This is a genomic window from Vibrio neptunius, assembly GCF_000967495.1.
Lineage (GTDB): Bacteria > Pseudomonadota > Gammaproteobacteria > Enterobacterales > Vibrionaceae > Vibrio > Vibrio neptunius.
This window is the reverse complement of the sequence record NZ_JXXU01000004.1, coordinates 1-54,265: the sequence shown is the minus strand read 5'-3', so window position 1 is coordinate 54,265 and position 54,265 is coordinate 1. Positions and strand designations below refer to the sequence as shown.

At 44.0% G+C, this 54,265-nt stretch carries 55 protein-coding genes and 4 pseudogenes; 36 read left to right on the top strand and 23 right to left on the bottom strand.

Features of this window, described 5'->3' with window-relative positions:
• From TW84_RS24520 to TW84_RS02645, 3 genes and pseudogenes are all read left to right on the top strand, one after another.
• A pseudogene (locus TW84_RS24520) lies at positions 1-405 on the top strand (hypothetical protein); the annotation flags it as partial.
• Positions 406-1,367: 962 nt separating this feature from the next.
• The gene (locus TW84_RS02650; protein ID WP_045974129.1) at positions 1,368-1,619 is read left to right on the top strand and encodes a type II toxin-antitoxin system Phd/YefM family antitoxin; all 252 of its coding nucleotides are present in this window, start codon (positions 1,368-1,370) and stop codon (positions 1,617-1,619) included.
• Complete coding sequence (locus TW84_RS02645; protein WP_045974128.1) at positions 1,609-1,896, top strand: type II toxin-antitoxin system RelE family toxin; 288 nt, start codon at positions 1,609-1,611, stop codon at positions 1,894-1,896. Before TW84_RS02650 ends, TW84_RS02645 begins: the two co-directional genes overlap by 11 nt.
• 222 nt (positions 1,897-2,118) lie before the next feature.
• Here the strand turns inward: TW84_RS02645 and TW84_RS25015 are convergent.
• A pseudogene (locus TW84_RS25015) lies at positions 2,119-2,241 on the bottom strand (type II toxin-antitoxin system RelE/ParE family toxin); the annotation flags it as partial.
• A gap of 6 nt (positions 2,242-2,247) precedes the next feature.
• Complete coding sequence (locus TW84_RS02635) at positions 2,248-2,490, bottom strand: type II toxin-antitoxin system Phd/YefM family antitoxin (protein ID WP_045974127.1); 243 nt, start codon at positions 2,488-2,490, stop codon at positions 2,248-2,250.
• 246 nt (positions 2,491-2,736) lie between these two features.
• Between TW84_RS02635 and TW84_RS02630 the strand changes: the two genes are divergently transcribed.
• From TW84_RS02630 to TW84_RS02565, 14 genes are all read left to right on the top strand, one after another.
• Positions 2,737-3,009: a hypothetical protein gene (locus TW84_RS02630; RefSeq protein WP_045974126.1), complete on the top strand. Its 273-nt coding sequence runs from the start codon at positions 2,737-2,739 to the stop codon at positions 3,007-3,009.
• 113 nt (positions 3,010-3,122) lie between these two features.
• Positions 3,123-3,536, top strand: a complete 414-nt coding sequence (locus TW84_RS02625) for a GFA family protein (protein WP_045974125.1) — start codon at positions 3,123-3,125, stop codon at positions 3,534-3,536.
• A gap of 138 nt (positions 3,537-3,674) precedes the next feature.
• A complete protein-coding gene (locus TW84_RS02620) occupies positions 3,675-4,232 on the top strand; it encodes a nucleotidyltransferase family protein (protein WP_045974124.1) in 558 nt (185 codons plus the stop codon).
• Positions 4,233-4,536: 304 nt separating this feature from the next.
• The gene (locus TW84_RS02615) at positions 4,537-4,794 is read left to right on the top strand and encodes a type II toxin-antitoxin system Phd/YefM family antitoxin (protein ID WP_045974123.1); all 258 of its coding nucleotides are present in this window, start codon (positions 4,537-4,539) and stop codon (positions 4,792-4,794) included.
• On the top strand, positions 4,782-5,096 hold the full coding sequence (locus TW84_RS02610) for a type II toxin-antitoxin system RelE/ParE family toxin (RefSeq protein WP_045974122.1): 315 nt from the start codon (positions 4,782-4,784) through the stop codon (positions 5,094-5,096). Before TW84_RS02615 ends, TW84_RS02610 begins: the two co-directional genes overlap by 13 nt.
• Before the next feature lie 194 nt (positions 5,097-5,290).
• The gene (locus TW84_RS02605; protein WP_045974121.1) at positions 5,291-5,806 is read left to right on the top strand and encodes a hypothetical protein; all 516 of its coding nucleotides are present in this window, start codon (positions 5,291-5,293) and stop codon (positions 5,804-5,806) included.
• Positions 5,807-5,921: 115 nt separating this feature from the next.
• Positions 5,922-6,602: a hypothetical protein gene (locus TW84_RS02600; protein ID WP_045974120.1), complete on the top strand. Its 681-nt coding sequence runs from the start codon at positions 5,922-5,924 to the stop codon at positions 6,600-6,602.
• 236 nt (positions 6,603-6,838) lie between these two features.
• Entirely contained in the window at positions 6,839-7,363 is a 525-nt protein-coding gene (locus TW84_RS02595; protein ID WP_045974119.1) for a DinB family protein, read from the top strand.
• Positions 7,364-8,048: 685 nt separating this feature from the next.
• Positions 8,049-9,866 (top strand): WD40 repeat domain-containing protein, encoded by a 1,818-nt coding sequence (locus tag TW84_RS02590; RefSeq protein WP_045974118.1) that lies wholly within the window; start codon positions 8,049-8,051, stop codon positions 9,864-9,866.
• Positions 9,856-11,049 (top strand): MFS transporter, encoded by a 1,194-nt coding sequence (locus TW84_RS02585; protein WP_045974117.1) that lies wholly within the window; start codon positions 9,856-9,858, stop codon positions 11,047-11,049. The genes TW84_RS02590 and TW84_RS02585 overlap by 11 nt, the downstream gene beginning before the upstream one ends.
• A 2-nt stretch (positions 11,050-11,051) precedes the next feature.
• Positions 11,052-11,633, top strand: coding sequence for an NADPH-dependent FMN reductase (locus TW84_RS02580; RefSeq protein ID WP_045974116.1), 582 nt, complete (start codon positions 11,052-11,054; stop codon positions 11,631-11,633).
• Between the two features lies 1 nt (position 11,634).
• Positions 11,635-12,636: a formylglycine-generating enzyme family protein gene (locus TW84_RS02575; protein WP_157633996.1), complete on the top strand. Its 1,002-nt coding sequence runs from the start codon at positions 11,635-11,637 to the stop codon at positions 12,634-12,636.
• Between the two features lie 9 nt (positions 12,637-12,645).
• The gene (locus TW84_RS02570; protein WP_045974115.1) at positions 12,646-14,328 is read left to right on the top strand and encodes a WD40 repeat domain-containing protein; all 1,683 of its coding nucleotides are present in this window, start codon (positions 12,646-12,648) and stop codon (positions 14,326-14,328) included.
• A 9-nt stretch (positions 14,329-14,337) separates the two neighbouring features.
• Entirely contained in the window at positions 14,338-14,910 is a 573-nt protein-coding gene (locus TW84_RS02565) for a GTP cyclohydrolase II (protein ID WP_045974114.1), read from the top strand.
• A 180-nt stretch (positions 14,911-15,090) separates the two neighbouring features.
• Here the strand turns inward: TW84_RS02565 and gcvP are convergent, their stop codons facing one another.
• The 3 genes from gcvP to TW84_RS02550 all read right to left on the bottom strand — a co-directional run bounded on the left by gcvP (position 15,091) and on the right by TW84_RS02550 (position 19,789).
• Complete coding sequence (gene gcvP, locus TW84_RS02560; protein ID WP_045974113.1) at positions 15,091-17,955, bottom strand: aminomethyl-transferring glycine dehydrogenase; 2,865 nt, start codon at positions 17,953-17,955, stop codon at positions 15,091-15,093.
• A gap of 120 nt (positions 17,956-18,075) precedes the next feature.
• Positions 18,076-18,456: a glycine cleavage system protein GcvH gene (gcvH, locus tag TW84_RS02555; protein WP_006961445.1), complete on the bottom strand. Its 381-nt coding sequence runs from the start codon at positions 18,454-18,456 to the stop codon at positions 18,076-18,078.
• 37 nt (positions 18,457-18,493) lie between these two features.
• Entirely contained in the window at positions 18,494-19,789 is a 1,296-nt protein-coding gene (locus tag TW84_RS02550) for a serine hydroxymethyltransferase (protein WP_045974112.1), read from the bottom strand.
• 382 nt (positions 19,790-20,171) lie between these two features.
• On the opposite strand from TW84_RS02550, the gene TW84_RS02545 reads away from it, so the two are divergent.
• The 5 genes from TW84_RS02545 to TW84_RS02525 all read left to right on the top strand — a co-directional run bounded on the left by TW84_RS02545 (position 20,172) and on the right by TW84_RS02525 (position 25,266).
• On the top strand, positions 20,172-20,795 hold the full coding sequence (locus TW84_RS02545) for a helix-turn-helix domain-containing protein (protein ID WP_045974111.1): 624 nt from the start codon (positions 20,172-20,174) through the stop codon (positions 20,793-20,795).
• Between the two features lie 258 nt (positions 20,796-21,053).
• The gene (gene gcvT / locus TW84_RS02540) at positions 21,054-22,172 is read left to right on the top strand and encodes a glycine cleavage system aminomethyltransferase GcvT (RefSeq protein ID WP_045974110.1); all 1,119 of its coding nucleotides are present in this window, start codon (positions 21,054-21,056) and stop codon (positions 22,170-22,172) included.
• A 221-nt stretch (positions 22,173-22,393) separates the two neighbouring features.
• On the top strand, positions 22,394-23,368 hold the full coding sequence (locus TW84_RS02535) for a S1 family peptidase (protein WP_045974109.1): 975 nt from the start codon (positions 22,394-22,396) through the stop codon (positions 23,366-23,368).
• Positions 23,369-23,430: 62 nt separating this feature from the next.
• Positions 23,431-24,429 (top strand): S1 family peptidase, encoded by a 999-nt coding sequence (locus TW84_RS02530; protein WP_084720175.1) that lies wholly within the window; start codon positions 23,431-23,433, stop codon positions 24,427-24,429.
• Positions 24,430-24,597: 168 nt separating this feature from the next.
• On the top strand, positions 24,598-25,266 hold the full coding sequence (locus TW84_RS02525) for a LuxR C-terminal-related transcriptional regulator (RefSeq protein ID WP_045974108.1): 669 nt from the start codon (positions 24,598-24,600) through the stop codon (positions 25,264-25,266).
• A 59-nt stretch (positions 25,267-25,325) separates the two neighbouring features.
• Here the strand turns inward: TW84_RS02525 and nadE are convergent, their stop codons facing one another.
• Positions 25,326-26,153: an ammonia-dependent NAD(+) synthetase gene (nadE, locus tag TW84_RS02520; RefSeq protein WP_045974107.1), complete on the bottom strand. Its 828-nt coding sequence runs from the start codon at positions 26,151-26,153 to the stop codon at positions 25,326-25,328.
• Positions 26,154-26,262: 109 nt separating this feature from the next.
• On the opposite strand from nadE, the gene TW84_RS02515 reads away from it, so the two are divergent.
• Together TW84_RS02515 and TW84_RS02510 are read left to right on the top strand one after the other, a co-directional pair.
• Positions 26,263-26,775 (top strand): nicotinate-nicotinamide nucleotide adenylyltransferase, encoded by a 513-nt coding sequence (locus tag TW84_RS02515; protein WP_045974106.1) that lies wholly within the window; start codon positions 26,263-26,265, stop codon positions 26,773-26,775.
• Positions 26,776-26,805: 30 nt separating this feature from the next.
• Entirely contained in the window at positions 26,806-27,294 is a 489-nt protein-coding gene (locus TW84_RS02510) for a hypothetical protein (RefSeq protein WP_045974105.1), read from the top strand.
• A gap of 32 nt (positions 27,295-27,326) precedes the next feature.
• On the opposite strand, the gene TW84_RS02505 is transcribed toward TW84_RS02510, so the two are convergent.
• Both TW84_RS02505 and TW84_RS02500 read right to left on the bottom strand, forming a co-directional pair.
• Positions 27,327-29,186: a sensor domain-containing phosphodiesterase gene (locus TW84_RS02505; RefSeq protein WP_045974104.1), complete on the bottom strand. Its 1,860-nt coding sequence runs from the start codon at positions 29,184-29,186 to the stop codon at positions 27,327-27,329.
• A gap of 111 nt (positions 29,187-29,297) precedes the next feature.
• Positions 29,298-30,191: a LysR family transcriptional regulator gene (locus TW84_RS02500; RefSeq protein ID WP_045974103.1), complete on the bottom strand. Its 894-nt coding sequence runs from the start codon at positions 30,189-30,191 to the stop codon at positions 29,298-29,300.
• Between the two features lie 112 nt (positions 30,192-30,303).
• Between TW84_RS02500 and TW84_RS02495 the strand changes: the two genes are divergently transcribed.
• Both TW84_RS02495 and TW84_RS02490 read left to right on the top strand, forming a co-directional pair.
• The gene (locus tag TW84_RS02495) at positions 30,304-31,482 is read left to right on the top strand and encodes a multidrug effflux MFS transporter (RefSeq protein WP_045974102.1); all 1,179 of its coding nucleotides are present in this window, start codon (positions 30,304-30,306) and stop codon (positions 31,480-31,482) included.
• 63 nt (positions 31,483-31,545) lie between these two features.
• A complete protein-coding gene (locus TW84_RS02490; RefSeq protein ID WP_045974101.1) occupies positions 31,546-31,899 on the top strand; it encodes a hypothetical protein in 354 nt (117 codons plus the stop codon).
• Between the two features lie 55 nt (positions 31,900-31,954).
• Here TW84_RS02490 and TW84_RS02485 read toward each other — a convergent pair whose 3' ends face one another.
• From TW84_RS02485 to norR, 9 genes are all read right to left on the bottom strand, one after another.
• The gene (locus tag TW84_RS02485; RefSeq protein ID WP_045974100.1) at positions 31,955-32,578 is read right to left on the bottom strand and encodes a glutaredoxin domain-containing protein; all 624 of its coding nucleotides are present in this window, start codon (positions 32,576-32,578) and stop codon (positions 31,955-31,957) included.
• 52 nt (positions 32,579-32,630) lie between these two features.
• Entirely contained in the window at positions 32,631-33,521 is an 891-nt protein-coding gene (locus TW84_RS02480) for a DMT family transporter (protein ID WP_045974099.1), read from the bottom strand.
• Positions 33,522-33,664: 143 nt separating this feature from the next.
• Positions 33,665-34,588 (bottom strand): DMT family transporter, encoded by a 924-nt coding sequence (locus tag TW84_RS02475; RefSeq protein WP_045974098.1) that lies wholly within the window; start codon positions 34,586-34,588, stop codon positions 33,665-33,667.
• Between the two features lie 199 nt (positions 34,589-34,787).
• Positions 34,788-36,122: an MATE family efflux transporter gene (locus TW84_RS02470; RefSeq protein ID WP_045974097.1), complete on the bottom strand. Its 1,335-nt coding sequence runs from the start codon at positions 36,120-36,122 to the stop codon at positions 34,788-34,790.
• Between the two features lie 52 nt (positions 36,123-36,174).
• Positions 36,175-38,094, bottom strand: coding sequence for a monovalent cation:proton antiporter-2 (CPA2) family protein (locus tag TW84_RS02465; protein WP_045974096.1), 1,920 nt, complete (start codon positions 38,092-38,094; stop codon positions 36,175-36,177).
• Complete coding sequence (locus TW84_RS02460) at positions 38,091-38,711, bottom strand: NAD(P)H-dependent oxidoreductase (RefSeq protein WP_045974095.1); 621 nt, start codon at positions 38,709-38,711, stop codon at positions 38,091-38,093. Before TW84_RS02460 ends, TW84_RS02465 begins: the two co-directional genes overlap by 4 nt.
• Positions 38,712-38,805: 94 nt before the next feature.
• Entirely contained in the window at positions 38,806-39,426 is a 621-nt protein-coding gene (locus tag TW84_RS02455; protein WP_045974094.1) for an HAD family hydrolase, read from the bottom strand.
• A 20-nt stretch (positions 39,427-39,446) separates the two neighbouring features.
• Positions 39,447-39,806: a glutaredoxin family protein gene (locus tag TW84_RS02450; RefSeq protein WP_045974093.1), complete on the bottom strand. Its 360-nt coding sequence runs from the start codon at positions 39,804-39,806 to the stop codon at positions 39,447-39,449.
• Positions 39,807-39,908: 102 nt separating this feature from the next.
• Entirely contained in the window at positions 39,909-41,498 is a 1,590-nt protein-coding gene (gene norR / locus TW84_RS02445) for a nitric oxide reductase transcriptional regulator NorR (protein ID WP_045974092.1), read from the bottom strand.
• 244 nt (positions 41,499-41,742) lie between these two features.
• Here norR and hmpA point away from each other — a divergent pair, with 244 nt between their 5' ends.
• Positions 41,743-42,915 (top strand): NO-inducible flavohemoprotein, encoded by a 1,173-nt coding sequence (gene hmpA / locus TW84_RS02440; RefSeq protein WP_045974091.1) that lies wholly within the window; start codon positions 41,743-41,745, stop codon positions 42,913-42,915.
• A 38-nt stretch (positions 42,916-42,953) separates the two neighbouring features.
• Here the strand turns inward: hmpA and TW84_RS02435 are convergent, their stop codons facing one another.
• The 3 genes from TW84_RS02435 to TW84_RS02425 all read right to left on the bottom strand — a co-directional run bounded on the left by TW84_RS02435 (position 42,954) and on the right by TW84_RS02425 (position 44,306).
• Positions 42,954-43,490, bottom strand: a complete 537-nt coding sequence (locus tag TW84_RS02435) for a hypothetical protein (protein WP_045974090.1) — start codon at positions 43,488-43,490, stop codon at positions 42,954-42,956.
• Positions 43,483-44,022, bottom strand: a complete 540-nt coding sequence (locus tag TW84_RS02430) for a YaeQ family protein (RefSeq protein ID WP_045974089.1) — start codon at positions 44,020-44,022, stop codon at positions 43,483-43,485. Before TW84_RS02430 ends, TW84_RS02435 begins: the two co-directional genes overlap by 8 nt.
• 74 nt (positions 44,023-44,096) lie before the next feature.
• Complete coding sequence (locus TW84_RS02425; protein ID WP_006960450.1) at positions 44,097-44,306, bottom strand: cold-shock protein; 210 nt, start codon at positions 44,304-44,306, stop codon at positions 44,097-44,099.
• Between the two features lie 379 nt (positions 44,307-44,685).
• On the opposite strand from TW84_RS02425, the pseudogene arfA reads away from it, so the two are divergent.
• Positions 44,686-44,968, top strand: a pseudogene (arfA, locus tag TW84_RS02420) (alternative ribosome rescue factor ArfA).
• Here the strand turns inward: arfA and TW84_RS02415 are convergent.
• The gene (locus tag TW84_RS02415) at positions 44,944-46,107 is read right to left on the bottom strand and encodes a threonine/serine exporter family protein (protein WP_045974087.1); all 1,164 of its coding nucleotides are present in this window, start codon (positions 46,105-46,107) and stop codon (positions 44,944-44,946) included. The pseudogene arfA and the gene TW84_RS02415 overlap by 25 nt on opposite strands.
• 469 nt (positions 46,108-46,576) lie before the next feature.
• On the opposite strand from TW84_RS02415, the gene TW84_RS02410 reads away from it, so the two are divergent.
• The 8 genes from TW84_RS02410 to TW84_RS02375 all read left to right on the top strand — a co-directional run bounded on the left by TW84_RS02410 (position 46,577) and on the right by TW84_RS02375 (position 52,452).
• Positions 46,577-46,939, top strand: coding sequence for a hypothetical protein (locus tag TW84_RS02410; protein ID WP_045974086.1), 363 nt, complete (start codon positions 46,577-46,579; stop codon positions 46,937-46,939).
• Positions 46,940-47,151: 212 nt separating this feature from the next.
• On the top strand, positions 47,152-48,318 hold the full coding sequence (locus tag TW84_RS02405) for a D-alanyl-D-alanine carboxypeptidase family protein (protein WP_045974085.1): 1,167 nt from the start codon (positions 47,152-47,154) through the stop codon (positions 48,316-48,318).
• Positions 48,319-48,528: 210 nt separating this feature from the next.
• Positions 48,529-48,882, top strand: a complete 354-nt coding sequence (locus TW84_RS02400; protein WP_045974084.1) for a helix-turn-helix domain-containing protein — start codon at positions 48,529-48,531, stop codon at positions 48,880-48,882.
• A gap of 72 nt (positions 48,883-48,954) precedes the next feature.
• On the top strand, positions 48,955-49,170 hold the full coding sequence (locus TW84_RS02395) for a DUF3820 family protein (protein ID WP_045974132.1): 216 nt from the start codon (positions 48,955-48,957) through the stop codon (positions 49,168-49,170).
• A gap of 28 nt (positions 49,171-49,198) precedes the next feature.
• A complete protein-coding gene (locus TW84_RS02390) occupies positions 49,199-49,444 on the top strand; it encodes a hypothetical protein (RefSeq protein ID WP_045974083.1) in 246 nt (81 codons plus the stop codon).
• 673 nt (positions 49,445-50,117) lie between these two features.
• The gene (locus TW84_RS02385; RefSeq protein ID WP_157633995.1) at positions 50,118-50,873 is read left to right on the top strand and encodes a CDP-alcohol phosphatidyltransferase family protein; all 756 of its coding nucleotides are present in this window, start codon (positions 50,118-50,120) and stop codon (positions 50,871-50,873) included.
• Positions 50,866-51,798: a phosphatidate cytidylyltransferase gene (locus TW84_RS02380; RefSeq protein ID WP_045974082.1), complete on the top strand. Its 933-nt coding sequence runs from the start codon at positions 50,866-50,868 to the stop codon at positions 51,796-51,798. Before TW84_RS02385 ends, TW84_RS02380 begins: the two co-directional genes overlap by 8 nt.
• A gap of 9 nt (positions 51,799-51,807) precedes the next feature.
• Entirely contained in the window at positions 51,808-52,452 is a 645-nt protein-coding gene (locus TW84_RS02375; RefSeq protein ID WP_045974081.1) for a lysophospholipid acyltransferase family protein, read from the top strand.
• A gap of 299 nt (positions 52,453-52,751) precedes the next feature.
• Here the strand turns inward: TW84_RS02375 and TW84_RS02370 are convergent, their stop codons facing one another.
• Both TW84_RS02370 and TW84_RS24515 read right to left on the bottom strand, forming a co-directional pair.
• Complete coding sequence (locus TW84_RS02370; protein WP_045974080.1) at positions 52,752-53,735, bottom strand: PoNe immunity protein domain-containing protein; 984 nt, start codon at positions 53,733-53,735, stop codon at positions 52,752-52,754.
• Positions 53,732-54,265, bottom strand: a pseudogene (locus TW84_RS24515) (hypothetical protein); the annotation flags it as partial. The pseudogene TW84_RS24515 and the gene TW84_RS02370, both read right to left, overlap by 4 nt.

The following is a 54,265-nucleotide window of genomic DNA, read 5'->3' as shown; positions in this document are numbered from 1 at the left end:
ATGCGTGATTTATCGACGCTCCTCAATGGGCCCGACCCTAAACAAACGTCCAAATATAGCTGGCTCGAAGCAATTATTAGACAAGCGCAACTCAATCGCTTTACCGAGCACTGCTCCCCATCTTGTGACACTACCGATCTCTGTTTAATTAAGATGCAGAACCAAAATGCCTATAACTTGTGTTTTACCCAAGACGTTGACCAATGTATTTGTCGTTTGCAGTCTTTGTGTGAACAGCCGATTGAGCTGGTAGCGTACGGGAAGGCGAAACTGAGCCCAGATGCATTGCTTGAGGTACTGTCTGAACCGCAGATCCAGAAAAACCGTTGGTTTCCATTGAGCGATAGTCAGCGAGACGGCATCGTGAAAACGCTTAAGGCAGAGCAAACTCTCACCTCGCGTTGATTGGCCATCAACGAGCAGGCACAGAATCACTGAGCTTTGGAGTAGGGTGGTCGCTCTAAATTATTATTAGTAATAGAATTTTTACTCTTCTTACTAAGATAACCCACACGCTCGCTTTTATATATTGATAGGCTGTATGGTTCTGTGTATTTACATTAATTTTTAGTCACTTATGATAGTTTGCTAATAAGTTGGGCAGAGAGGAAAACCAGACTGCCTGTTGTTAAGGATGTTAGCCCTCTCGAAAAGGTACATGTAGTAATGAAAGGATGTTGCCCAAACTGCAATGCAAAATCTGAATCGATTCCTCTTAGCCAAAAGTGTTCTCAATGTGGAGAGTTCTCAAATGACTGGGTTGTTTATGATTGGGCAGGATACTGCAGATTTAAGAGAGCAATGATCAGATGGAATTGGGGCGTTTTGGTATTATGCTCTGCTAATTTATTGGCAATGGTACTAGGCTTTTCGGATCCAGTTCAGTGGCTACTCTGTTTGCTCATTATTCCAGCCACAGTGAGTTTAACTAGTTCTTATCAGGCAATCGCTAACTCTAAACACTATAAAGGACATCGCTTAAAGGATTTAAGCCCATGGTTTCCTTTGTTGTAAAGGGCGAACAAACGACGATAGCACTAATAGCTAATTTTAGCTGTATTCTCAACCCACACGACGCCATCTCTTAGCATCGAATTGAGTATTACCATGTTTCGCACACATGCAATCAAGCCCTTTGGTGTGTGTCCTGAATTCATCCGATCGTATTTATATAATGACAGAATGTATAGCTTGGTAAATTTACGTTAATTTTTAGTAACATATGATAGGTTGGTGGTAAGCTAGGTAGAGAGAAAAACGAGGCTTCCTGTTATTAAAAATGTTATATCTACAATCAGAAACTTCTGGTCTAGACTGAAAATAAGGTCTAAAATTAGCACTTATTTAAGTGCTGAATTGGTGTTGTTATGAGACAGGTTTTAGCTGATTATTCAGCAAGTATTTCTGAGTTAAAGAAAAATCCTACCGCTTTGCTAAATGAAGCTGATGGTTCTGCTATTGCTATTCTGAACCACAATAAGCCAGCAGCTTATCTTGTTCCTGCGGAAACTTATGAGTTTCTGATGGATATGCTCGATGATTACGAGCTGGCTAAACTTGTTGAAAGTCGTCGCGGTGAGTTATCTGAAGCGGTTGAAGTAAATATCGATGACTTATAAGCTTAAATTTCTACCTGCCGCGAAGAAAGAGTGGAGCAAGTTAGCTCCACCAATTCAAAGTCAGTTTAAAAAGAAGCTTAAAGAACGTCTCGAAAATCCGCATGTTCCCGCATCTAAACTTCGCGGCTATGACTCAGTTTACAAGATCAAGCTACGTACTGCGGGTTATCGTTTAGCCTACGAAGTGATCGACGATGAAATCGTGGTGTATGTGTTGGCTATTGGTAAAAGAGACAAAGATGCAGTGTACAAAAAGCTAGCAACGAGGTCCTCGTAACAGCAGCAAAACTCATATGGCCTTCTGCCTGTCAATAGGCAATAACATCCTAATAGCAGCGTGAGCAGCCAATGCTCTTCAAACAACAAAGTTATCTACTTCGCTTTGTCATTTCGGTCATTAAGTATTGCTTACCACAAACACATATTGAGGATCTCTTGTTGCGACTTCGCCGCTGCCTATGACTTGTCATAGTGTTAAGGTGTCTGTCCCAATTAGTTTCGTTAACAATGTATCTTTATAGTTGTTCCACTGCATTTCAGAAAAGTTGTTGATGGTATAGCTTTTAATTTTTCGTAAATGAGCCTGAGCCAATTTACTCAGCTTGTACTTATTCTTTTGCATAGTGGGTTACAAGGCGTTTAGGAAATCTTCACCATCAACTACATTGCCTTGTGCTAAGTCTTGTTTAGCTGACTCGAAACAATGTTTAAGGTAATCAGCTTTCATTGCCTCTAGTTCTTCATAGTCTTTGATAGACATTACCACCACGGCATCTTTACTGTTTTTGCTAATCTTTACTGGCTCACGTTGAGCGATTAGAAGCAGCTCACCAAAGTTACGTTTAGCATCATTTGCTGTTAGTGTTTGCATGCTCAATCTCCAAGTTTGGAATTACAGTAAGATTATAGCTAGTCGCACAAAATGGTTAATTTAATTAAATCGTGCGATTTGAGTGCTTGTTAACCATACGTAATAATCAAAGTGATGCATTGCACTCGGCATTTTTGGTATGAAGTCCGGCGTGCTTAGTGAGTTCAGAAGACTATTGGTGTGTGTCCTGAGTTTAGTCGAATTTAGCGTTGCTCATCCGCGGCGTTATGTGATTAAGGAGAAGCTATGAATTTCACCGCTGAGCAAAAATCTTTGGTCTATGATTCTGCGGTTTGTTTAAAAAGAGCGCTAGTCGAATGTAAGGATCCACTTGCCAATGAAATTTTGGCCGGGGAGCTAGGGGAAATTTTGGTTTCGGTGATTGATGGCGATGCCAAGTATCCAATGACTTGTATCCCTCACTTTGACCAAATGACTAGAGATTGGTTGCCACAAATCGAAGACGAATATTTCAATTTCTGCAGTTTTGCTCGATATGGCAAGCCAGCGTTTACGTAATTAAGCCCTTTGGTGTGTGTCCTGAATGTATCGATAGAGAAATTATGAAGGGATTCGTAAGAACCCGGCGTTAGCTGTTAAAAAGTGTCTACCTATAAGTTATTGGAGGATTTATGAAAGGTCATGCTAAATGTTTATGTGGCTCAGTCGCACTAGAAGTTGAATATGTTAGTAATGAGGTGGCGGCATGTCACTGTAGCATATGTCGCAATTGGGGCGGTGGTCCAATGCTAGCCATCGATTGTGCTGATTCAGTACAAATAACAGGTGAAGAAAGTATCACAAGATACGCATCCTCAGAGTGGGCAGACAGAGGGTTTTGCAATAAGTGTGGAACACATCTGTTTTATTACCTTAAGCCTGCAAATCAGTACCACCTGCCAGTTGGCTTACTTCAAGGCGAAGACCATTTTCAGTTTACTCATCAAATATTTGTTGATGAGAAGCCCGAATATTATGATTTCAAAAACGAAACTCAGAATATGACTGGTGCTGAAGTGTTTGCTCATTTTGAAGCTGAAGGGTAAACAGCTAATAAAGCGTTGAAGAAGGACTTGGTGCGCGTGGCATTTTCACTATGCGTTGATTTAAGTGATTAAGGTGGTATGCGGCGGCTTTTGTATTGCGTTGCTTACCCCTACAGGGCGTTAGTTAACTGGGGGAACATGTTAGAACGTCAACTAGAAAAGTTAATTAGAAATACTCCTGAGCTAATGGAAACTGCACAAGCATGCATTGAGGTTGGATTACCTGATTACTATATTGCTGGAGGTTCAGTCACACAATTGATTTGGAACTCACTATCAGGTGAAAGTCCACTCAAGAATGTTAAGGACTTCGATATTATTTACTTCGATATCGCTAGTACATCTAATGAAGAAAGCTACAGCAGCCGAATTAACAGTGTCGTGAACCATAAAATCCCAATTGATGTGGTAAACCAAGCACGTGTTCATGAATGGTACCCTCATAGGTGTGGCCAAACTATATCTGCATATACAAAAGCAGAGCATGGCATTGATTCTTGGTTATCTGCATTTGCGATCGGATTTAGGTTAAATTCAAACGGTACAATGCGTATTTACTCGCCTTATGGGCTAACTGATGCATTCAATAAACGGGTAAAGCCAAACCCCATTGCCATGACGCGCGAAAGCTACAACCAAATGGTTGATGGCTATCGTAAGCGTTGGCCTGACATTACCGTGAAGCCTTGGGAATAGCCAACTAATAAAAATGTTATAAGTTTAAAAGGACTAAAATGAAACATCATGTAATGCTAGATATTGATGGAACACTACTCCTAATCACGCTTATGACACAAATGAGCCTTCTGCCTGTCAATAGGCAATAATTCCTATTGGCTGCGTGATCAGCCAATGCTTTTCGAACAACAAAGTTATCGACTAGAAAGCAGGTAGAGAGAAAATGAGGCTGCCTGTTATCAAGAATGTTAGCCGTCATGGAGATTGCTATACTCAAAGTGATAGAATAGTATCACTTTAGTATTCCTTTAGAGCAGCTCTCATGAAAGTAGAACTCGTTACATCACTCAAGCGCCAAGCAACAAAAATCCTTGCCGATCTCCACGAAACTAAAGAACCAGTGTTAATTACCGAACATGGTAAGCCATCGGCATATCTGGTTGATGTTGATGATTACGAGTTTATGCAAAATCGTTTGGCGATTCTTGAGGGGATTGCACGAGGTGAACGTGCATTAGCTGACGGTAAAGTGGTGAGTCACGATGAAGCCAAGGACAAAATGTCAAAATGGCTGAAATAATCTGGACTGAGCCAGCGCTATCTGACCTCAATGATATCGCTGAATACATCGCACTTGAAAATATCGCAGCTGCAAAAGAATTGGTTCAAGCGATCTTTTCTAAAGTCGAGCGCTTAGAGGCTTCCCCTGAATCGGGTCGCATTCCGCTTGAACTAGAACATCTAAGTTATCGTGAAGTTGTAGTTAGTCCGTGCCGTATTTTCTATAAACAAGACGGCGACAAAGTAGTTATTCTGTTTGTTAGGCGTTCTGAGAGAGACTTGCGTAAGTTCCTATTGAGCAAGCTGGGAATGAGCGGCTAACACATATTGAGGATCTCTTATTGGGGTTGTTATGGTGTCTGTCCCAATTAGACTCATAACAAGATTTAAGAGTGATTCACAACGCTTGGTGCTTTCACTTCAAGTCAGTTTAGTGTTTAAGGCGTAATTCAGCGGTTTTGTTTGTGCGTTGTCTGCGGTTTAAGTTAGCGTTATAAGCTAAAAGGAGATTTAGTTTGCTTTTTGACTGGTTCAAATCAGATAAGCCTAATGTATATTTGGGCTCTTTGGCTGTAGTGTCTGAAGATAATTTATCAAAAATTGAACGCTTCTTTTCTTTCAGTGGTAGCTCGCTGCAAGACCATATGCGCTGTAAATTAGAAGATATCTTTTGCCTTACTAGCATAACGTCTATTCAAGAAACCAAGTCGTCCGACATTGGGTTGGACGTTGTCATTGTTACTCTACATGGTGGTGATGCCTTTGCTATAGGATGGGGGCCAGGTAGCATACCAATATTTTGGCGACCTAAAATAAAACTAGTATCCCGCTTATACCATTTGAAATCAGGTAAGACGATTAAGACCTTTAAAGTATCTCAGTCAATTACATGGCGAGAATTTATCTCAAGATTATTTAGCATTAGAGGGCTGTTTCGCTTTGGATCTTTATATAACAATCAGGATATGGAAGTGTTACTTTACCAAGCGTCCCTTAAGTTATTAGATGAAATGCGCAAGTCTGTGAAGTAATTGGCTGATATGAAAGCGTTCAAGAAGGAATCCCAACGCTTAGGATTTTCACTTTATCGTTGGTTTGGGAAGATTATGAGGGGTTCCGCTAGAGATATATAGGGAGCATTTGATTTTGCGTAAAATAAAATTGTTGTTACTTCTTTTACTTTTTCCCAGAGAGGCTTTTTTAAGTGAAACTGATGGTTGGAATATAAATACAACCGATGTCAGTATTGTTAATTTATATAACTTTTACAATGAAGTTTCGGATGCGATCGATAAAGAACTAATCGTTCGGAAGGAAGATGTTACAGTATCTTCGCTGCAAGACTATATTGGTAATCTCACTGGAAAAGAAGCTAGTGAGTTTGAGGCGGAAATACAGCTTGCTCGTGAAATAGATGGTAGTGCAGCCCAACAATTAAATCTCTCTTCGGCTAGCGACGTAGCTTATCTAGCTGACGAAATTGATAGTCCAATGAATGTTTTCGAGTACACATACCCTAATGAGTGTTTGCACGTAGACATTGTGACTATTGAGAAAAACAGTAGAGATATGGTTATTGAGATAGTCTTAATGTTTCCTTATGACCGAAAGGATGAATGTTTAGATAAGACTCTGGTGGCGAAGTTTATCTATATTGGTTCAGTATTTCAGCTACAAAATAAAGTCAACGCACAAGACCTCATCAAAAGTATATATAACACGTTAGAAACCGGTAAAGTATACAAACAGGTTGTTGCTGATGTAGAGATAATGGCAGGTTTTGTAGATGAAACGACATTAGGCTTGAAGCTTGCCGCAGTTCAGTAATTAAGCTAACGGTAGCCTCAAACCGATAGCCAACTGGTAGCGCTTCTGGTCTGCAGTATCAATGATACTTAAGTGGCAATTACCAGATAACTAAGCCGTTTTTTTGAATGTCGGGGTATTGATGCTCAAGAGTTTGGCTGTAGAATTTGAACGTCGCGCGTCCACTCATTGTTTATATTAAAATTCTGAGGAGATGCGTAACAGCATGGCATTATGTTGAATTAGGAACAACACAGATGAAACAGCAATTTATTCTAATGTCTGAGTACAATCAATGGATGAATGAGTCATTACTCTCGCATTTAAATGAGGGAGTCGACCTTGATATTTACGAGGAAAAAGGCGCGTTTTGGGGCTCAGCTTTCAAAACGATGAGTCATATTTTTACTTGCGACTTGATGTGGTTACATCGATTTACCAATGTTCAGAGTTCCTATGACTTGAATGAAAGTCTGAATGAGTTTCCTCATCCAACTTCTATTAGTACGCATTGCTTCGAGACTCTAGATGAATTGCGTGCAAGTCGTGGTAAATTAGATGCTGTAATTGCTGACTGGATAAGTTCCATTAGTGATACTGAATTTGATTCTAATGTGGTTTATCAAAACTCTTCAGGTAAGGAGTTTTCAGAACCCTTCGCATCGGTGTTACTGCACTTTTTTAATCACCAAACTCATCATCGAGGTCAAGTGACAACCCTAATTAGTCAAAGTGGTGACAATTCGTATTGTACTGATCTACTCGGTCTCATTCGAAAGTAAAAGCATAAAAAATTACTAAACAGGGACTCCTGACATATGGCGAGTTCATAACTGATTTTATGGCACAATGTTCAGGTTGGGTGTGATCACTTTATCGCCTGTTAGTAAGGCACGGGCAGAACCCCTAATCATTTCCCCAACCCATAGGTATGCGTTAGGCGCAGATATTATTCTATTGCCAAAGAGCCTTCGCCACTAATGATGGGTGTGTGTCCTGAATTCATCCCCTAATAATGTCAATATAAGGACTTGCAGGCCCCACTTCGTAGAAAGATAAGGCTCACAATAGAGCATAAAAAACAAAATCTTAACCCACCCACACCAAAAGCAACCGATATTTATATCACCACAAATATTTATCTTTCAAACCAATAAAATCTCAAATGTTAATAAATATTTAATTTTGTGAACAAACTTTAATTATCTTACCGCAAGGTTAGTTTATATGTAATCGGTTTGATATAAAAAGTTTGCACGCAACGAAGCGTGCTTGATTATTAAATTCATTTCAAGGAGATAAACATGAAAGTAATCATCCCAAATCAGAAAGGTGAGCAAAAAGGCGCTATCCGAGCTAACAAGATCCGTGCAAATAAGATTCGTGCAAACAAGTAAGTAAGCCTTTTAGCTAGGGTGGTTTCACCCTAGCTAATTTAAACAGTTTTTTAATATTTCAGGATGAAGTATGTACTCAGATAGCATCTACACCACGGCTTATGCCAGTCAAATTGGAATTGTTTTTGCTGCGTGCAAGAATGGACGCTTGCTAATGCTGGAAGACCAAGATTTAAAAATGGTCTGCTCTATTCAGGCGCACTTTGGTGCTGTCGAGGGTATCTCAATTTGTGAAAAGAGGAAGCTTGTTGCTCTTGTTGGTGGTGACCGCCACGTTTCTCTTTTCAAATACAACTCAAACCCCGCCAGTCTCGAAAAATTATCGTACATATGTACAAGAGACCTCGGCCTAGATGATTTCCCTGCAATCCACAGCGTATCTCAAGCGGTGGATATTTCCCCAACTAAAAATGAAATTGCGACAAGGGCTGGTAATAGCTCTCTCGTATTTATGGATTTTGAGGGGAATCAAACTCACTGCTTACGTCTGCATGAGTCCGACATAATTACCGTTAAATACAGTAAGTGTGGCTCATATCTAATGGTCGGCGGCAACCATGGTGAGATTACTGTTGTTAGCAATTACAAGGTGGTCGACAACGTTATTCCAGAAGGAATTGCTGAGTCTATGCACTGGTTCGAGGAAGTTTCTGAAAATTTCTTTGTAATTGCGTGTGATGCCAGAAAGATTGTATCGGCAGCAGTAGATCCAGAAACACTCAAGCTATCGACTGCTCAAGGGGATTCTTTTACCAGAGATGACTTGGAGCATGTTACCTATAAGCAAGGTGAAACATACGCCCTTGCCACCAGCTTTGACCGACACGTATACAAAGTCGACATAGATACTCTTCAGAATATCGGGGTATGCTACGAGGCCGAATATAAACTTCGTTGGATCGATTATCACCGCAGTGAGCCGGATGTAATATTGCTGCAAGTAAGAAACGGTAGCTTGCAAAAAATCAATATCGAAACAGGCGAAGTTCTGAGAAAGTTTCATGAAATGCCTCCTACAATCTGGTCTTGTGAAAAGCTTTCGGATGGTCGTTTTCTCGCAGTCGGCGAAGAGGGTGCCATTATTAACATCGAAAAGCCTCACGCTAACGGAGACCTTCATTTCGTCAAAACTTGCAACGTAGACCTTAAAGGTGGCTACTTTAAGAGATTGTGCATACGCAATGAGAGTGAATTTGCCGCAGGGTCTACAAAAGGGCACTTCGTACTCAATGGATCTAACGGGCAAGAAATAATTGATGTTGGTAGTCCGGTTCGAGACATATGTTACTCGGATGATTCGAATACGTATTTTTTATGCCTTGAGGATGGTCGTCTGGCTGCGTTCGCTTCAGGTAAGATTCGCACCTTGTGGCAGTCCGAAGAGCCTATATGGTCACTTGCGCTAAATCCCGCAGGCGACATTCTCGCTTTTGGCGAAAGGATGGGGCAAATCTATCTGATGGACGTAGAGTCTGGAAAGATCATAGAACAAACTTTCTCTAGGCTTCCGAAGCGAATGAAGTGGGTTGATAACAACACGCTTTATTGCACTTACAGTGATTCAGTGGACAAGATTTACTTTGAAAATGAGCAATGGAACCATTCTCACCGCTTCATAGATCCATCTAGCAACACTGTTGAAGACTTTGTTGTGTGGGGTGGCTATATGGTCATGATAACGTATGCCAATCGACTATGGCTGGCAGATACCCGTACAGGGGAGTTATTGGATTCAAGCTTCTATGGTTCGGAATACATGAAGTCCATTGTTATTACTAGCGAAAATTCATTCACCATTCTAGGAAGAAGCGGTTGTGCTATGTCGTATCGGATTGATTGCGACCAACTACTATCTACAAGTATAGAGTGGTATAAAGATGACATCTAAAATCCTGATATTTGTTTTCTTCAACTTTGTTGCATCGGTAGCAATTGGTGTTTCGCTGATAGTTATTCCGTGGAGCATCGTATCGATTGATGGTACTGGAGAGGTGCTTGTTAGCGCTTCTCTGATCACTACCGTTCTACTTGCCTTTGCCTCCCCGTTTGCAGGGAAGTTCATCGACTCATACTCTCGAAAAAACTTCATGTTTTCGTTATTGCTTTTCATGGGTGTTGCCCTCTATGCAGCGGGAACAGCGATAGATAGCGGCCTTCATAAAGCATTGATTCTAATGGCCTACTTCGGCTTTACTCAGCTATTCTTCATGCTCTACTACAATGTTCGTGGGGCTTTCATTCAAGAGCGTTTTTCTGAAGATGAGCGCAATAATGTTAATTCTCTGATGGAGTTTGAGACACAGCTAGCCACGCTGCTGTCATCTGTTATTACGATTACCTTCCTTACTGAAGGAGACTTTTCTCAAACAATCATTTTTTGTTCCATTGCGTTAGTTTTAGCGGCAGTCGCCGTATTGTTATGCTTCACCTCAAAAGTGAAAACAGGTGATAAAGCAGAGCCTATACAGAAAGAGAAACAGAGCGTTCAAACAATAATCTCGACTTACAAACCTCTAATTTTCTTCGGGGTGGCTGTGAATGCGCCGTTTTTAATTGTGATGGCGACAAACATCATAAATCCAGTCTACTTCAACGGTGTTCAGCTATCTGATATTTCAATCATCGCAACAATTAGCGTTGTCTACACAATTTCGGCAATGGTGGGGGCTTCAGCATTTCCCAAGTTATCCAAAATGTATCCAATCAATACGATTGTTGCTCTGGCGCTGGCTTTGTCTCTTGGGGCTGGGTTTTTGGCAACCGTTGTTGGTGGTGAGATCGCTGTAATTGTTGCCTCCTTCGTTTGGGGTGCGACTAATGCAATTTGTAAGGTTTCATACAACACGGTAGTAATGAAGCAAGTGGCTCAACATCAGATCGGGCAATATTTCTCAGTCATTCAAGCTGTCATTTACATCCTCAGGACACTTATCTCTCTAGTTCTGTTGAGTCTTATTAAGTTTGAAATCTCATTCAATTTGTACGTGATCACGTTGGTGATTTCTCTAGTCGCCTTAATGGTGATGGTGGAGTTTAAGAAGTCTAAGGCCATTTTTAGCAAGGAGGCATAATAATGAATACCGTAATCGTATCTGGAAGTCACAGAGAAGGTTCAAAAAGTTCTGCTATTGCGCAGTATATTAAGAAATCAATTGGCTCAAGCCATGAAGCAACGATTCTCGATTTGGCAGAGTTGAACATTCCAATGTGGAATGAAGGGTTCTGGGATGGTACAGATCAGTGGGATTTCTGGGATGATGTGGCAGCTACTCTACAGAATGCTGATGCATTGGTTTTGATAGCACCGGAGTGGGCGGGGATGGTGCCTCCAGCCCTTAAGAACTTCTTGCTTCTATGTAGCGGGACTGAGATTGGGCATAAGCCATGCTTGATAGTATCTGTTTCTGCTGGCAAAGGTGGCACAAACCCTGTGCACGAACTTCGAGCCACTGGCTATAAAAATAACCACATGTGTTTCATTCCAGACCATATCATTGTTCGTGGTATTGATGATGATAAAGCTCCAGAAGAGTGTTTGAGTCTAGAGCGACTAGAGCATCACACAAACATGCTATTTGCTTATGCAGAGTGCATGAAGCCATTGCGTGAAGATGAGCGTGTGATGAACCCTAAGTTCAAGTTCGGGGAGTCTTAATATGAGTAATGCAACTATCTCTTCCCCAAAAGCATGTCAGACTGAAATGACAGACCGAGAAGCAATGGGGCTGCCTGAATCATATGTGGATAACAAATTCGCCTCTAACTGCGAACAGTTCTCAAAATTACGAGCAGCCACCAATGAAGAGCTAATATCGATTTTTTGCCAATCATCTCAGCCTCTAGAAACTCGGTACGCAGCAGCAAGCTTATTAGGTTTATATGGAGACCCACGACTGATTGCGACTCAGCCAGCAATGGTCAAGATCCCATATGGGGTGTATCAAATTGGCGTTTCAAAAGAAGAAGCTAAAAAGGTAACTGAAGATTACGAGTCGGTTGGGGTTGAGATTGCTTGGATCATGAAGGAAGTTCCTCAGCATGATCAGCAGATTGATGCTTTTGAGATTGCTAAGTATCCGGTTACAAACCAAGAATATAGAGAGTTTTTGTTAGAAACAGGATTCCCTGAACTTCCGTCTTCATGGCCTCTTGGTATTTACCCAATCGAAAAAGCAAATCACCCTGTTCATACCGTGTCGCTTGAAGCGATTGATGCTTACATTTCTTGGTTAAATGACAAGACTGGCGCTGGATACCGACTGCCAACAGAGGCGGAATGGGAGGCGGCGGCATCTGGTGTTGATCATCTACAGTTCCCTTGGGGTGGTGCCTTTGAGGCTACACGGACAAATACGGTTGAGACTCAGATCTATCAAACTACACCAGTTGGTATTTTCCCGAACGGTTGTTCCCAGTTTGAAGTCCATGATATGGCGGGAAATGTCGAAGAATACGTGGCATGTAATTACAAGCCTTACGATGGCGGCGAACTTCAAGTAGATCACCTCAACGAGAACACAGATGAGTATCGAGTAGCTAGAGGTGGTAGTTTTGCTCGATTCGCAGACTTAGCAAGAACGCCTAGAAGGCATGGAAAATTCCCTAAGTTTGATCGCGATATTTTTGCAATGGGCTTTCGCTTAGCAAGAACTATATAAGGACATATTATGCTAAAACACAGTGCGCCGATTAGTGGTGTAGCAACTCTAGAGAATAAGCTTGTTGCTACATGCGGATACGACAACCAAGTGATTCTATGGGAGGTGTTAGGGAATAATCCGAGTGCCCTTGGAAAAGCCACCCACGACCACTTGGTAAATGCTTGCGACTTTTCCTCTGATGGAAAAATGTTGGTGACAGCAAGCAGTGACTACTCAATTCGAGTATGGGCTATTCCAGAGATGCGATTAATCACATTAATTACCACACACAAAGATGACGTTCTTGATGTGTCATTTAGTCACAACGATGAGTTTATAGCAGCTTGTTCTTATGACGGGAGCTTGTCGGTTCATACTCTTGCTGGCGAAAAGCAGTGTGAAATGCACGGCCATCAGGGTTTGGTAGAAAGCTTTGCATGGAGCGCCAACGACAAAAACGTAACTTCAGTTGGCACCGATGGGACAATCCGGACATGGTGTGCTCATAGTGGCTCTCAAGTCGGTATCAAAGATGACTCGAACACTGATGTCGATGCGATAGCATACTTGATGAATGGTGACCGCTTGTTTGGTGACAATGATGGCTTCATTACACTTATGTCGAACGAGCAGAAGTATTCATTTGCGGCTCATGAAAGTGCCGTAAAAAGCATTGTAGTAAATAAAGCCGGAACAAAGTTTGTTAGTACCTCATATGACGGAACATTGGCTTACTGGTATCTAGAGTCAGATTTTACAATATCTGCAATTTCACGCACCAAATTGCCACAAATCGCATGGCCTCGATCTGTTTCATTTTTAAATGAAACAACTTTGGTTGTGGGTACTTTTGGATCTTGTTTCTTGATATTTGACCTTGAGAAAGAGCAGTGGTCTGATTACGACATCACTCCGTCATCAAGCTTGAATGCTGTTCATGTGTCTGGAGAAGACATTTATTCTGTTGGTGACTCAGGTGTTATTTATAAAAATAATCAAGAGGTTGCCAATGTAAATTCCCTATGTAATACCGTGGTAGATTTTAATGGCGACCTATACGCCGGAGGTCAAGGGTGCCAACTGTTCAATGTTAGTCATCCGTCAGATTTGCACTTCACAGATTCACCGATCAACTGCGCTGTAGTCGTTCGAGACAAGCTTGTTGTAGGTACTTATTCGGGCAAGATGTACATCTTTGATAAAGAGCCATCCGGTAAGCTAAGCAAAATCAAAGAGGTTCAAGTCCATGAGAACGCAATTAAAGGAATTTCGTTTGATGGTGACTTTGTGTTCTCTGGTTGTGCCGATGGAGAGCTTTCTGTTCTAGATATTCATGACTTCGATATCAAGAAGAAAATCGAGGGTGCTCACGAGGGAATCCTCAACGACTGCGCTCCATTCAGAGACGGATTTGCCACAATCTCCAGAGATCTTCATCTGGGGTTATGGGGTGTTGATGGCTTAATCCTAAGGGTTCCATCTCGTCATTTAAACTCAATAAAATGTATAGCGTCCAACGGTGCCGGAACATATATCGCAACAGGAAGCTACACTGGCTTTGTAGATATATATGACCTTCAAAATGGTTGTTGGTTAAACAAACCAACTAGACTTACGAACTGGGGTATTTCATCTCTCGATTGGAGTGAGTCTGAGCAAGCTTTTTATGCCAGTTCATATGACGGCAATCTATACAAAGTTGAAATTTAAGGGGTAGTTATGGTCGAACTGAAAGCATCTACAAAGCTACCTACAAAATGGGGTGTCTTATCCCTATCTGTTTTCAAAACCAGTAACTATGAAGAGCTAATGGTTGCAACAAACAACGTTTCAGGCGAAAAAGTTAGCCTGAGAATGCATTCTGCTTGTGCCACATCGGAGCTATTTGGTTCATTGAAGTGTGATTGTTCTCAGCAACTAGATTCCGCCTTACAAATGATTGCGGAAGGGTCAGGAATTGTCGTGTATCTGCCGCAAGAAGGCCGAGGTATTGGTTTAACGAACAAAATTAAAGCTTACAAGCTTCAGGAGTCGGGGTTAGATACGGTTGAGGCCAATCATGAACTGGGCTTGGAGCAAGACAGTCGAGTTTATGATGACGTTGCTGAAGTATTAACTTTCTTGGGTGTCATAGAGGTCGACCTGATCACAAACAACCCGTTGAAAGTAAATGCACTGAAGAGCCTTGGGATCCATGTCGCTGACAGAATTCCAACTCTTCATAAGGCAAATGTTTTTAATGAGGGTTATCTAAAAACAAAGGCTCATAAAATGGGGCATTTCGACTTGTAGTGGTTTAATAATTCCGGACAGCAAAGTTGTGTTGAAAGCAGAGTTGCAAACTCAGTTTAGGAAGGGCTTGGGCGTTTGCTTTTTTAAACCAGTCATCCCTTAAAATTAAGGCGAACCAAATGGTTCGCCTTTTGTTTTCAAGTTAGTTTCCAACTTGGTTCTCTGTGATCAACAACCTAATTAGTCTTGGTAGTTCTCGATGCTAGGGCAAGAACAGATTAGGTTACGGTCACCGTATACGTTGTCTACGCGGTTTACTGTTGGCCAGTACTTCCAAGACTTAGTGGCAGGTGATGGGAAACAGCCAAGTTCACGCGAGTATGGGCGATCCCATTCTTCAGCCGACAGATCAACTTGAGTATGCGGTGCGTTAACCAGAGGGTTATTCTCTAGTGGCCATTCACCCTTCTTCACTTTCGCCATCTCTTCACGAATCGCGATCATTGCCTCACAGAAACGGTCGATCTCTTCCAGATCTTCAGACTCTGTTGGCTCAACCATAAGCGTGCCGGCAACAGGGAACGACATAGTAGGTGCGTGGAATCCGTAGTCCATCAAGCGCTTAGCGATATCTTCTTCACTGATGCCTGTGTCTTCTTTCAGCGGGCGAATATCAATAATGCATTCGTGTGCTACGCGGCCATTTGTACCACGGTAAAGAACAGGGTAGTGAGGGCGTAGGCGCTCCATCATGTAGTTCGCGTTTAGAATCGCAACCTTGGTCGCATCAGTCAGGCCAGCTTCACCCATCATGGCGATGTAAGCCCAAGAGATAGGCAGAATAGAAGCGCTACCGAGATCTGCTGCAGAGACAGCAAAGTCTTCGCCTTCCACGCCGTTTTCGATGTGGCCAGGAAGGAATGGTGCTAGGTGTGATTTAACACCGATAGGCCCCATACCCGGACCACCACCACCGTGCGGGATACAGAAGGTTTTGTGCAGGTTCAGGTGAGAAACGTCAGAGCCAATAAAGCCTGGAGACGTCAAGCCAACCTGAGCGTTCATGTTGGCACCGTCTAGGTAAACTTGACCGCCAGCAGCATGAACCATTTCACACACTTCTTTTACTTGCTCTTCATACACACCGTGCGTAGAAGGGTAAGTGATCATAATGCTAGACAGGTTGTCTTTGTGCTTCTCGATTTTTGCCGCGAGATCGTCGATATCGATGTTACCGTCGTCATCACACTTCACCACGACGACTTTCATTGACACCATAGAAGCTGTTGCAGGGTTAGTTCCGTGTGCTGAGCTTGGGATCAAACAAACGTTACGGTGACCTTCACCGCGGCTGTCATGGTAGCGTTGAATCGCGATAAGACCAGCGTACTCACCAGATGCCCCCGAGTTTGGTTGTAGGGAGAAATCGTCGTAGCCTGTGATTTCACACAGCTTCTCTTTCAAGTCTTTCGCTAGAGCTGAGTAGCCTGCTGCTTGCTCGATGGGAGCGAATGGGTGAATTGAGCCGAATTCAGGCCAAGTCACCGGGATCATCTCAGCCGCCGCATTCAGCTTCATGGTACAGCTGCCCAGTGGAATCATACCGTGCGTCAATGAGAAGTCTTTGTTCTCTAGCTGCTTGAGGTAACGCATCATCTGCGTTTCGCTGTGGTGCGTATTGAATACTGGGTGAGTTAGGTACTCTGAAGTACGACGCAGTGCTTCGGGGATAGCCGCGAACTCGTTGGCTGCGATTTCAGAAGACAGTGCATTGATTGCTTCTTTTACGCCAAATATAGCAAATAGTGCTTCCACATCGTCAGTCGTTGTCGTTTCGTCGCAACTGATACCTAGCTTGCCGTCTAGCTTACGCAGGTTGATGTCTGCCGCTTGTGCTTTCGCGTACAGCTCTTCTGTATTACCAGCCGTGTTGATCGTAATGGTATCGAAGAAGCTATTGTGTGCGAGCTCGTAGCCTGACTTAGTCAGACCTGCTGCAAGCATAGCGGTCATGTGGTGAGTACGACGAGCAATGGTACGTAGACCTTCTGCGCCGTGGTAAACCGCATAGAATGAAGCCATGTTTGCTAGCAGTGCTTGAGCCGTACAGATATTTGAAGTCGCTTTCTCGCGGCGAATATGCTGCTCACGAGTCTGCATTGCCATACGCAGCGCTTGGTTGCCTTTCGTATCAATAGACACACCGATGACACGACCAGGCATGGTACGTTTGTGCTTGTCACGTGTTGCCATGAAGGCGGCGTGTGGACCGCCGTACCCCATAGGCACGCCGAAACGTTGAGCGGAACCGATGACAACATCTGCGCCCATTTCGCCAGCTGGTTTCAACAGTGCACAAGCAAGTAGGTCAGTGGCGACAGCCACCAATGTTTTGTTGGCTTGCGCTTTGGCGATGATGTCTGTTAGGTCACGAACTTCACCCGTAGTTCCAGGGTACTGCACCAGCGCACCGAATACGTCTTGCTCCGGAAGTGATTCAAGCGAACCGATTTGTACGTCAAAGCCGATGTATTTAGCACGAGTCTTGACCACTTCTATCGTTTGTGGGTGAACATCGTCGGCAACGAAGAATACGTTACTTTTGCTCTTGCCTGCACGCTTACATAGGGTCATCGCTTCGCCAGCTGCTGTTGCTTCATCGAGCAGAGACGCGTTAGCGATATCCATTGCCGTCAAGTCCATTACCATTTGTTGGTAGTTCAGCAATGCTTCTAAACGACCTTGAGAAATTTCTGGTTGGTAAGGAGTATAAGCGGTATACCAGCCTGGGTTTTCCAATACGTTACGTAGAATCACGTTTGGCGTAAAGGTATTGTAGTAACCCTGACCGATGAATGTACGTTTAATTTGGTTTTGATCTGCGAATTGACGCATTGCAGCCAGCATGTCTGCTTCGCTTAATGCTTCAGCCATGGTCATTGGCTGTTCTAGGCGAATTTGAGCTGGTACGGTCTCGTCGATCAGTGCGTCAAGACTGACAGCATTGATCGCATCCAACATTTTTTGTTGGTCAGATTTGTTTGGTCCGTTGTGGCGAGCAACGAACTCATTTTGTGTGCTGAGGCTTTGAAGTAATTCAGTCATTGTCCTTTACCTACTCCGTCATTCCGGGTATCGGATATCATTACTGATATAAATAATTATACGTCCGAACTTTGAAAAAAAGCTGCCTCCCAGTTGGGGGCAGCTTTAAACGGGTCCTAATTACTCGTCTTCGATCGAGTTTAGGTACTCTTCTGCGCTTTTTAGATTGTCTAGCTCTGATGCGTCTGACATCTTCACCTTAACAATCCAACCGCCTTCGAAAGGTTCTTCGTTGATAAGCTCTGGGCTATCTTCTAACTCTTCGTTGATTTCCAGAATTTCACCAGTGATTGGCGCGTAGATATCTGAAGCGGCTTTTACAGATTCAACCAAAGAGAAGCTGTCACCCGCTTCGATTTCTGCTTCAACTTCAGGTAGGTCTACGAATACAACGTCACCTAGCATTTCTTGTGCATGCTCTGAAATACCGATAGTTACTGTGCCGTCACCGTTATCGCGTACCCACTCGTGGCTATCTGCAAACTTCAGTGTGTTGTCCATTGCTTCATCTCCAAAAATATAAATTTGATTAAATTGTTTATTGGTAAAGTGGGTAGCGATTACACAGCGCTTTCACTTCTTTGCGAACGCGTTGCTCTACTTCTGCGTCACCTTCTGGGTTGTTCACCAATCCATCCAGTACATCGCCAATCCAGTTACCGATGAGTTTGAATTCTTCAGCGCCAAAGCCGCGGCTTGTACCCGCAGGCGTCCCTAAACGGATGCCCGATGTAATCATAGGCTTCTCTGAATCGAAAGGGATGCCATTTTTGTTACATGTGATCCCCGCACGCTCCAGTGCTTCTTCGGTTTTGTTACCTTTCAAGCCTTTAGGGCGAAGGTCAACCAGCATTAAGTGCGTGTCGGTGCCGCCAGTCACAATGTCACAACCGCGAGTTTGCAATACTTCTGCTAGAACTTTTGCGTTATTGATCACTGAATCAATATAAGTGTTGAATTCTGGGCCTAGCGCCTCACCGAATGCGACGGCTTTAGCTGCGATAACGTGCATCAGAGGTCCACCCTGAAGGCCTGGGAATACCGCTGAGTTAATTTTCTTAATAATGTCTTCGTGGTTAGTCAGAATCATGCCACCACGAGGACCACGTAATGTTTTGTGCGTCGTTGTGGTTACAACGTGTGCATGTGGCAGTGGGCTAGGGTGAGCGCCTGTAGCGATAAGACCCGCGATGTGCGCCATATCAACCATTAGAATCGCATCGACTTCATCCGCGATTTCACGGAACTTAGCGAAGTTGATAGTACGCGGAATAGCACTACCACCAGCGATGATCATTTTGGGTTTGTGCTCCAGTGCCAGAGCGCGAACGTCTTCGTAGTTGATTTCTAGGGTTTCACGATCCACACCGTATTGAACGGCATTGAACCATTTACCAGAAAGAGCAGGTCGCGCACCGTGAGTCAGGTGACCACCCGCATCGAGAGACATGCCTAGAATGGTATCGCCAGGTTGAAGCAGGGCCAGTTTAACTGCACCGTTTGCTTGTGCACCAGAGTGCGGTTGAACGTTAGCGAAATCGCATTTGAACAGCTGCTTAGCTCGCTCAATGGCAATGGTTTCTACGGTATCAACATGCTCACAACCGCCGTAGTAACGACGACCAGGGTAACCTTCTGCGTATTTGTTGGTTAGGCAAGTGCCTTGAGCTTGCATTACGGCTTTAGAAACAATGTTTTCTGAAGCAATGAGCTCGATTTGTTCGTTCTGACGGCTATTTTCCGCTTGGATACCAGCGAAAACCGCGTCATCTGTAGCAGCAAGATTCGTCGAGAAAAAGTTCTCTAGGCTGTGATTTTGGTAAGTGTTGTTCATGGTAGATGACCTTCCATTCGCGCCAACGAGATTATTAATAGGGTTATCGCTCTCGTCAGTCCTTTTTCTATTTACTGCCCTCAAAACTGAAGACAGGGTGAATTCTATACCCCCAAGTGATGTTTCAAAATCTAGGGGAAAAGCCGAATCTCACTGCTAAATCACTTTATCAGCCAGTTCGGAAATAGCATCTCTACAACTAACAAGTTGGTAACATAACGGTTGTCGAAGGAACAATCAACCAAAAATTTCCTATTGGAAACATGGTTTCTAAAACTGTTACAAAGAGCACGCTTTATTTCCTATTGTTATCTTTCCTCTCTTAGTGGGTTGGTGCACAATGAAAATGAAACAGGAAGTGGACGTTTAATAAGAGGGAAGCATGCCCGAAGATATCTATGATGAGTACCCATCTTTGACTCTGGCAAAAGAGGCCGCCGATCAAAATATCGAGCCCCTGAAATTGGGTGAGAGAATCAAGGATATTCGCGGTAAGTTAGGGATCACTTTAGAAGAGGCAAGTCAACGCACTGGTCTCGCTCGTTCAACCCTAAGTAAGATCGAGAACGAGCAGATTTCTCCTACGTTTCAGGCGATGCAAAAGTTGGCGCTTGGATTGCAAATAGATATGCCACAACTCTTTGAACCACCTAGAAAAAAGGTGGCAACAGGGCGTAGGGATATTACCAAAAATTTGCAGGGGAAACCTCACCCGACACCGACCTACGAACACGAGCTGTTAGCGACTCAGCTTTCCAATAAAAAGATGATGCCTTTTAAAAGCCAAGTGCATGCTCGAAACTTTGAGGAATACGGTGATTGGGTTCGTCATGACGGTGAAGAGTTTTTGCTGATTTTGTCTGGCTCTGTCATGTTCTATTCGGAGTTTTATGAACCGGTTGAGTTGAGTGAAGGAGACAGCGTTTACTATGACGCGAATATGGGTCATATGCTGATCTCAACCAGCGAGCAGGATGCCAATATTTTGTGGGTGACCGCTAAATAACATGATTTAAATACAATTTCCTATAGTGAAGGCAAACGTTTGCTATCGGGGTTTGGATGAGTACAATAGCGCCATCTCGGGCTTTATCAGTCTGGGGTGGCGTTTTCTTTTGGCGCCTTCTAATGTGAATATGATGTTAAATGTCACACTTTGGACTGTTCTCCTACGGTTAATGGTGCAAAAATTCTCCACTCGTGTTTATTATTGGAAACAAGGTTTCCTTGAACGGAAAACGAACCTGATTAAATGGAGACAACAATGACTCAAGATCTACTCAAAACACCACTTCATACACTTCACGTGGAAGCTGGTGCGAAAATGGTTCCTTTCGCAGGCTATGACATGCCAGTCCAATATAAGCTGGGTGTAAAGAAAGAGCACTTGCATACTCGCGACGCTGCGGGTCTTTTTGATGTGTCCCACATGGGGCAACTTCGTTTGCACGGTGAAGGTGCCGCGGCATTTCTTGAGTCGTTAGTTCCTGTTGATATCATTGACTTACCACAGGGTAACCAGCGCTATGCTTTCTTTACCAATGAAGAAGGCGGCATTATGGATGACCTTATGGTGGCAAACCTAGGTGACCACCTTTTTGTGGTGGTTAACGCCGCATGTAAAGAGCAAGACATCAATCACCTTGAAGCTCACCTACCTGCAGGTGTAGAACTAGAGATCATCGATGATCGCGCATTGCTGGCGCTTCAAGGTCCTAAAGCCGTTGATGTGCTGAAACGTTTCAACCCAGAAGTGGCTGAGATGCTATTTATGGATGTGAAGAAGTTAGACATCCTAGGTGTTGAGTGTATCGTCAGCCGCAGTGGTTATACGGGTGAGGATGGTTACGAAATCTCTGTTCCGAACACGCACGCTGAAGAACTTGCACAAAAGCTGACAGCGGAAGAAGAAGTGGAGTGGATTGGCCTCGGTGCACGTGATTCTCTTCGTCTAGAGTGTGGTCTGTGTTTGTACGGACACGATCTTGATACAACAACGACACCTGTAGAAGCAAGCCTTCTATGGGGCATTCAGAAAATTCGCCGCACAGATGGTGAGCGAGCAGGCGGCTTCCCCGGTGCCGATATCATTCTTAAGCAGATTGAAACGAAAGATGTATCACGTAAGCGTGTTGGCCTAGTGGGGCAGACGAAAGCGCCAGTGCGTGAAGGTACGGAGCTGTTTGATGCTGATGACAATAAAGTTGGTGTTGTTACCAGCGGTACAGCGGGTCCAAACGCAGGTAAGCCGGTTTCGATGGCTTATGTACGTGCTGACCTTTCCGCTATTGGTACGGAGTTGTTTGCAGACGTTCGCGGTAAAAAGCTGCCGATGACGATTGAAAAAATGCCATTTGTACCTCAACGCTACTACCGCGGCTAGTTATAGCCCATAAGATAGTCTCGCTATTGAAAAGCTCACTAAGGTGGGCTTTTTTCTTATCCAGCCTCACGCTTTAATTGATAGTTAAATTTTTAGCGTCATAGTTTCAAGCAAGTTAACATTTTGGCGCAAAAGATAGCTCGACGCTCTGAAATCACTCGACGTGGGGATTTTCCGATGGGTATCATCATTATGTGACTTAAATTTGAATGGAAATCTGAATGAGAAAGCTACCCATACTCTTGCCGCTGTTGATTGTATCCAAGAGTTATGCGCTGGATGTAACCCCCTATATTGTCAATGGCACCGCTGCGGATATCAATCAATTCCCTTCATTTGCCAGTTTGTATTTCAATAATGGTAGTCAGTATGGGAATTTTTGTGGCGCTACAGTCATCAACTCTCAATATGTGTTGACCGCCGCACACTGTATCTACAATGAGAGTTACCAGAATTTGCATACTTGGGTGGTTCCCCAGTTAACAGATCAGAGTCAGTACCCAAGCGGGAGCTTTCAAGCCTCTCGAGCCAAAGAGTTCTATTTTCCGGATGATTATGTCGATTCTAAAGCGCAAAGGTGGCCCAACGATATCGCTATTATCAAACTAGAATCCCCACTCAATATTTCGGATTATCAATATCTTCTTAATACCACACAAAATGATAGCTACGCATTGAATAATGGAACGAATTCGTTCAAGGCGGTAGGACATGGTTTGATTCAAGGCAATGTGGCTTCGAGTGGCACCTTGTTGGAAACGAGTTTGGAGCTAGAAGATAAATCAGTGTGTGGTTCTACCGATAAGCAGCTGTGTTTTGATGGTGTCCAAAATGGCTCGTACAAGAACGCAGTCTGTAATGGTGACTCAGGCGGCCCGGTCTATTGGCATGATGGTGGTCAGTTTGTTCAGATTGGCATTACCAGCTTTGGCCCTGAAACTTGTGGCGATCCTTCTCAGCCCGCCACCGGTGTATTTACAGAAGTGTACGATTATAATTCATGGATCAGCAGTGTTATTTCTGGTGGGCAAACTCCTAAATATTATGTTTCTACGAGCAATGGTGGTACACGTTCTCTCGTCGACAACACAGTGCAAAGCAGTAGCGACAGCAGTGGAGGCGGTGGTGGCTCACTGGGCTATCTGTCTTTATTGTTAATACTGGGCGCTTTTTCCAGAAGGAAGTTAACAAGTTAGATACCGTTTGTCCTTTCGTGAGCTAAACTTAACGTTGACGGATACGAAAGGGAGACGGGAATGTGAAAAACTCAATTTGGTTTCTTAGCCTGATACTACTCAGCTCCCGATTAATGGCGTTTGATGTCTCGCCCTATATTGTTAACGGGAGCAACGCAAACATCGTTAATTATCCTTCTTTTGCCAGCCTTTTTTACCGCAACGGAAACACTTACAGTACCTCTAGTTATTGTGGCGCGACAATGATAAACAGCCAATATGCGTTGACCGCAGCTCACTGCATTTACGGTAATGAAAGTACCATGTTATACACGGTTGTGGTGCCCCAATTAGAGGATGAATCCAATTTTCTCAGCACTCAGCAGGCAAAAGCTTCAGAATTTTATTATCCGGATGATTATGTTGACTCAGCGTCAGAACTTTGGCCTAACGATATCGCGATTATTAAACTCGAGACCGCACTTTCTGTATCCGATTATACGTCACTCCTAAATACGACGTTAAACAATAACTTTCCTAGCCCAGCAGATTACAAAGCAATAGGCCATGGCCTGATAGAGGGTGGTTCGAATGGTACTCGGTTGTTGGAAACGTCACTGGAATATATCTCACTGGCGAGTTGTCAAACCCAATACAGTAAGGTGACAGATAAACAAATCTGTTTTGGTGGACCACTGGTTGGCAGCTTGCAAAACTCAACCTGTAATGGTGATTCAGGTGGGCCAATCTATTGGTATGATGGCAGTCAGTACATTCAGATTGGTATTACTAGCTTCGGGCCGAGTACGTGTGGGGATGCGTCACTGAACGTGACTTCCGTTTTTACTGATGTCTATGATTACATCGGTTGGATAAACAGTGTTGTCAATGGGCAAGTCACACCAAAGTACTATGTGACGACCGTCAATGGGGTCCGGGTTTTGAACAGCAATGTCAATGGCAGTTACACCAGTGCGACGTCTGAGGGTGGTAGTGGCGGAACCCTCAACCTTGTCGTTTTAGTGTCCATGGGCATGATTTATTCAAGGAGAAAAGGCATCCTAACTCGCCTATTCAAATAGATACGAGATATATAAACCGAATCTCAAAAATGAGACTGAGTGGTAAGTATCTAAAATAAAGACGATAAATTGTGCGTTTGAATCGCTATCAATGATTTACTGTGTTGACTATTTACAACTAAACGATAGTTTTAAATGACAGAATAAGTTGAGCCGGAGAGTTCGCAGATGGCAAATAAATGTACCCACGAAATAACCTTTCTTTCAGACGTGAGCATGCAATCCAAATTGTTTAAAGATTCTTTAGAACAAGGCGTTCAATTGGACGTCACTATTGTTCCGATTGAAACGCTGGAAGAATGTGAAGGTAAGAGTGCCGTTCTTGGCGATTACATTCTGTTTGACTACCACTATCTTGACGACGAGAGATTTGATTTCTATAGCCACATTCGTTCTCTAAGTAGCAAGAACTCAAAGGAAATTGTGATTAACTGTCCGAAAGCTGTGCCTTCGACACAACTTTTTAAATGGCGAAATCTCGTCGGGGTTTTCTATGTCGATGACGACATTTCTTTACTGTTAAAAGGTATGGAAAAAATCATGCAGGATGAGATGTGGTTGTCGCGCAAAGTCGCTCAAGATTACATTGAGCATTTTCGTTGTGCGAACAATGTAACCACATCGCAAGCTTACGCCAACTTAACCAAGCGTGAGAAAGAAATTATGCGCTTGCTGGGCCATGGTGCATCCAATCTGCAAATTGCCGATGAGTTGTTTGTTAGCGAGAATACAGTGAAAACCCACCTACACAATATTTTTAAGAAGATTAATGCTAAGAACCGTCTTCAGGCACTATTGTGGGCGAATAATAACATTGCACTCGAAGAAAGAGTTTAAAAGCGTTTAGTTTTAGGGTCGTGATTTAAAAACGGGAGCTGAATTGCTCCCGTTTGTTACTAGTCGTATAGGGTCGGAATTGGTTGACGTTTATGTTGTGTCGCTTTGTAGATGGCGATCAGTTTGTCTGATGCTTCTTGTGACACTGGCTTTCCTTCCAAGAAGTCATCAATCTGGTCGTAAGTGAGGTTGAGCGCATCTTCATCGGCTTTTTGCGGGGCCAGTTCTTCTAGATCGGCGGTGGGTGTCTTTTTAACAAGAAGTTCTGGCGCTCCTAATGTTGCTGCGACTTCACGTACCTGACGTTTGCTCAAACCAAATAATGGCGCTAGGTCACAGGCACCATCACCGAACTTGGTGTAGAAACCAGTAATGTTTTCCGCTGAGTGGTCCGTACCAAGTACTAGCCCCCCGACATACCCAGCAATTTCGTATTGAGCAACCATGCGCGCTCGAGCTTTCACATTACCTTTTACAAAATCGATCTTAGAGGCTTGTTTGGGTAAGAGGTCTGTGTGCGCTAGCGCTTGATGTGAAGCGGCATGTAGGCCATCTACACCGGCTTTGATGTTAACCGATACTGAGTGTGAAGGCTGAATGAACTGAAGCGCGATTTGTGCTTCGTCTTCATCTTTTTGTTCGCCATAGGGCAGACGAACCGCAATAAATTGATAGCCGCCATCCGTTTCTTCGTTCAGTTCATTGACGGCAAGCTGTGCTAGGCGGCCACAGGTTGTTGAATCGACTCCGCCACTGATACCAAGCACTAACGCTTTGCACTTTGCTTCCTGCAATTTACGCTTAATAAATTCGACACGACGCGATATTTCAAACTGTGGGTCGATTGATGGCAATACACGCATCTCGTCGCGAATTAGCTGTTCCATTATGTTTCCTTCCTGCAAGCAATGATTTTCAAAAATAATGGTAATATCATACCTAATTGAACAGATTTGAACACGGTGAACAGTGATTTCACAATCATCAGGAAAGAAAATGAACAAAATCGCAGTATTCGGCAGCGCATTTAACCCACCGACCCTTGGCCACAAGAGTGTGATCGACTCACTGACCCATTTCGATCGGGTTTTACTGCTGCCGAGTATTTCTCATGCTTGGGGGAAAGCAATGCTTGACTACCAAGCTCGATGTGAATTGGTCGATGCATTTATCGAAGATCTGCAACCTAGTAATGTTGAACGGTGTCGAGTTGAAGAAACGATTTATCAACCAAACCAAAGTGTCACAACCTTTGCAGTTTTGAATGAATTGCAGCGTCAGTGCCCAGAATATGACATTACTTTTGTCATTGGCCCTGACAATCTATTTAATTTTGCTAAATTTTATAAAGCAGATGAAATACTTAGTCGATGGTCAGTGATGGCATGTCCTGAAACTGTCAAGGTCCGTAGTACGGACGTGAGAAATGCAATAAGTGACAAAAAAAACATTAATTCACTGACGACGCTTAAAGTTTGCCAAATGTTAGCCGAAAAAGGGTATTATTAACGAATGCTGTACTAATTATTCGGGGTGTGAATGAAAGGTCGCTCATTGATATTGATGATTGGGGTAGTGTCTTCCTCTGCTGGTGCATGCGAGCTGTATAATACTGGCTATTCGTCTGATTCGGTGTTGTTTCATTCTTCACGCGGGATCTGCTTCTCTTTACTCGATGGCATTCAATATACTGCGAATAAACTCGATGCTTTTGATGAGTGGATATCGGAGGAGCGCTCTACGGACTATTCCTCATACTGGGCTGACTGGGTTTTGCAAACAGAGACCAGCCCAATCCTGAGTCAAAGTCTTGCTTCTAATTATATTGGCATTGGTGTTTGGGTTCCGTCGGAACTAGAAGACAAAATCAATGTTGCAGAGACAGAAGATTGGATCATGAGTCATGGGCTGCAGTTAAGTGTTGGTTTCGGCGAAAAGAAGCCAGGCGAGCCAAGGCTAAGGTTGGATTATCGCTGGCATGATGACTACGAACGTGATGTTATCATGCAGCTAGAACTCCCATTCTAAACCTAGCAGTTTAACGACACCCATAGTGCTTTTTATGAGTCAAACATGTTGACCACGGTTGATGGTTCACTGGACATAGTGAGTTCTTCCTGTCGCTCAATCAGGATTTGAGGCTTTTCGGGACGTGAGTAGAAATAGCCTTGGATCTGGTTACAGCCCATTTCATGCAACTTATCGAGTGCTTCTTTACTTTCCACACCCTCTGCGACTAGCTCAACGTTGAGCTGCTTCGCTAATTGAATGATGAGCCAGACCACGTGTTCAGAGGTTTCGTTACACAGCATATTACGAATGAAAGTGGCATCGATTTTGATGCAATCAATCGGGTAACTGTGGATGTAATTCAAACTCGAATATCCGGTACCGAAGTCATCTAACGCCACTGTGAAACCGAGTACTCTAAGCTGGTTGAGTATGAATCTTATTTCGCTGGTGCGTGAGAGAAGCACGGTTTCTGTGAGTTCAATGGTAAACTCACTCGGCTTGAAACCATATTTGCTAATGGTTGACGTGAGATGTGCCAGATAGCGATTGGTATCATTGAGTTCATGAGCCGAGCAATTGATGCCAAGTTTAACCTGATACTCTAAACCTTGTTCAAGCTCTTTTTTCGCCTGGCAGGCGAGATCGATGATACGTTCTCCCAATTCTACAATGAGTCCAGACTGTTCAGCCGCTTCGATGAACTCTAAAGGCGAAATCATACCTAAAGTTTTGCTTTCCCAACGTGCTAAAATTTCGAAGTAGTCCCAGTTATCTTGATCACAATGCACAATTGGTTGGGCGAGCACGTAGATTTCACTGGGTTTAAGGTTGGCAGGTGACAATTCGTTACGAAGTGCATCTATCACCATGGTTCGTCGATAATATTGCGCACTCAAATGAGTATCGTAGCACTGGACTTGAGAGTTTCTTGAACGCTTACAATCTTTGAGCGCGAGGCTAGCGTTAAGAATCAACTGATCGGCGGTTAGTCTATGATCCGTTTTTCTGGCAATACCAATACTGACGCTAATTTTAATATTGTGCGCCGAGTCTTTGTAACCACCCTCCAATTTGCCAAGAATAGTCCGACATACTTCAAGCGGGTCACCGTTGTAGGTGATGAAGGCGAATTCATCGCCAGCAATTCTAAATGCTAATTGTCTGTCTTGAATTGAGGACTCAATTGCGTTGGCGACAAACTTGATCACTTGATCGCCGATGTAATTGCCATACAAGTCATTGACGGATTTAAAGCTATCAATATCGACGTAAGCGAGTGTAAATCCATCCTTCCGCTCTTCAGATAGTCGTTCTAGTTTGTCTGACAAGAAACTGCGGTTAAGTAAACCAGTGAGATTATCATGAGAGACTTCGTAACTCAGCTGATTGACCAAACTCTCAGAGCGGGCAGCAAGCCATTTAGATCTCAAGCTATGTACCACCACGTTAGCAAATAACTTGTGGTAGTAAATGAGTGCGTCACTATCTTCGATAGGGGTTTTGAACGTAGACAGTAGTACACCGAGCACATCTCCAGAGCGAGTTCTTATTGGTACCCCCAAGTAAGCTTTTATTTGGTGCTGTATGAGGTAAGGGTCTTGCGGGTATTCTTGATCAACCTTGTTATCATAAAGAATATAATCGCGGTCCGACTTTCTGACATGCTCACAAGGTGTGCCCCGCAGGGCATAGGAGATGGTTTGACCTAACGTATTGTTGCACGCATGGGACAAGGTTTGCGCATTTGAATTGAACTTATCAATTTCAATAATGCAGGTGCAAAAGGACTCAAAGTGTTTGTGTAGTACAAGCGTGACCTTGTCGAGTAACGCAGGCCCATCGAGTTGAAGCGTTTTGTTCACCACATCTAAATCCATCGATGTGGTTTGTTGTTGTAACCTAGCCATTTGAGTAACCTACCTTGCCGTGACTGTAATCACTTATTTGTTGGTATTGGTTCAACCAAAATATGGTATAGATCTCATAATAATTCAAATCACCTCAGCCACTTTTTTAGATTAATGTTCCTGCATTTGTTCTCTCGCTAAACGCTGTTTCAGATAGTCCAAGAATAATTTGGTTCGGGTGTGTTGATAGTCAAGCTTCGGATAATAGGCGTAAACTGTTGCTTCATCAGCGGTTATTCGGGGCAAAATACGCTTTAATGTGCCGGATCTGATTTCATCTTTGATCATGACATCATTGGAGATCAAAATACCCATAGCATTTTTTGCTGCATAGAACAGTGCTTCTGGATTGGTGGTGGCGAGGTTGCCTGAAAGGACAATTTTTTTTCCGTTGGTCAGGGTGATTTCACGTTGTGGACGTTCACCCCATACTAACGCGTTGTGCTGTGTCAGCTCGTCAATGGTTTTAGGTTCGCCATATTTTTCTAAATAGTCTGGTGACGCGTAGAAACCTGCCTTGTGTTCGAATAGGGCAGATGCCTTAAAGCTAAGTGAATTCAACTGCTCAATTTCTCGACTGATAAACAGATCCAAACTAAGTTCAGGCAACTGACCTGGTGTGGTGGTGATGAGCTGGATTCGAATTTCCGGGTACATTTGCAAAAAGTCATCGAGGTATTGGACCAAAAACTTAGAGCCGACGGCAATGGTTGCGCCAATCTTGAGTAGCCCGGCGGGTGTCTGATTTACCGAGCGGGTTTCATCGACAATGGATTGCCAGCCTTCGAGCTGAACTTTTGCACGTTCATAGAATAGGGCCCCTGCTTCAGTTTGAGTTACGGTACGTGTCGTGCGTTTCAGTAACTGCACCCCAATACGTTCTTCGAGCCAATGAACCCGCTTACTGATCGCCGAGCTGGTGGTATTCATCTTTCTTGCGGCGCCGTTGAAACTGCCTTCATCGACCACTCGAATGTAACTTTGAACACTTTGAATCCAATCCATCCTTCCCCCAATTGATTCTTTATAGGAACTAATTAGTTTCCAATTGAGGATATTATCATTCATTAGCATCGAATTTAAACTCAATTGCATAAAGAGTAAACGAGGTGATGTTATGAAGAGAACGCCGATTCTGCTGGCGATGATGATAATTGCAACGGGTCAGGTAGGTGTGAGTATCTATCTACCATCATTACCCATGATCAGTGAGACGCTTCAGGTTAACCAAGCTGATGTCCAACTTCTCGTCACTTTGTTTCTAGTTGGCTTTGGTGTTTCACAGCTTTTTTATGGCCCACTGTCGGATGCGATTGGACGTCGTCCGGTATTTCTTCTTGGCCAAGGGATATACCTGATCGGGACGGTGATTTGTTTGCTGTTTTCTCATCACTTATGGATATTGGCGTTGGGCCGTCTTCTGCAAGGTCTCGGGGCGGGCAGTGCATCTGTATTAGGCCGAAGTGTGCTGCGTGACTGCTACGATGGCGCAGAGCTAACCAAAGCTCTCTCTTATGTGTCTGTTACGGCCTCAATTATGCCCGTGATCGCGCCTGTCTTTGGTGGCTGGGCAGCATTCTATCTGGGTTGGGAAGCCGTGTTTATTTTTGTTCTGGTCTACCTAGCTGCAATTTTTACACTGGGTTACTTCATCTTACCTGAGACCATGAACTACGGCCGAACATCATTCAAGGTAGGCCAAGTAGTCAAAAACTATGGAGAATTGATCACCAACAAACAGGTATTGAGTAGCGCAAGCTATAACTGGATTACTTACCTTGCTTGTATGGTTTCTTTGTCTGTAATGCCTTTCATGTTACAGCATGAATTGGGCTTAACGGCTGCCGAATATGGTTCGGTCATGGTGATACCGTCCGCGGGGCTATTGATTGGTACGCTGGCTCTGAATGTACTCAATCGCTATCTGAACGCGCATCAACTGATGGTCTTAGCGATAGCGATCATGTTGGCGTCTGGTACTTGGCTGATAGTGACAGGTTTGACACTGTTTAATATCATCTGGGCCTTTACCTGGATGACCATTGCGCAGGGCTTGTCTTTCCCTCTCTCAATTAGCATGTTGCTTGGACCACATAAACGGCAAGCGGGATCAGTCTCTGCCTTGTCGGGAGCTATTCAGATGTGTTTGGCTGGTGTGTTGGGGGGATATTTGGTTGAAAACTGGATAGAGAGCCAATTAGCGTTAGGCATGGTCTATCTGATCTCTGCGAGCCTAATGGCAATGGTACTGTATTCAAGCCGTGTGAGACGCGCTGTAGGCCAAGAGTTTGCTTGAAAGGAGTAAAGCCCCTGCTACAATGCGCCTCAATGATTGAAATGACGATCTGAGAGGTCGACGATGGAACACAAACAATTTGAAGAGTTAGTCACTGCGCTTTGTGAAAAAGAGAACTTACCACAAGCACTTGAAGTGTTGAAACAACATGAAAATGAAGAAGTTGCTGAGGCGGCGCAGTCTCTAACAGGTCAGTTTGCTTTGGCAGAAGTTGACGGTGAACAACGCATTTACCATGTGACGATGCAAGAAAACGATCACGGTGAAGAGCAAGAATACGTTGAGCATGTGATGAATGAAGGCGATGACTTGATTCGATTTGTAGCTTGGTTCTTTGAAGTGATGTTTGATGTAAAGCGCAAAGATACCTATCAGGCAGCAGGTAAAACATACCAACAACCTAAACGCGCAAAATAGTCGAGTTTACGTTTTCTATAAAAACAAAGCCCCATATTTGGGGCTTTGTTTCTTTTTAACCAACGGAGCTTTGGCTGTTGTCTATGGTTACCACGTTATCGGGCACATTACTTAAGCCTTTTTCTGCTAGCCAAGCTTGCAGGTTATCTGCGCCACCAATGTAATGACCATCAAGCCATATCTGAGGTACAGTCACTGGTGTTTTTTCACCGATAATGGCTTTCACTTCTGGGATCATGCGATACAGAGCCGCGCTGTCTTTAACGACATCGTGATACTGGTAATCAATCCCAGCGTCATCAAGTAATTTCTTTGCTTTCACACAGTAAGGGCAGGTCGCTTTGCCGTAAACAATGTTGCCTTTCAACGTATCACGCTTGGTCCATTCCTGAATGATCGATTGGACCAAAACACCGCGGTTTAAGGCTTCACCTTGACTGACAACTTTGCCTTCTACCATCAGAATAGGTGCATGCCACGCACCCACTTTCAAAGGTTCCCACCAATGAGAGAGCCAATCTTTTACTTCCAATTCTACAGGGATACCCGCTAACTCATTCTCAAATGTATCTTTAAGAATGTCTTTTGTTAGTGTGCACTCACCACATGGAATTTTAACACTGAACGGCCCCCAACTGCCGCCCCAGCGATAGAGTGTTAATTTGATTGGATCTGTCATAGAGCTCTCTCCCATAGTTACCTTTAGTTAATAGAACGGTAATGGCGGATATTTATTTCATTTGGCGAGATTTTTTTGATTCCCAATGTGTAATAAAAGCAACAGATACGATAATGATCGCCGCGCCCAGCCATAATCGACCAGGTGGCACCCAACTGAATACGATCCACCCCGCCAGTACATTCAATGGTAATTTGGCATGATCAAAGGGTTGAACAAACGATGCATCTGCAACCGAGTATGCTTTCACAATAGCCCATTGAGCTAATGCTGTCAGTACGCCTGCGGCGAACAACACCATCCAGATGGTGCCGCCTACAGGGGTTTGCCAGTCAGGAATAGCGAGTAAGATGTTGAATGGGGTGATGAGGATCAGGAGATATACCACCATAGTGGATGGAGAATCATCAGAAGAGAGCTTTTTAACCATTAAGGAATAACAAGCCCAAAAGAAAGCGGCGCCTACGGGGAGTAGTGCTGCCCAACTGAAGTCATCGGCCCAAGGTTCCAGAATGATCATAGCACCGATAAATCCGGACAGCGTAGCTCCCCATCGTGCGATACCCACTTTTTCCTTAAGGAACAACCCTGAACCAACCGTTGCGAAAAGTGGTGACGTCATCAGTAGGGCTATTCCTTGCCAGATTGGCACCGGATAAGCCAGAGCCCATAGCCAGAGTTGAATTCCGATTACAGAAAGAAATACCCGGAAGATGTGCATTCCGAGATGTTGAGTACGCAGAGAATGTCGAATGCCCAATGTTTTTAAATAGGGCAGAATGACAACCAGAGCGATCGCATATTGGATCAATGCGACAGTCGTGGAAGATAAGCCGAAATTAATACTGGCGACCTGAGCGAGGCTATTAACCAAGGCAAAGGCTAAACCAGCCGTAAGCATCCAGCTTGCGCCTTGTATAGGGTGATGGGGTCTTGAAGCCATAATCGTCGTGGTAGAAAAATAGTAGGCTGAATCATACGATGTTCTTGGTAGTACGTCATCTATCTATCTTGTTGTACTTCATCAAAAAAACCGAAGAAACAGCCTGCTTCCTTTTACGGTATTGCGACGCTAGCGATGACGGGCTAGTGGGTTTTAGGTTTATTGAGCAGGTAAACCGAAAATACAACCAAAGTCATTCCCATAGCGTGCCAAACAGTAAATGCTTCCCCTAATACGAGTACTGCAGATATCGCAGTGATCGCAGGGCCAATATTACTGGTTAGGCTCAATTGAGTCGGTGTCAAGCGCGCCATCGCGGCCGCAATCAAATAGGAAGGAACAACCGTACAAAAAATACCTAATGTAACGCCGATGGTAATAAGCTCTGAGCTCCAACTGTAGATTTCTGCCTGACTTAATAGCAGGTGAATGACGATTGCGACTCCGGCACTTCCCATGCCAATGCTCGTGAACAGAGAGCTACCCATTTTTGAGATGAGCGGCTTACTCCACACAAGATAAAAGGCGAACACTAAGGCTGACATGATGGCGAGACCGCTGCCGAATAAAACAAAGCTGCCAAGGGTGTTAAAGTCATGGACAAAGATCAAAGAGATACCAATATAGCCAAGCAATGTGGTCACAATGACCCGACGGCTTGGGACCTGCCGATACAGAGCCCAACTAATGAGCACGACAAAAGTGGGGAACAAGAAAATCAGTAGTCGCTCTAATTGAGCAGAGATGAACTCCAATGAGGCGATATCCAGATAGCTTGCGATGTAGTAGCCCATGATACCGATAGCTGCGGCTTTAAGACCATGTTGCTTGGCCTTGGTACGATTGTCTGGTGTGCGACACAAATACACCAACATGGCCAGATAAAGAGGCAGAGAGCTGAATGCACGTAGTGCCATGATAGAAGTTGCGTCACCATCGTATTGGTAGGCGATCTTGATCAGTACAGGTTTAATGGAGAAGAGTAGACAACCCGCTAGAGCCAGCAATAGGCCAACTTGAGTGGCGCGAAAAGCAGGAGGTCGAATCGTCTGGGTGTTTTCGGTCATTATTCTCGTATCCTTTATTGAGAGTTGGGCTACGAGAAGAATTAGGCTGGCTACGTTTTCTCGTAGCCAGGCACAGGTTTACCTACCGGCTACAGGCAATGAGAAGGAGCCAAAGGTAAGTAAACGAAATTTGCATCAGAGATATTCCTTAGTGATGAAAAACCAGATTAACCAGCATAGTGAGGAAAGGCAATCAGTTTTATCGCTCAAGATTGGCTTCAATCTGCCTCAGTGCTTTTTGATACATGTGCCATGCACAGATACCAGCTAATAGGTTACCAACCATAGAGCCCCAAAATAGCCCTTCTATTCCGCCAAAATGTGCTCCCAGCCATAGACAAGGCAAGAAGAACGCGAATAGACGCAGCGCTGACATGGTTAAGGCTGTGTAGGATTTACCCAATGCATTGGCAATGGATACCATTAGCATGCAGATGCCTAGTGGTCCAAGGCTGACAGGGACAATCAATAAGTGCCAGATTAAAATCTCAGTGACTTGAGATTCACTGGTCATCAATGAAGCTAGCCAATCTGCTGATAGCCAGGTAATGGCAGCAATCAGGAGTTGAAGTCCAATCACAAACTGGCTGGCGATGACTACGAGTCGACGTATATCCGTGATGTTTCTCTCCCCTAGCAATCGACCGACCATTGGTGGCATTGACATTGTCAGAGCAAGCACTGAGACGATAGCAAAAAACTCGAACCTTGATCCCAACGCCCAAGCAGCGACTGCGGCAGTGCCAAACCCTGCAAGTAATTTGGTGGCTAACATCGAAGACAAAGGTGGTAGCAACTGGCTGATCATCGCTGGCCCCATGATATTACCAATCGACTTAACACTTTGCGCGATGTTGAGATCATGCCAGTCAAAGCTCATCCAATGTTTGCGTGTAACCTTAGGTGCAACGATCAGGATACCGATACCAAAGGCGATAATGGTTGCGATGGCAGCGCCGTTTAGCCCGAGATCGAGAGTAAAGATGAAAATGGGATCTAGGATCAGGTTAAGCACACTGGTGACCATCATCATTGTGCCTGGCAACATAGTATTACCATTGGCTCGACAAACACTGTAAAGGAAATAGAGTAGAGCACCTGTCCAAGCGCTGATCAGCCAGTAGATCCAGTAGCTGTCAATCACAGGAAACAGGGTTTCTGGAGCACTGAGTAACTGTAGGATAGGGACTCGAATAAGGTAAATAAACACAGAGATAACCGCAACGCCAATAGTTCCCATGGCAATCACCAAACCTCCAAGCTGGTGGGCAAAGCGTGTGTTGTTAGCCCCGATAGCCTTGGCGATTACGGCGGTTGTTGCGATACCTAATCCGACTTGAATGCCGATAATGATCATCTGTATTGGTAAGGTAAACCCCTGTGCTGCAAGCGGTAGTACGCCAAGCTGGCCGATGAAAGCACTGTCGACCAACTGAAAGCTCATCAAAGACAAGACACCAAATAGCATTGGCCATGTCATTTTGAACAGCTGTTGACCCAGTGATGGGGAGTTTTCAATGTTTGTAGCAGTCATATCATTCAATCATTCTGTAAAAGAAAAACCGAGGCAGTGCCCCGGTCTCAACTTATTCTTCCTTGAACTCTTCAGCATAACCTTTGGGTGGCGGTGTCCAGCCTCGCTCACCACCCTCATGTTTGTCTGAGCGATCGGTATTCATCGCCAGTTTTATTTGCTCTTCGAGGTGCATAAAGAGTTTTCGGTAGTTGTTATCAAATCGTTCGCCTTCAGAGTCATCTTCCCAAGCCTGATAAAGCATGTCGGATTTCTTGTCTTCAATTCGGCGATACGCAGTTCGTTGTTGCTCTACATGAAATGGGTGGTATCCAAGAGATTTCAAGGCCTGTGCTCCAAGTTCAAGCGCAGAATGGTAAGTTTCTGACTCGATAATGTCAGCGCCAGCCTGACGTAATAGGTAGCCATGGCCTCGATCGAAGGCACGAACCAACACTTTGACCTTTGGATACGTGTGTTTGACGTACTTGGTCAGCTCAACGCTGGTTTCAGGGTTATCAATGGCTATAACCAGCATAGAGGCTTCTTCAATACCAGCCGTGTGAAGTAGGTCAGGCCGAGTGGCATCACCAAAGTAAGCTTTGGTGTCGATACGTCGTACGACATCCACTTGAGCAGCCTGATGATCAAGCACCACAGTTTTGACCCCATTAGCAACAAGTAATCGATTTACAATTTGTCCAAAGCGGCCGATACCCGCAATGATGACGGTGCCTTTTTCTTCAATCTGATCGGCTTCACGGTCATTCGACTCAAGCTCAAATCTTGGCAAAATGACTTTATCGAACAGGATAAATAAACCCGGAGTCAGGAACATCGAAAGGGCGACCACCAGTGACAGAGTTTGAGCAATATCTTGTGGAATGACATGATTCTGCACCGTAAAACTAAGCAAGACGAAACCGAATTCGCCTGCTTGGGCCAAGCTGAGTGTAAACAGCCACTTGTTGCTGTTTTTAATACGGAATATCAACGCTAACACGTAAAGAATGGTCGCTTTGAGCAACATTACGCCCAGTGTTAAACCGATGATAAGTGCAAAGTCGTCGAACAGGATACCAAAATTGATGCCAGCCCCAACGGTGATGAAGAACAGGCCAAGCAATAAGCCCTTAAACGGATCGATGTTGGACTCAAGCTCGTGGCGAAATTCACTGTTTGCCAGAACAACGCCTGCAAGGAAAGTCCCTAGTGCTGGGGACAAACCAACTAAGCTCATCAGTGCCGCGATACCGACAACTAACATTAATGCCGTAGCGGTAAAAATTTCACGAAGCCCTGAACTGGCGACGAAACGAAATAGTGGACGACTTAAATAATGTCCTCCAACGACCAGACCAATAACAGAGCCAATAATCACCAAGGCATACGCCCAACCCGGTAAACCTGTGACTAAACTGAGCTCATCATGGTGATCGGCTGCACTGCTGACCGCCGCCTGAGCTTGTTCCACCAACTCGGGGAGTGCCAATAGTGGGATAAACGCCAGCATAGGAATAACGGCGATGTCTTGGAACAGCAATACCGAGAAGGCATTCTGCCCCCCCTCTGTTTTGTTGAGGCCCTTTTCATTAAAGGTCTGTAGTACGATAGCTGTTGAAGAAAGTGCGAAGATCAAACCAATTGCAAGGGCAATAGTCCATGGTTGGTCAAACAGTAAAGCGACACCCATGATGACCGCTGTTGTCCCACCGACTTGTAATCCTCCTAAGCCAAGCAAGCGATTTCTCATTGACCAGAGCATCTTTGGCTCTAACTCAAGGCCGACCAAAAACAGCATCATCACAACACCAAATTCAGCAAAATGCTGGATGGTGGTTGTTTCTTCTCCAACTAAACCTATGATCGGTCCAATGACGACGCCTGCAATTAAATAACCGAGTACAGAACCGAGCCCAAGTCGCTTTGCAATAGGAACAGCGATGACAGCGGCAACAAGATAGATAAATGCCTGTAGGAAATAACCGGTCATTGTAAACCTCCTACAATAATTTCATCCAAACAGTGGCAGAGTTTTTCGACTTTTGCAGCTTTGTCGTAATCGACTCTATCTTCAACCAATGCCGATAACAGTGCTTGCCAAGCCTCAACATGTGTTTTGATACGACCGTCTTCTTTCGCGGTACGTGCACCAAACAGAGCGAATGGAGCAAGGTATTCCATACCTGTCAGTGTCGCCATTTGTTCAAGAGGTTGGAGTAATTCACGTATGGTGAAGTGGTTGTATCCTTCTGTTTGGTACGCTTCTTCTTGACCACCCGCAGTGAGAGCACAAAGAAACTTTTTACCGTGTAATACAGTACCATCGTGGCCATAAGCAAAGCCGTACTCCAATACCAAGTCTTGCCACTCTTTTAAAATTGAAGGTGTTGAATACCAGTAAAGTGGGAATTGAAATACGATTACATCGTGGTCGATTAGGCGTTGTTGCTCACGATCGATATTGATGTTGTAGGTCGGGTATTCGTAATACAGATCAACCGCTGTAACTCCTTCGACTGCATGACAGGCTTTAAACAGTGGTTGGTTAACTTCAGAGCGTCGCTGAGAGGGGTGGGCATAGAGTACTAAAACTTTATTCTTTGACATTATCCAGTTCGCAGATCTTAGGTTTAGAACTTTATTGTTGCACACAGATCAACTTTTAACCATTGGTTACTTTCTGCTAAGTCATGAAATAGTTTCAGTTTTTTTGTTGATAAAAAGTTGAGAACAAGTCCAATAGATCGCTGAGATGATTCACGGTCAATGAAGCATGTTGAGTAAATGTACTCGGTTTACCATGAGTCACGAGACAAGACGGCATACACGCGTTACTTGCTGCTTGTAGGTCATAGACATAATCACCTACGTAGAGAATTTGTTGCGGATCCAATTGCCACTCTTTTGCGAGTGCTAGAAGTGAATCTGGAGCCGGTTTAGGTGGGAAATGTTCGCGACTGATGATACGAGAAATATTAAGCTGATTGTGGGCAACCTTGCGCTGAGAAGCTTGTTGACAGTTGCGAGTAATGATCGCGGTGTGAAGTTGCTGTTTGGCGATGAAGTCAAGTAACTCATGACAGCCGGGCATAGGCGAGGAATGATCTGCATCATCCAGCTCGTGTTGAAGGACTAACTGTTTGGCCCTTAGAGCAGATTGAGTGCACTCCAGCTCATCGATAAAAGTCAACAAGTCGACGTCCTTGGGACAGCCGACTTGTGTTCGTAACCATTGAAAGTCCAAGTCTGAGCTGACTAAAGTATTGTCCAGATCAAAGACGATCGCTTTAATCTCGGGAATTTCCAGCACAACAACATCCATGAACTTTTCCTTAGCGCAATTTAGGCGAACTCTTGCTCCAAGTAAGCCACAATATCAGAAGACTCGTACATCCATTCTACTTTGCCTTCTTTCTCGATTCTCAGACATGGCACTTTGATTTTGCCACCGCCAGCTTCGAGTTCAGAACGGTGTGCCTGATTTGTTTTAGCATCGCGCAGCTCAACATTGACTGACTGACGCTTCATAGCACGACGAACTTTGACGCAAAATGGGCACGCCTCAAACTGATAGAGGGCAAGAGACTGAGCTTTTTCATTGACCGCCTGCTGGTCTTCTTGCGTACGCTTCACGCCTTTTGGTGAGAAGACAAAGTTAAGCAATAGGATAACACGGCCAAGGAACCAACGGATGAACTTCATAATCTTCCTTTCAAAAACAACAAATTGAGCGACTTTAATGTGGGTTTTCTCCCACTTTTGTATCTCGAATAATGAGTGTTGGCATTGTAACCAAGTTCCCTGTTAATTAGTACTTATCTTGTGCTGCTTAGTGACAGTAATACCTAATCGTTTTGCCAACCTGGTTAGATTTGCTCGGTCGGTTTTTAGCTGTCTGGCCGCTTTAGCCCAGTTAAATTCTGCTTCGGTTAACGCAAGTGTAATGAGTTCTCGCTGAAAAGCTTCTGTCGACTCACGTAGCCCCTGAGTTCCATTTATCGCTTCAATCTGTTTTGCAGGGCTTGGTATCGCCACCGAGTTTTCGGTGGGCAGAGAATGGAGCTCACCGATATCGTCAATGGATACGGTGATCAATTTGCCATTGTTGCCCTTTGCTCGGGCTTTTAAAGCCGCGCGATTAATGACATGTTCCAGCTCTCGCACGTTACCCGGCCAGTTATAACGCGAAAGTACGAGTTGGGCATCTTTCCCGAGCTTTATTTGCACTATTCCCAGTTTACGACGAGCCTGCTCTAAAAAATAACCCGCTAGCAAAACGATATCGCCTTCACGTTGTCGGAGTGGCGGCACGCTGATCGGATAAACACTGAGGCGATGGTAGAGATCAGAACGGAAACGGCCTTCGCTGACTTCTTCTTTTAGGTCACGATTGGTCGCTGCAAGCACACGCACATCGATGGTCTCGACCTTATCCTGCCCAACTGGCTGGATTTCATTGTTCTGCAAGGCCCGTAGAATCTTACTTTGTGCCGCGAGTGGCAGTTCACCAATCTCATCGAGAAATAGGGTACCGCCATCGGCAAGGGCAAACTTGCCAAGGCGTGATTTATCTGCCCCGGTAAAGGCGCCTTTTACATGGCCAAACAATTCACTTTCGACCAAGCTTTCTGGGATAGCCGCGCAATTGACGTAGACCAGGGGCTGCTTACGACGATGAGATAAATGATGGAGGCTACGCGCTACAAGCTCTTTGCCTACCCCTGTTTCTCCGTTGATCAAAATGTTAAAGTTGGATGGAGCGACTACATCAATGTCCGATTTCAACGAGATCATTTTACTGCTGGTTCCAATGATCTCTCCTCCATCACGCTCCCATGCATCTTCATTGAGTTCTTCAAATCTTTGCTGTGTCTGCTTAGCTTGGTGTTCTAGTTGGTTAACGGTCATTGCCACTTTAAGCGTTGAAGCTAATATTGCGGACAGGGCGTCTAAACTGCGAGTAGGGATTTGGTCAAAAACGTTGGGTGTTAAGCTATCAAGCGTCAGGATGCCAAGTAGTTTGTCCGAGTATAGCAAAGGTAACCCCATACAGGCGTGCATCGGCAGGTCACCATCGTAATCGAGAAGGAGGTTGTCGAATGGATCAGGCAGTTCACAGTCAGCGTCGAAACGCACTGCGGCTTTTGATGCGCAGATCGCCTCGAATCTTGGGTGTTCCTCAACTTTAAAACGACGGCCTAGTGTGTCTCTTGTTAAACCTTGAATGGCAAGTGGAACCAAAGTGTCACCTTGCAGAGACAGTAAAGCGACGCTGTCACATTGGATGGCTTTACGAATCGCATCAAGCAACTTATTGAATCGGTCATGTTCGTTGTGACCCGTCGCGAGGCCAATGGTCATATCGATCAGTGTAGAAACTGAAATGTCTTGCATGGTAAGGCTAAGCTCCAGAGTGCGTCGGTTACTTATGTGCAAAATGCAGTGAAGTAAAAGTAACCAATACGAATGTGTGATTATTATATTTTAGAGTCATTTGGACATAATTCAACTGTGTCATAATGACATTATGTCAAAGGATAATACTATAAAATCCAAGTAATTAGGTAGTTTTTAAACTTGGCATCAATTGTGCTCATAGAAGGGAAAAGATAACCCCCCCACTGAGGAGAGAATCAAGATGCTCAACAATCAACATATCGAAGTCGTAAAAAGTACCATCCCTTTGTTAGAAAATGCTGGCCCGGCTTTAACACAGCATTTTTATCAACGAATGTTTTCGCACAACCCAGAGCTGAAAGATATCTTCAACATGACGCACCAGAAAACCGGTCGTCAAAGTGTTGCTCTGTTTGAAGCGGTAGCGGCTTACGCCAAGAATATTGAAAACCTTGAAGCACTGACATCAGCAGTTGAACGCATTGCACACAAACACACCAGCTTTAACATTCAAGCTGAACACTACCAGATTGTTGGCCATCACCTAATTGAAACCTTGCGCGAATTGGCTTCAGAGGCATTTACCAAAGAAGTGGAAGAGGCATGGACAGCGGCATATCTGTTCTTGGCAAAAGTGTTTATTGATCGTGAAGGCGAGCTGTATCTTCAGCGTAAGCAAGCCATTGGTGGCTGGGAAAACGCACGTCAGTTTGTGGTTAAACAGAAGCAACCTGAATCAGAATACGTTACCAGTTTTGTGCTTGAACCAAAGGATGGTGGTGATGTGTTGGATTACAACCCTGGCCAGTACGTTGGTGTTGAAGTTAAGCCGTCTGCAGGCGAGCACAATGAAATTCGTCAGTACTCTCTGTCTCAGAAACCTAATGGCAAAAACTACCGAATTTCTGTTAAACGTGAAGTTGGGGAATACAATGGATTGGTATCTAATTTCATGCATGACGAAGTAAATGAAGGCGATACAGTTCATTTATATGCACCAGCAGGTGATTTCTACTATCAAGATAAAGACGCGCCAGTGGTTCTGATTTCTGCCGGCGTTGGCGCGACACCAATCCAGTCGATGCTGCAAACATTGGCTGCGGCTAATAAAAAAGACGTCTCGTACCTTTACGCTTGTAATAACGCTGAACAACATACCTTCAAGAGTGAAACAGAACAGCTGATTTCACAGCGCGGTTGGCAGCAGTTTACATGGTACTTAAACGATCAGGCTCATTTCGAAGGACAGATGAACCTGTCTTTAGTGGAACGCGAGTTACCGTTAAGCAGTGCTGACTTTTATCTTTGTGGGCCGGTCGCGTTTATGGAAGTGGTGGTTAAGCAGTTAGAAGGATTGGGTGTGACAAGAGATCGAATTCACTACGAAGTGTTTGGACCTCATACCAATCTTTAAGATTGATAAAGGGCTTCCCATTGGGAAGCCCTTTTTAATCAACCGAAGGTGCGTTTGAACCAGCTCCAGATAGGATTGCTTCGTTGCGTTACTGGGGAGTTGTCGTTTCCTAAGTAGTAGCTCGCGAGATACTGTGTCCGGATGGCATTGACATCTAGACCAGAAAGGTCGTTTTGTAGATTAGCGGTTGTTGCAGCGTGGTCATTAGCCAGGCTGAAATCCATTTTCAGATAACCCTGAATATAGAGCCAGACATGTGTTACCAGAGTTAGCATTTGATAATCTTGATACTCGAATTGCTTGGCATTTTGCTCACCAAGGTTATCGTGTAATGCTTTCCACATGGCTTGAACCGCTTCTCGGTTGGTTTCAACGCGAGACAGGCACTCAATATGCGCTTTCGTCATGATGCCGAGTAAATGGGATTCGTCGGCGCTATTGGGTTTATTCTGTTTTACTTTGTCAAACAAGGCCGATTGTTGCTGCAAAAACTGCTGCCACAGTTTGGGATGTTCCTTTACGGCGTCCAGTGACTCTGCGCTAATAGCTGTGAATGCCTGTTCCAGATCAGTCATTAGATTGTAGAGTCTCGATCTGAACTTCAAATGAGCCTTTGTCACAGTCAATAAACAAACTGCTGCCAGTAATCATCACGGATAAATCCATTCCGCGTTCAACGACTTCGGACAAAGCATCGATGCCTTCTGCACTGAGTCGATATATATTGGCGTCATATTGGTGAGATTTGTTTTTGGTTTGTGCCCACCAAACGTCAGATTTGCTGGTAAAGGTGAAGATGTCGACCCTTTTAGCTAAGCGAGTGGCTTTCTTAATACGATCAAGGGAAGGTTCACCAATTTCAATCCAGTGTAGGATCGTATCATCAAGTGCTTTGATCCAGAGATCCGGTTCTTCAATCGAAGATAGGCCTTTAGTGAATGCAAGTTCTGGTTGATATTGAATACAGTAAGCCAGAATACGCGCCATCATTCGTGGAATGGTTTCTGATGGGTGCTGTGCGATAGTTAGTTGCGGAGAGTCGTAGACGTCACGGTTAGTGTCCGAGAGCGAAATTCGAAACTTATAGATAGTGGGTTTGAGTGCCATAGTCGTTTACTACACATAAAAAAATAGCCAGCTTGAAGCTGGCTATTATAAAACTTTATCTAGCTAGTTAAAAATTAAACTAGTTTGATGTTCTCAGCTTGTGGGCCTTTTTGACCTTGAGATACAGTGAACTCAACTTTTTGACCTTCAACTAGAGTACGGAAACCGTCGCCAGTGATTGCAGAGAAGTGAGCGAAAACGTCAGGGCCGTTTTCTTGTTGGATGAAACCGAAACCTTTAGTTTCGTTGAACCATTTAACTGTACCAGTAACAGTGTTAGACATAATGTATATCCTTGATAAATCTTGTAAAAGCCATGACGGCAACGATAGCGTGGAAAAGGAGATTGCTATTGCGCACGACGTTACGGAAGAAATACAAGAAATCCAACGAAACGGCGAAATAAAAACAAGAACCGTTTTCTAGCTGCCCTCTAGTCTAAAGCTAAGTGGCACTAAGTCAATAAAATTCATATGATAGTTTTCCGTTACTATGCTCTTTTCATCCGAAACTTGCGCTATGTATAGTTTCGGAAATATTACTGTATGGGCTGTAGATAGTGTAACATTCGTTTGTTTAGTGATTTATTCTACCAAATATGGCCTTGATGAGTAATTTATCATCGAATGGTAGTCGTTTGTAAAATCAAAGCAGGACAAAATTATGGGCAAGAGTGCCAGAAAAAAAAAGAATGATGTCGCTTCTCTTCGAGCGAATTTAGACGTCGGGCGAGGTGAAGTACAAGATAATGCGCTAAAAGCGGTTGTCACCAGTCAACTATTTAAAACACGTGTCGAAAAGGCAGGAAAAGGAAAGGGAAGCTTTACACGCAAGCTAAAACATAAGGGCAAAGAGCCCTATTCAAAAGCTGCTTAAACAGCTGCTTTCGAATAGGGCTCTATTTATCGCTACGGGTTGTAACTATCGTTCGATTCGCGGAGAGTAGATAGAATAAGCCGTTACCTGACCAGCGACGATCGCTGAAAACATAAACAGTGCTGAAAGACCAATACTGGGAATAGGTAAAATGGATTGCTCAAACACAGATTGCCCAGCACTGACCAAAACTCGACTACCTGGTACCAAGATGATGATGCCCTGGACAATATAGATAGACCCTGTGAGTTCCATCTTCTTCGCTACCCAAGTGCCGTAGAGCGTGATCAGTACGGTGGTAATCCAAGTCCCCACGACCCAACCACTTTCGAAACCTAGGTAAAACGGTCCCCACATGCCAAGTACAGCAACTGGCAAACCAAGCAGAATGTCTGTTGGTCTGGCATTAAAAATGATGCCAAGGGAGGCTGAAATGAGAAATAGGCCTGAGATATGGAGCCAAGTCGGTATCTCATTGACGTAAGAAGTGATATCCGGCTGCCCCCAAATGGCTTCTCCGATGTTCAAACCCATCATAATGCCGACAAACAATTTGATTAGGGTGAGAAAGCTCTGACCTAGCAGGCTTGTTCCAGATACCAAATCGTTAAATGCCAGACATTCGAGTGAGTTAGCGATGGATAAACCAGGGACAAATAGGACGATAGCGGCGATACACAACGCCCATACGGGAAGATCGACACTGGTACTTGCGAAAAAGGCGACGAGAACACCAGTCACCAAGGCAGCCACAAACTCCACCGCAATGGAGCGTCTAGCTTTGCAGACTTGTTGTGCACCCCAAGCGAGAAAACCGAGAAAGATGGATATATACACCGCCTCTAACGTACTGCCTACTAGCATCAGATATGCTGGAGGAATGCCCATGTTCGCAAGTGCGATCACCCATTTGGGGTAGCCGACAGGTTCCGGAACGGGCTCCTTACTCGGTTGGTTAATTCTAATGATGGTATTAGCCAGTAAACTGAGATTAATCGAAGCAGGTTGATGGCGTTTCATCACCACAGCATTGTTATCGTCGGGAAACTGATAATTAACCGTGGTTGGCGTTGCTTGAATCATGACATCGACGCCATGTTTACGAGCATAAAATTGAGTGTATTTTTCTAATTTGTAGGGAGCGCAGCCACTACGATGTAAGGTATCACCGATCTCGACGATCTTTTTGATTCTGTACTCTGAAGGCATGGTATGTAGTACGAAATATCGAATGCGCGCAAAGGTACCAGAGCGATATGTTCTATTCGAGTGTCAATCTATTGAACAGTGGCTAGAGTCACACTCTTTCTGATATTTCACAAAGTAACAGAACCAAAAGCGAGAACTTAGATTTCAAGCGGCTATTTGACTCGCTAATCGATGAGCGAAAACGCACCAGATCACAAAATTGGCAATAACTATAGATGTAAATATTGTTACTAAAATGTAACCTTATATTTCTCTTTTTGCTGTTTTAGTGTCTTAAAAGCTTGAACTGTCTGGAACCTTACCTATTGTTTTGTTAACCGTTATTTTACATGTGGAGTGGGGGTATATGGTGGACAAAAAATGTATCAATTTAGGGGTTGAATTTAGTGTTAAAACGGCGAAAATATATGCAAAATGAGTTTGCAAGAATGAAAGGAAGCTTTTTCCCATTTAAAAAGCGAGGTTAAAGATGAAACTATTTCTGGTAATAATGGCATCGATTTCAGCAGGTATACTATCCGCTGATCACCTTCACTCTTTCATGTTGGGGCTTTCTATCTCTGCGTTGGCTGTGGGTAGTTGTTACTGGTTTGCGTTCAGAACCACACGTTTCCCTCAGCTTGCATTGCTATTACTTATCTGCGGTATGCTCTCTAAGTTAACCATTACGGTGATCGGTGTGAGTTGGAGTATGTCGGAAGAGTTGATTACGTCTCCATTGGTATTCGCATTGTCCTACCTCTTCTTCTCTTTAATCGTGACTTATTTGTGGTTCAGCTACCGAGACAGCATTACCCCTAAGCCCAATAAGGTCCAAGAAGCTCAGACATAATCGTTGAAATAAACTAGACGGGTAAAGCCAGTGTTGTGAACACTGGCTTTTTTGTATTAATCTAACCGTATGTGGAGTCACACTCTCATAATTTCATAAAACTTTTCAATAAGCGTAACGATTGATTACAAAGCGAATAAATTTCATTGATGTTTGTTTATACTCAAATTCATCATAAATACTCCGATTGTGACTAGAGTTGGTAACGTCCCATGAAAAAAACGTTTCTTCTAAAAGCAGTACTTTTCTCCTCTATCGCTGCGACATGCAATGCCAATGCGGCGCCTACAATTATCCCTGATCCTCCGACATTAGGGGCTAAGGGGTATGTATTGATTGACTACAACACTGGAAAGGTGTTGGTTGAAAAGAATGCGAATACTAGGTTAAACCCAGCGAGTTTGACCAAACTGATGACCGCTTATGTTGCGGGGCAGGAAGTGAAAGCCGGTAATATCACCTTGGATGATCAAGTTGTGATCAGCAAAAATGCTTGGGCAAAGAACTTTCCAGATTCGTCGAAGATGTTTATTGAAGTGGGTACCACTGTACCTATGATGGATCTATATCGCGGCCTAATTGTTCAGTCAGGCAACGATGCGAGTGTGGCGATAGCAGAATACGTCGCTGGCAGTGAAGGGGCTTTCGTCAATTTGATGAACTCTTGGGCTGAAAAACTGGGTTTGGAGAATACCGCGTACACCAATCCACACGGCTTAGACAGTCGTGGCCTTTATTCTACCCCTCTTGATATCGCGAAGCTGGGCCAGGCCATCATTCGTGATCTACCCGATATCTACCCTCTTTATAGTGAGACTTCGTACACGTACAACGGCATTACACAATATAACCGAAATGGTCTTTTACGGGATCGCAGTATGAATGTCGATGGTATGAAAACGGGCTATACCAGTGGTGCTGGCTACAGTTTAACCACATCGGCAACCAACGGTGATATGCGTTTGATAGCCGTCGTGATGGGGGCAAGCAGCAGCAAAAGCCGTGAATCGGAAAGTAAGCAGCTACTAAGTTATGGTTTTCGCTTCTTTGAAACAGTTGCACCTACAAAAGCTGGTGAGACGGTAACCGAAGCAAAAATCTGGATGGGTGAACAAGATCAGCTGAGCGTAGGTGTTGAAGAAGATATTTACATGACCTTACCAAAAGGCAATGCAGCAAAGCTCACGGCTGAAGTCGAGTTTGATCGTGAATTGGTCGCCCCGATTCGTCAAGGGGAGAAAGTTGGGACCATCATTTACAGTGTTGATGGAGATGAGGTTGCCACGACTGACCTCATTGCTCAGACAGATGTGGAAGAAGGTAGCCTGTTTAAACAATTGGTCGACTGGTTTAAACGATTGATCTCGAGCTGGTTTTAGTTGACTGAAAAAGCGGATGCGTAAAGCGCCGCTTTTTTTCTTAGTGTTGAAGGCATGATTTAAGCACATTGCTATTTTTTATCAGACGAAGTGATGTCTAGACAGGCAGTGAACAAACCAAACTTTTAACTAACGTTAACTCCTCGCTGACATCTTAGTGAATGATAACGCTCAGAATTCATCATACTAAGCGATACAAGGATTCACTCAATGGAATTTACCGAGAAGGATAGAGAGGCACTATACAATACATGGATGTCTCAGAAGTCCAAAATGCGTCTTACGCAAATGGAATTTGCTAAAAAATTAGGGATGAACCAGCTGAGCTTTTCGCAGCTCTTGCGTGGGGACGAGCCTTTGACCATGTCCTTCATTAATCAATTCTGCCGACTACTCCATCTCGATGCTAAACTGGTTTTTCCCTCTCTCAAGGAAACCAGTGAAACCGGTCCTAAGATCGTTTATCTTCAAAGCCGTATGAGTGTTGATGGTGAGATTCAAAACGCTTACATAGAAGGCAACCAAATTGTGGTTGAGTACGCGCATACTCTGAATCAAATATAAGGTGAGTTCTTCTGTTTGGTCGTCGATTTCGATGGTACTCTAGTCTCCCTGTTGTTTCTGAATAGCAAGACCATGTTAGAAAAAGAAAACCTGTTGAAATTAGCACGCGTACAGATGCCATTTGGCAAATATGCTGGACGCGTTTTGATTGATCTTCCTGAAGAATATTTGTTGTGGTTTGACAAGAAGGGCTTTCCCAATGGCGAGCTGGGCGATCTCCTCAAGCTATGCCTTGCGCTAAAAATTGAAGGATTAGACAGCGTTGTTAAGCCGTTGAAACGCATGTAACCCGAAGAACTTAAATAAAAGACTTACTATGAACTTTGATATTGAAACCTTGAGACATCACCAATTGGTTGAAGATGGTCAATTGGAGGGGTGCTACATCCATCAGCCAGCCCAAGGTAGCCAGCAAGATGACCACGCCGTCTTGGAAGAACGACAAGCGTTAGAAGAGATGGGGTTTAAGGTGGTGCAGGTTCAGGCCAAAGGCAGAACAACAACCTTTGCAGAGGCGATGCAAACACTAATGATGAAGAAGGGTTATCAGCCCAATTCCTAAGGGTAACCCGCTTGGTATCTTTACCCTATCCCGAAATAAATCCTGTTTCTAATATAAAGAGTCAGAGCGTTAGCTGACTCTTTGTGCTTCTATCACACAGTGGCTTGAACAAACATCGGTACACGATTCGCTTTGTATTCTGCAAGAGTAAAAACTAATAGCTACCAAGTATTATCTTGTACTCTTGTTTTCTTACAATGCTATTTGAAATATTGAGTCGTCGAAGATATTTCTCTCGGTTGCTTCACGTCAATTTCATTGATTTGCCCAAACCGATTTGATGCGCTTCACTCCACTTATTCACCTTACGGTTTTAATGATTATATTGTTATTTATTTTTATCCTAGATGATATATCAGTAAAGCGCTTGTCAGTCAGTGAATCTAGCTCCCATTACACAGGGTATTGGTTAGGTGGTTGAACTTCTTTTTGCTAAATAAAAATAGCCTTTACGATTTAATGGTATCGAGCTCACTAAATAAAATATTATTTGGGCTTAATTATGATTAACGCAACAGGCATAATTAGGACGCCTGTGAACAGGATGTTATGGTTTTTGGGACAGCGACCGAATTCAAACTCATCCGCCAATTATCGTCAATTGAATATCCACGAGGCCTCAACGAACCAGAGTTTTGATATCGGAACAGTACTTTTTCAGGAGATGCCCCACATGCCAACCCAGCATGAGCCTAATCGTCGCCCTCTAGCGGTGCGTGAAATATCAGTGGCCAAACGTATTGCCGTTTGGTTAAGTCAGAAAAACATCACCCCTAACCAAATTTCACTAATGAGTATGGCCTTTGCTGCAGTTGGTCTTATTTTCGCGATTGGCTACCACCTATGGCCAATGGCAATTTGGTTGGTGCTGTTTGCTCTGATGATTCAAATGAGGTTGTTATGTAACCTTTTTGACGGCATGGTCGCTGTAGAAGGCGGTAAGAAAACGCCTGCTGGGGAATTGTTTAACGATGTGCCCGATCGCATCGCCGATCCTCTATTGATCATCGCTGCTGGCCTGGTGGCTAACTCTGCGTTTGCTATGCCACTTGCTTGGGTAGCGGCACTGCTTGCGGTACTTTCCGCTTATATTCGCGTATTAGGCGTGAGTATGGATTGCCCTGCGGATTTTCGTGGACCAATGGCAAAACAGCATCGTATGGCACTGCTGACAGTCACCTTGTTACTGATGGCATTTAATCAATGGTTTGGCTTCCTACCAATCTTTATTAGTGCCTACTTAATGGATATCGCGCTGCTGGTTATGGTGCTTGGCTGTGCATTGACCTGTTGGCGTCGTTTGGTGTTCATTTTTAATACCAAAGCGCAACTGAGCCCCCTTTCTGCGACGGAACAAGGTTGTCAACAAGACGAATCGCCAACCAAAGAATCAGACCAAAAGCCAATAGGGGAGATTGATCATGATTAATATCCCAATGCATTCGCTACATATGATGGCGGCGATCACACTTGTGCTGGTGATTGGTACGCTGGTTTATCTGTATTTATCACGCCGTAACCCAAGCAAAGATTATCACGAACTCAAACTGCGTATTCGCTCTTGGTGGTGGATGATAGGGATTGTGTTCGTTGTACTCTACCTGCCGACCCAATACACGCTGATCTTTGTTGCTTTCTTGAGTTTTATGGCGCTGAAAGAGTTCCTTTCAATAGTGCCTACCCGCATGGCCGATCGACGAGTGATTTTCTGGGCATACCTCTCTATCCCATTTCAATACTATTGGTTGTCGATCGGTTGGTATGGCATGTTTATCATCTTTATTCCGGTCTACATGTTCTTATACCTGCCAATGGTGGCGGTATTGATTGGTGATACCAAAGGTTTCATTCGCTCAGCTGGTATCATTCATTGGGCGCTGATGCTAACGGTGTTTTGTGTTAGCCACATGGCCTATCTCTTAGTACTGCCTAGTAAGAACCCAGAGGCGGGCTCCATGGGTATGCTACTGTTCTTGTTAGTCTTTACCCAGTTTAATGATGTGTGCCAATACGTGTGGGGCAAGAGCTTTGGTAAACATAAAATTGTACCGAAAGTCAGTCCAAATAAAACGTGGGAAGGCTTTATCGGTGGTGCAGCAACCATCATCATCACCAGCTATTTTGTTGCACCTTATCTGACACCGCTAACTTCCGTGCAGGGTTTAGTCGCTGGTATGATCATCACCTTCAGCGGCTTTATTGGTGATTTGGTCATTTCATCAGTCAAACGCGACTTACAAATTAAAGATACCAGCCAGTTTATTCCTGGGCATGGTGGTATTCTGGATCGTATTGACAGCCTGATGTTTACGGCGCCTTTGTTTTTCCATTTCATTTACTATCTCTACTACTAGGAGGACGCGATGAGAATGTTCAAAGTTCTGTTCGTCCTGCTATTCGTGAAACCATTGGTGTTTGTTGGCTTAGGGTTAAACCTTATCAATAGGCAAAACTTGCCGCTGAAGGGCCCAGTGGTGGTCGCAGCGAATCACAACAGCCATCTAGATACCTTGGTGTTGCTGGCGCTTTTTCCCATCAGTATGGTACACAGAGTGCGCCCGGTAGCGGCGGCGGACTACTTCCTTAAAAACAAAGTTTCGGCATGGCTGTCACTCAATGTGTTAGGCATTATTCCCATTCATCGTTCTCCGAGTAGCAGTGATCGTCACGCGGTTTTTGATGAGTGTCATAAGGCACTCAACCAGGGCGATATTTTGATCATATTCCCTGAAGGCAGTCGCGGTGCACCGGAAACCATGAGCGGTTTAAAGAAAGGCATTTATCATTTGATTAATCAACATCAAGCTTGCCCTGTTGTTCCGGTTGTGATGCGAGGGTTAGGGCGCGCGCTACCGAAAGGCACCGCGATGTTTGTCCCCTTTAATTGTGATGTGGTATTGGGTACACCGATTGCGACGTTTGACAGTGCGGATGATTTTCTCGTGACCATGCAAACCGAATATCAGCAATTGGCACAAGCGTGTATCGTCACTAACTACGAAGAGTAAATACACTTTATTGCCTCACTAACGTGGATAAACGGTGAGGTATTATGCTTTCTGCAAGACCCACAAAATGTGCCGTAGGCTTTGACCTTGGCATCTTTGGGTTTTGCCCCTTGGATTGAGATATAGCTATCTTCAGGAGATGAACCAAACGGTGGCTTGGTGCTCTCATATCACTCAAAGGCTGGGTAAACCACATAAAAAAGCGCGGCCCAGAGCGCTATCAATATAGCGCCAATTTTTAAAACCTTAGCCATCAATTTGTCCTTCTAAATCAATCTAGTAAGGCTTGGCGCGTGTTATTAAGATGTTTGTAACACCCAGAAATAAGCGGTGTCATTATCATCTTGTATCGGCCCGGGCATTGTTTCCCCTTGTTTGAGAGAGATAACGTCCGAAGTCAGGTTAGATTGCCATAACCCACTGATTGGGCAGGGTGTTTCAGGAAAAGCAATGTAAATGGGTGGTAGCTTATCTTTCGATAGACTTTCATCAAAGCCCTGTTTGCGTGCTTCTGCTACCCAATCTTTAGGGTAATAAGGCAAATGGCTGTAACTACTATCGTCTAAATCAAATAGCAAGGTCACCATGGCAGCTTCCAGTGACCAGTAACCAAAGAAATTAGCGACAGGTCTTTTGTGTCTGCCATACCAATAGCAATCTTTCATGCCTTTATACCAACCACGAAGGTAAGCTTTTACACTTTCTTCACGCTCTTTTTTGCTCGGTTCGAGCGGCCCTGTTTTTATCGCGTTGTACAAATGCTGATAGCTGTCGGGAAAGACCAATGCTTCTTCTGTGTTGTCTGGAATACCACGTACATTAAACAAGCGGAACAACTGCGCCATACAGGCCTCGCCACTTACTTCCGGTGATGTGCCATATAGGCGAGTAATAGTGGATAGGTACTCTGTTTTTCCCGCTAGCGCTACAAAGCTTAAGCACCATAGCAAGAATTGAAAGGAATCGGGTTCCCAGAAAAGGAAATTTTCATCATGGAAATCGGATTTATGTCTTCGTAATTCTCTCAGAGCAATGTCAGATAAAATGTTCACCTCGTCAAGCTTATTACCTGCTGAATAATTTAAAAGCGCTCTTTGGAACCGAGAACTCACCATAGACCAACTTATACGAACTCTGTGAGTTAACTCTTTATTATTATCTTTTAAAAGATCATACCTATACGAATCGTCTTCACAAAAAAAATCGTTCAATTCTTCATATTCAGCATACACTAATAACGGTTCTCTACGTATTTTTTCGAAATCTGCAACTTTCAACTTCATAGCTCTACAATACCTATAGCTTTTGCATTCTTATCCAATTGGCTCACGTTTACCACACTGCCCGATGAATCAACAATCATTAACCATCTTTGATAGCCCTCATCTTCAATATCTCTTCGAATTTTGGGAGGTACTTCATCGTCAAGTCTATCTAAAATCCACCTATCACTCATTTGTTTGGCAGACTCATAACCTTTGCTGCCTTTCGTTGTAGTCAACATGGTATCTCGTGCGATACCATCGCGATCAATGTATTTTCCAGTTTCAGTCCGGTACTTGGCTTCAGTAACAACATAAGGCGGTGGCGGATTGGAATTTTGATAAACCCCGTCAATACCTCGCCCACGAGGTTTGTCTGTCATCTTCCTAACTTGCCGGTCTTCAGGTAACAAGTTAATAAAGCCTCGCGTTTTCATATGGTGATCGCTAATAATCTCACCATATATCCCTTTTTGGGTGTTTTTCATCGAACGAATAATATGGGGATCAATCTGAGCAACGCTATCATCGAGTCTATGGATGGATTTAGT

Coding starts and splice junctions, on each gene's coding strand:
- TW84_RS02500 (WP_045974103.1), bottom strand. CDS start 30,191: ATGGATTGGATTCAAAGTGTTCAAAGTTACATTCGAGTGGTCGATGAA.
- TW84_RS02505 (WP_045974104.1), bottom strand. CDS start 29,186: ATGGCTAGGTTACAACAACAAACCACATCGATGGATTTAGATGTGGTG.
- TW84_RS02615 (WP_045974123.1), top strand. CDS start 4,537: ATGAAAGTAGAACTCGTTACATCACTCAAGCGCCAAGCAACAAAAATC.
- TW84_RS02430 (WP_045974089.1), bottom strand. CDS start 44,022: ATGGCACTCAAACCCACTATCTATAAGTTTCGAATTTCGCTCTCGGAC.
- TW84_RS02515 (WP_045974106.1), top strand. CDS start 26,263: ATGAACAAAATCGCAGTATTCGGCAGCGCATTTAACCCACCGACCCTT.
- TW84_RS02370 (WP_045974080.1), bottom strand. CDS start 53,735: ATGAAGTTGAAAGTTGCAGATTTCGAAAAAATACGTAGAGAACCGTTA.
- norR (WP_045974092.1), bottom strand. CDS start 41,498: ATGCAAGACATTTCAGTTTCTACACTGATCGATATGACCATTGGCCTC.
- TW84_RS02650 (WP_045974129.1), top strand. CDS start 1,368: ATGAGACAGGTTTTAGCTGATTATTCAGCAAGTATTTCTGAGTTAAAG.
- TW84_RS02390 (WP_045974083.1), top strand. CDS start 49,199: ATGAACTTTGATATTGAAACCTTGAGACATCACCAATTGGTTGAAGAT.
- TW84_RS02415 (WP_045974087.1), bottom strand. CDS start 46,107: ATGCCTTCAGAGTACAGAATCAAAAAGATCGTCGAGATCGGTGATACC.
- gcvP (WP_045974113.1), bottom strand. CDS start 17,955: ATGACTGAATTACTTCAAAGCCTCAGCACACAAAATGAGTTCGTTGCT.
- TW84_RS02625 (WP_045974125.1), top strand. CDS start 3,123: ATGAAAGGTCATGCTAAATGTTTATGTGGCTCAGTCGCACTAGAAGTT.
- TW84_RS02580 (WP_045974116.1), top strand. CDS start 11,052: ATGAATACCGTAATCGTATCTGGAAGTCACAGAGAAGGTTCAAAAAGT.
- TW84_RS02395 (WP_045974132.1), top strand. CDS start 48,955: ATGTTAGAAAAAGAAAACCTGTTGAAATTAGCACGCGTACAGATGCCA.
- TW84_RS02450 (WP_045974093.1), bottom strand. CDS start 39,806: ATGAAGTTCATCCGTTGGTTCCTTGGCCGTGTTATCCTATTGCTTAAC.
- TW84_RS02570 (WP_045974115.1), top strand. CDS start 12,646: ATGCTAAAACACAGTGCGCCGATTAGTGGTGTAGCAACTCTAGAGAAT.
- TW84_RS02410 (WP_045974086.1), top strand. CDS start 46,577: ATGAAACTATTTCTGGTAATAATGGCATCGATTTCAGCAGGTATACTA.
- TW84_RS02535 (WP_045974109.1), top strand. CDS start 22,394: ATGAGAAAGCTACCCATACTCTTGCCGCTGTTGATTGTATCCAAGAGT.
- TW84_RS02585 (WP_045974117.1), top strand. CDS start 9,856: ATGACATCTAAAATCCTGATATTTGTTTTCTTCAACTTTGTTGCATCG.
- TW84_RS02635 (WP_045974127.1), bottom strand. CDS start 2,490: ATGCAAACACTAACAGCAAATGATGCTAAACGTAACTTTGGTGAGCTG.
- TW84_RS02610 (WP_045974122.1), top strand. CDS start 4,782: ATGGCTGAAATAATCTGGACTGAGCCAGCGCTATCTGACCTCAATGAT.
- TW84_RS02470 (WP_045974097.1), bottom strand. CDS start 36,122: ATGACTGCTACAAACATTGAAAACTCCCCATCACTGGGTCAACAGCTG.
- gcvT (WP_045974110.1), top strand. CDS start 21,054: ATGACTCAAGATCTACTCAAAACACCACTTCATACACTTCACGTGGAA.
- TW84_RS02435 (WP_045974090.1), bottom strand. CDS start 43,490: ATGACTGATCTGGAACAGGCATTCACAGCTATTAGCGCAGAGTCACTG.
- TW84_RS02565 (WP_045974114.1), top strand. CDS start 14,338: ATGGTCGAACTGAAAGCATCTACAAAGCTACCTACAAAATGGGGTGTC.
- TW84_RS02465 (WP_045974096.1), bottom strand. CDS start 38,094: ATGACCGGTTATTTCCTACAGGCATTTATCTATCTTGTTGCCGCTGTC.
- TW84_RS02595 (WP_045974119.1), top strand. CDS start 6,839: ATGAAACAGCAATTTATTCTAATGTCTGAGTACAATCAATGGATGAAT.
- TW84_RS02545 (WP_045974111.1), top strand. CDS start 20,172: ATGCCCGAAGATATCTATGATGAGTACCCATCTTTGACTCTGGCAAAA.
- TW84_RS02575 (WP_157633996.1), top strand. CDS start 11,635: ATGAGTAATGCAACTATCTCTTCCCCAAAAGCATGTCAGACTGAAATG.
- TW84_RS02425 (WP_006960450.1), bottom strand. CDS start 44,306: ATGTCTAACACTGTTACTGGTACAGTTAAATGGTTCAACGAAACTAAA.
- TW84_RS02620 (WP_045974124.1), top strand. CDS start 3,675: ATGTTAGAACGTCAACTAGAAAAGTTAATTAGAAATACTCCTGAGCTA.
- hmpA (WP_045974091.1), top strand. CDS start 41,743: ATGCTCAACAATCAACATATCGAAGTCGTAAAAAGTACCATCCCTTTG.
- TW84_RS02495 (WP_045974102.1), top strand. CDS start 30,304: ATGAAGAGAACGCCGATTCTGCTGGCGATGATGATAATTGCAACGGGT.
- TW84_RS02550 (WP_045974112.1), bottom strand. CDS start 19,789: ATGAACAACACTTACCAAAATCACAGCCTAGAGAACTTTTTCTCGACG.
- TW84_RS02375 (WP_045974081.1), top strand. CDS start 51,808: ATGAGAATGTTCAAAGTTCTGTTCGTCCTGCTATTCGTGAAACCATTG.
- TW84_RS02455 (WP_045974094.1), bottom strand. CDS start 39,426: ATGGATGTTGTTGTGCTGGAAATTCCCGAGATTAAAGCGATCGTCTTT.
- TW84_RS02485 (WP_045974100.1), bottom strand. CDS start 32,578: ATGACAGATCCAATCAAATTAACACTCTATCGCTGGGGCGGCAGTTGG.
- TW84_RS02385 (WP_157633995.1), top strand. CDS start 50,118: ATGCCAACCCAGCATGAGCCTAATCGTCGCCCTCTAGCGGTGCGTGAA.
- TW84_RS02490 (WP_045974101.1), top strand. CDS start 31,546: ATGGAACACAAACAATTTGAAGAGTTAGTCACTGCGCTTTGTGAAAAA.
- TW84_RS02405 (WP_045974085.1), top strand. CDS start 47,152: ATGAAAAAAACGTTTCTTCTAAAAGCAGTACTTTTCTCCTCTATCGCT.
- TW84_RS02510 (WP_045974105.1), top strand. CDS start 26,806: ATGAAAGGTCGCTCATTGATATTGATGATTGGGGTAGTGTCTTCCTCT.
- TW84_RS02590 (WP_045974118.1), top strand. CDS start 8,049: ATGTACTCAGATAGCATCTACACCACGGCTTATGCCAGTCAAATTGGA.
- TW84_RS02380 (WP_045974082.1), top strand. CDS start 50,866: ATGATTAATATCCCAATGCATTCGCTACATATGATGGCGGCGATCACA.
- TW84_RS02475 (WP_045974098.1), bottom strand. CDS start 34,588: ATGACCGAAAACACCCAGACGATTCGACCTCCTGCTTTTCGCGCCACT.
- TW84_RS02645 (WP_045974128.1), top strand. CDS start 1,609: ATGACTTATAAGCTTAAATTTCTACCTGCCGCGAAGAAAGAGTGGAGC.
- TW84_RS02400 (WP_045974084.1), top strand. CDS start 48,529: ATGGAATTTACCGAGAAGGATAGAGAGGCACTATACAATACATGGATG.
- TW84_RS02480 (WP_045974099.1), bottom strand. CDS start 33,521: ATGGCTTCAAGACCCCATCACCCTATACAAGGCGCAAGCTGGATGCTT.
- nadE (WP_045974107.1), bottom strand. CDS start 26,153: ATGGAACAGCTAATTCGCGACGAGATGCGTGTATTGCCATCAATCGAC.
- TW84_RS02630 (WP_045974126.1), top strand. CDS start 2,737: ATGAATTTCACCGCTGAGCAAAAATCTTTGGTCTATGATTCTGCGGTT.
- gcvH (WP_006961445.1), bottom strand. CDS start 18,456: ATGGACAACACACTGAAGTTTGCAGATAGCCACGAGTGGGTACGCGAT.
- TW84_RS02460 (WP_045974095.1), bottom strand. CDS start 38,711: ATGTCAAAGAATAAAGTTTTAGTACTCTATGCCCACCCCTCTCAGCGA.
- TW84_RS02525 (WP_045974108.1), top strand. CDS start 24,598: ATGGCAAATAAATGTACCCACGAAATAACCTTTCTTTCAGACGTGAGC.